This window comes from Lactonifactor sp. BIOML-A5 (genome assembly GCF_009677585.1).
Taxonomy (GTDB): Bacteria; Bacillota; Clostridia; order Lachnospirales; family Lachnospiraceae; genus Lactonifactor.
The window spans coordinates 57672-115342 of the sequence record NZ_WKYV01000003.1 but is presented as its reverse complement, the minus strand read 5'-3'; the positions used below and the strand labels follow the sequence as shown (position 1 = coordinate 115342).

The window sequence follows — 57671 nt, the reverse complement described above, 5'->3', positions numbered from 1 at the left end:
CAACGGACAGTTCGTGGACAAGCATGCTCTGGCCGTTAATGTGAACCGGCTGCGGGGAAAGATTGAGGACGGGAGGCACAAGTACATTGCTACCGCCTATGGGATGGGCTATCAGTGGACAGGAGAACAGGAGTGACAAAGGATAAATCGGAAAAAAGGAAAAGACTTTTAAAATGGTCCGGGTTTGCCGTGGGGGCCATCACCTTTATGGGAGTACTGTATGTGGTTCCCGGAAAGACGGCAAGGCTGCTGGCTGCTCTGGGGTATCTGGGGAACCTGGGCATCTGGGCCGCCTATACCTGGTGCATAAAAAGGGATATCTGGAGGTTTACGGATTCTATGGAAAAAAGTCTGGATTATATGATCCAGGGGAGGGAGGACCTGGAGTTTGATGAGACGGAAGAGAGCCAGCTTTCTAAGCTTCAGACAAAGCTGAAGCAGCTTTATGAGATACAGAATTATTATGCACAGAGCAGCCTGAAGGAGAGAAAGAGAATGCAGGAGCTGGTATCAGACATTTCCCACCAGACCAGGACACCGGTTTCCAATATCAAAATGTATGCGGAGATGCTGGGGGAGAAGAGTACAGACAGAAATACAGAAGTAGAGTTTCTTGTACAGATAAAAGAACAGGCGGATAAGCTGGATTTTCTGATACAAAGTCTGGTAAAAATGTCCCGGTTGGAGACAGGAATTCTGAAGATCCGCCAGGAGGATGCCCTCTTTTATGACACCCTGGGCAGAGCCCTTGGAAGCGTGCTGCCCAGGGCAGACCGCAAAGACATTCAGATATCTGTTGACTGTCCGGAGAATCTGTTTATTTATCACGATCCCAGGTGGACGGAAGAAGCACTATATAATATTTTGGACAACGGGGTAAAGTATACTGAACCGGGAGGGAAGATAGATGTCTTAGTGAAGGAACAGGAATTCTACACTCATATTACCATCCGGGACACGGGCAAGGGGATTGAAGAGAGCCGCCGGTGCAAAATCTTTGGAAGATTTTACCGGGAGCCTGAGGTCCGCGGGCAGGAGGGGGTCGGGTTAGGTCTGTATCTGGCCAGAGAGATTATCACCAGACAGAAAGGGTATATCGAAGTCCGGTCAGAGGTGGGAAAGGGAAGCCGATTTCATATCTATCTGCCGGGAAAATCACAGAATTGAGAGAATAGCCGGATGAGATAAGTTTGAGATATTTCTTTGATAAGCTGGGTCTATCAAAGGAAAGGGAGTTGAAAACAATGTCAGAGGAAGTTGTAAAAACCATAAAACTGAAGAAGTATTATGATATGGGAAACAATGTTGTGAAGGCGCTGGACGGCGTGGATCTCACTATAGAGAAGGGGGAATTTGCCGCTATTGTCGGAAAGTCCGGAAGCGGCAAGTCCACCCTTCTCCATATGCTGGGGGGTCTGGATACGCCCACTGAAGGCAGGGTTCTGGTGGGAGGCAGAGATCTGAGCCGGATGAACCGGGAGCAGCTTACTATATTCCGGAGAAGGAAGGTGGGGTTTGTATTCCAGAGCTATAATCTGGTGCCGGATCTGAATGTATATGAGAATATTACACTTCCCATTGAACTGGACGGAGGGCATATTGACCGAGAATTTATGGATACTCTCATCGGCGTCCTGGGACTGGAAGAAAAAAGGGAGGTACTCCCCAACACCTTATCGGGAGGGCAGCAGCAGAGAGTTGCCATAGCAAGAGCTCTATCCACCAAGCCTGCCATCGTGCTGGCAGATGAACCCACCGGCAATCTGGACAGCCAGACCAGCCACGACGTGCTGGGGCTTCTGAAGGCGGCCGCCACGCAATTCCATCAAACTCTTGTGGTGATCACCCATGACAGTGATATCGCACAGCTTGCAGACCGAATTCTGCGGATAGAAGACGGCAGAATTGCTGACAGGGGGTGACGGGAGTGCTGGAAAATAATAATCAAAGAATTATCCGCAAAATGGCAAAACGAAGCATGCAGGGCAATACCAGGAGAAATAGTATCCTCATTGCCTCCATAGCCCTGTCTGCCTTTATGCTTATCACAGTGCTGACAGTGGGAATTACATACTTTAAAGCCCAGAGGGACCAGACAATCCGAATGTACGGGGGAGTCCACGACGCGGTGCTTATGGCACCCAGCGGGGAACAGATTGAAAAATGCAGAAACGACAGCAGGATTGAAGAGGCAGGGCTGACCGTTAAATGTGCCAGTGCAGAGAGCAATGGAGTGGATGACAGCCTTCATACTACTTTTATATGGAGCGACGGGACTTACTGGGACGTACAGAAAAGGCCGGCTCTTAAGTGGATAAAGGGGGAGTATCCCAAACAGGAGAATGAGCTGATGATTTCCATGGGTGCGCTAAAGGAATGCGGATCAGAAAATGGGAAGATCGGCGACCGCCTTACTCTCACGTATGGAGATAAAAACGGAAAGCATAAGAAAGAATTTATTATCAGCGGTATCTATGAGGATTACAGTGGGGAGACTGCCGCATATGTATCCGAAAAGTTCTATAGGACTACGGGACACAAACCGTCGGATGTCACAGCGGGAGTCATGTATCTGAGCTTTTCCCGTGCTCTTTTTACGGATAAACAGCTGGATACCTTTCGTGAGGAACTGAATCTGGGGAAACAGCAGAGACTTTTGTATACAGGAATCACAGAGCATTCCCTGTCTGTATTTTTGGGGATCCTGGGCCTGGTATTTGTAACCTGCGTCTGCAGCTATCTTCTGGTATATAATATTCTTTATCTTTCAGTCACTAATAATATCCGGTATTATGGGCTGCTTCAGACCGTGGGTATGACAGAGCGGCAGATACACAAGATGCTTTACCGCCAGATGTTTCTCCTGGGAGGGGCTGGAATTGTTCTGGGGCTGGCGGTGGGCAGCGGGACTGCGTTTATCATTATTCCTGGCATTGTAAAGACAATTGGGATCCGGGGCGGGGCCGTTTCTGTATCCTTTCATCCCTTGGTGTATGCCGCTGCTGTTCTGGTGAGTTGTCTTACTATTTACTTTGGCAGCAGAAAACCGGCGAAAATTGCAGGACGCATCTCACCGGTTGAGGCAGTGAGATATACAGCCCCGGGAGGCGGCAGAAAAAAAAGAAGGACGGGTAAGGGAAGCATTGCGGGAAGGATGGCCAGAACCAATCTGCTGAAAGACCGAAAAAGGTCTGCAATTGTAATTTTATCCCTGACTCTGAGTGTATCCATATTTATCTGTGTAATTACGATTATCCAGAGCCAGGGTGCCAGAACCATGGTGTCCAATTTCATGGATTTTGATCTGGAGCTGAGCAATGATACTCTGGGCAAAGAAGATGAGAGCCAGTACAGACAGATCTTTGATAAGGATTTTATAACCGCTCTGGACGAGAGTAAGGGGATAAGGGAGATTTACCCTCTGTATCTGGATGAAATTACAGTGCCCTGGGAGCCAGATTTTGCGGAGATCTGGATGCGGGAGGAATATGCTACCTGGATGGATTACCCCTATGCGGAGGCAAGGGACGAGTATAAGAAGAATCCGGATAAGTTTTATTCTTATATCACAGGGATAGATGAGATGCTGTTTGACCGGCTAAAGGAAACTCTTTCCCAGCCAGTGGACAAAGAGGCCTTTATGACAGGGGAAGTGTGTATCCTCTACAGAAATGACCTTTCGCTTACAGAAAAGGATATTGAGGGAAAGACACTGACATTCTACCTGAAAAAGACAGGGGAGGAGGGCAGTGTGACGCTTCCCATAGGAGGAATGACAGATGAGAACTATTATTCACCTTACGCCGGTCTTGCCCCTGTGATTATCGTAAGCCAACAGTTTCTGCACCGTCTGAATCCGGAGGCATATATACAGAAACTGGGAATCTTGTATCAGGAGGAATATGACGAATCTGCGGAGGCACAGGCCCTGGGCATTGCCGAAGAAAGTCCTTACAGTACAGATATTGAGAGCAGCTCAAAGATAGAAAGTATGAAACGTGTAAAAGAATCTCAGGGGAATATGATGGAATTCGGGCTGGGTATTGTTTTGATTCTGGCTCTTATTGGAATTATGAATTATGTAAATACAGTGTGCAGCAGTATACAGAACCGGCTGGGGGAACTGGCTGTTCTTGAAAGCATTGGAATGACAGAACGGCAGATGAAAAAAATGCTTGTGCAGGAGGGACTTTTATTTGCCGGAAGTTCTCTGCTCTTATCCTCCACAGTGGGCATTGGAGTTACATATGTTATCTATCAGTCAGTGAACTACATGGATGTGGGGTTCTATTTCCCGTTAATCCCAGTGCTGGGGGTCTATGTTCTGGTAATCTTAGTGTGTATCTGTGTTCCTTTGCTTCTATACCATTACAGCATCCGGGGGAAAAGTGCAGTTGAGAGACTGCGGGAGTCTCAGGGATAAAAAAACGGCTCCGGGGGGTGTGCATTTCCCGGAGCCTTTGCTGTATGGAGAACTTTCTGTGTTGCTTTATTAAATCAGGATATACTTCAGCACAAATAGAATGGCCAGTATATACATTAGTAAACTGATTTTCTTTTCTTTTACTTTCCCTGTAGCCAGATTGATTACCACATAAGAGATAACGCCCATGGCAATGCCTTCAGAAATACTGTACATAAAAGGCATGGCAATGATGCAGATATAGGCTGGAATTGCCTCAGTGAAATCGTCAAAATTAATCTTAGTAATAGATGTTATCATCAGGAATCCCACAATAATAAGTGCCGGCGCAGTGGCAAAAGACGGGATTGCCAGGAAGATAGGTGACAGAAACAGGGATAGTCCGAAGAGAATAGCGGCCACTACAGAAGTAAGCCCGGTTCTTCCACCCTCTGAGACACCTGCTGCACTCTCCACAAAAGTGGTAGTGGTAGAGGTACCCAGCACGGCGCCTACGGAAGTACCAACCGCGTCTGCCATCAAAGCTCCCTTAATTTTGGGAAGTTTTCCGTCTTTGTCCAGCATATCCGCTTTGGATGCAACACCAATCAGAGTTCCAAGGGTGTCGAAGAGATCCACAAAGAGGAAAGCAAATATAATTACAAGGAAATTCACTGAAAAAATTCCCTTAAAATCCATATGCATAAAGGTAGGAGCAAGACTGGGCACAGAAAGACCGCCTGCAAAGCTGGGGATTACACTGAACATTCCCAGTTCCGCGTCAGGTACATAAAGCCCTGTCAGCTCACAGATAATTCCCAGGACCCATGTGGCAAGTATACCCCACAGGATATTGCCTTTAATATTTTTAGCTACCAGGATAGCTGTGATCAGGACGCCGATGAGTGCCAGCACAACTGTGATACCTATGGAACGGAAGGTGCCGTCCCCAAGTGCACCCTTAAAAGAATAGACAGAGACCAAAGTGGCGCTCCCCACAACAATTTTCGCGTTCTGCAGACCGATAAAGGCGATAAAAAGCCCGATACCTACGGAAACTGCGTGCTTCAGATTCATAGGAATTGCATTAAAGATAGCCTCCCGGACATTAGTGAGTGATAATATGATAAAAATAATACCTTCTGTAAATACAGCCGCCAGAGCCATCTGCCAGCTATATCCCATCTGCATGACAACCGTATAGGCAAAGTAAGCATTCAGCCCCATACCTGGTGCCAGTACAAAGGGATAATTAGAAAAAGCAGCCATCAACAAAGTAGCAATCAGGGCCGCCAGCGCCGTAGCGGTAAAAACCGCGCCGCTGTCCATCCCCGTCTCCCCCAGAATATTAGGGTTCACGGCCAGAATATAGGCCATCGTCATAAATGTAGTGATACCTGCAACAACCTCTGTTTTCACCGTCGTGTGGTTTTCTTTCAAGTGAAAAATTCTTTCCAAAGCATTGCCTTTTTCTCCTGAACTCATATTCAATTTTCCTCCATTCCTCCATCGCCTGAAAGGCTACATAATGTGTACTCCGCACTCTGGAAAAGCCGCTGAAGCCTTTTTAGGGGATAAAAAAGCAATAAAAAAACCACCGGTAAGTTCCTTTATTTCCACAACGGCATAGCCAGTGAAAACTTATAGGCAACTATTACGGTAGTTGGTAGAAACGCCCATCCAATTATGGGTATATATAAGTTCTTTGTACGAAATATTCAATTGTGACCAATTGGTACTATAAGAACCATACCATATTGCACAAGAGTTAGTCAAGGCGAATGTAAAAAGGGGACGTGTTCCTTTTAGAAAGAACACGTCCCAAAATCAGGCAGGGGTGTCCCCAAATGGATCAGACCTGTCCCTTGTGTTTTCCCCTACACAGTGTTATCTTTTACTTAGAAATGGATTCATACAATACGAATAACTGCGGAGGAAATGTTATGAAGTTTATGGAATCGGAATTGATAAGGATTTTGAGGGAACAGGGAGCATCCCTGGTTGGATTTGGGGATATGAGCGGCTTTGGGACGGGAGATATGCCATATGGCGTATCGATTGCCCTGAAGCTTCCAAAAGAGATTGTAAGGGGAATTACCCACGGACCTACCCGGGAATATTTTGATACATATCATAAGTGGAATGCAAGGCTGGACGCTCTGGCACGTCTTGGGGCCGACTATCTGAAAAGCTGCGGATATCAGGCTATTGGTCAGACCTCTGATGTTGTGAAGCAGGACAGCCAGTACCGTACAAAGCTCCCTCATAAAACAGTGGCAGTTCAGAGCGGGCTGGGGTGGATCGGAAAGTGCGCTCTTTTGATTACTAAGGAATACGGCAGTGCTGTTCGTCTTACTTCCATACTGACGGATGCACCTGTAACCTGCGCTTCTCCTGTGACTGCATCCGCCTGCGGGTCCTGCCGTGCCTGCCAGGATGCCTGTCCCGGGACGGCGGTGAAAGGTGAGGTCTGGGAGCCGGGAATAGCCAGAGAGAGGCTGTATGATTTTGCCAGATGCAGAGATGCTGCAAGGAAGATTTCCGGGGAGAATATTGGGGAGGATATAACACTCTGCGGGAAATGTATAGAGGTTTGTCCATACACCCAGAAATATATAAAGAGATGAGGTCCCCCCCGGCTGTCAAAGATACAGCCGGGGGTATTATAATGGTTTTTATCTGCTGATATGTCTGCAGTAGGAGACCACAGTGAGCAGGAGAAACAAAGGGATTTCTATGGCTGCTGCAATGAGCATAATTTGTCCTGGCAGGAAGCTGGCATCTCCTAGATGCAGGAACTCAAAGCTGATTAATGTATAAAAAAAGCTGTTGCTCATGCCTGTTCCCCCGGAAGGCAGCAGACAGCGGATCCATTTGGTAGCCTCCCCGCCGAAGAACATGTACAAAAATGAGGGAGCTACCAGAAATACAATGGACAAACCGATGGCTGTAGTATTGCTGCGGCATTTGGAGGACAGAAAAAGGGTGAAACTTACGGTAGCTAAAAGAGTTAAAAAGCCTGCAAAGATCACCAGGTTCTGTACCTGTCCCAGATTCAGGGCAGTCAGACAGACGGAAGACTCAATAATCTGCAGGGACGTTTTCCTGCATTCCCACCCAAAGGCAGTGTTGGAGATTAATGAAAATATTCCGATACAAACAGCAAAAGTTACTGTAAAAATCAGCAGGGCAGAGGAAATTTTAACAACCGCAAGGCGCAGTTTTCCATATCTGGTACACCGGATGATATCGTCCGCCCCTGTCTGATAGTCTGCCGCGAACACAGTTGAGGCGATAAATGTGCAGATAAGTATCAGCAGAAATATGCAAAGCCCTACGTATTCAAGTGCATTGGAATCGTATCCGGGATAGTATTCGTATGGAAAGGTAACCTTTTCAAAAAGTGAATCGGCAATTTTTTGTGCGGAGGGATAGTCTGTTTGCTCCATTTTCATAAGCTCCTTCAGATGAACAGGACACTGTTCGTAAAAGCCCAGTGCATCTTCACTGCCCAGCGCGGAGGCTTCTTTGGCTACGCCCGTCTTTGGATCGACATAGACTTCCCGCATTCTCATAATCAGAGAACCCAAAGGATAGATGTTTTGGTTGTAGATGTCCAGAGAAAAGTCGGGATCATTAATGTCTCCATAGGCATTTTCCGTTTCCTGATATTGCAGAAGAGCACGGGAGAGCAATTCCGGTGTGATCACGCCGGAAAAATCTTTCCGGCTTTCCTTTTTCATCTGAATGGCTTCAAGCCCTGTGATCGTGACCTCCTGCTTCTTATCATCAAGATACGTGTATGTTACAAAGGATACAGGGAAGTATGCCATCAATACAGAGAGGAGCAGTGCAGCAGGCAGCAGGATTCTTACGGAACGTGTCTTCAGCACACGTTTTAATTCAGCCTTCCATAAATTCATGCTTCATATCCTCCTCTCTGTGAGTATCCTGCGGGAAAAGCCACAGGTAAAGATCCTCCAGCCTGGGGGAAGCAGGCACAGAGCAGGGCAGAACAGGATCATCGGAAATATAACGAACAGAGATTTTATGTCCGGCTTCATTGCGCAGATTGACAATTCTGTTCTCTCTTTCATATTTCAGAAGCTCAGTGTCAGGGATTGTCCCGTTCCACACTCGTCCCTCCATTTCCAGTACCAGTTCCTCCGTAGTGCCTTCGGCGATAATACCCCCATCCTTCATAATGGCATTGCAGGTGGCAATGTACTCAACATCGGATACAATATGTGTGGAGATAAGCACAATTCGATCCTGGGCAAACTCTGAAAGAAGATTGCGGAATCTGACCCTTTCGCCCGGATCCAGGCCGCTGGTGGGTTCGTCCAGAATCAGAACCTCCGGATCATTCAGAAGTGCCTGGGCAATTCCCACCCGGCGCTTCATGCCTCCGGAAAGTTTGACGATTCGTTTTTTCCGAACATCACTCAGAGAAAGAGTATCCAGCAGCAGATCTATTTTCTCCCGTGTTTTCTGCCTGCTTAGACCCTTTAATGCAGCCATATATTCCAGATAATCCTTTACCGTAAACTCCGGATAGAACCCAAATTCCTGGGGGAGATATCCAAATATACTGCGGTAGCTCTCTCCCAGATCCCGGATATCTATTCCGTCATAGGTGATCTTGCCGGAGCTGGGAACCAGGATGCCCGCAATCATACGTATCAGGGTGGTTTTTCCGGCTCCGTTGGCCCCCAGCAGCCCCCAGACCCCGGGGGTTATCCGGAGGGATACGTCATCTACCGCTTTTTTGTCCTGAAAATTCTTCGATAAATGTTCTATACATAATTTCATAAATAGTACACTCCTAATAGATATTGTATCAGCCGAGACGAAACCGTCCTTCTATAAAACGTTCCCTTCGGCTGATGGTTTTTATCTGCCACATACAGAACAATAGCAGAATCAGACAAACCATTCCCCATCCGGGGGTGAAGGTGTGTCCGTAAAATGCTGGCTGCCATTTTTTCAGATAGCAGAGTCCCGCTAACAGACAGGCACTCATAGCGCTTCCCAGATAAGGGAAGAACCGGTATGCCATATGGGCCAGGATTGCCAGGTATCCGCTAGCTGTCAGTAAAAACGGAACCAGAAGATACAAAAGAATTCCACCCGGTGACAGTCCGGATTTTTGAACTGCAAATAATAAAAGTGCTCCCAGCATGACTAAGTCTCCGGATCCTATAATGCATAGTCTTGCCAGCAGGAGCCTGGATACAGAGAAGCGTGTGGCCGCCTCTGTCTCCAGCATTTGAAACCGGACAGACCGGTAAAGCATGGGCACTGCTGCTGTAAGGAGGATGACAGAACAACACCCAAGGAGAAATGGAACGAAGGTCAGCCTTGTAATACCAGAACGTATGTTATAACCTGTATTTACCAAAAGGCACAGCAGGAATAAAAGAAGGGCCTGGGAGAACCACACCCTTTTTCCCAGAAACGCAATCTGCCTGAGCAGAAATTCTCCAAAAGGGATACTTTGGCGTTGTGTACGCACTTTATACTCCTGCCTGACCAGGGGCAGTATCCGGGTAAGAGCGTCCCTGTTATCCGGGTACCTCTTACAGTCCTGGAGAGAATTGCGGAGTGTTTGTTTGAGCGGCTTTTTCATGGATAGTAATCTCCTTTCCCTATCTGCTTTTCTAAAGCTTTCAGAGCAGCTCTGAGCCTTGACTGTACGGTCCGAAGGGGAAGGTCCAGTACTTTGGCGATTTCTCTAAGCGTCAGCTCCTGGGCAAAGCGAAGCAGCAGAACTTCCCTCTGGCCATCCGGCAGACGTGCTGTCAACAGTCTCAGATCCACATCAGATTCCACAGTTTCAAACGCAGCTTCTGTATATGCAGTACCCTCACTCAAGGGAGCTGAGGGTTTTCTGCTCCTCCATATATCCTTGCAGGTGTTGGAAGCCACCTTATATAAAAAGGCACGGAATTTGCCCCGATGGGTATACTGATCCATATAGCGGATGACCTTCAGAAAGGTTTCCTGCACAGCATCTTCTGCGGCAGCCCTGTCGGGGGTGTGCCATATACAGTACCGAAGTATTTCGGGGTAGTATCCTTCTATTAACTCTTCCAGTCCGTCCGATGTACCAGACTTTAGATCCTTTAAAATCTTATCTTCACGCGTCAAGTTTATCCTCCTAAGGGCGTCCCCTTATATAGTAGAACGTATGGGGGAGCTAAAATGATTTAAAAAAATAAAAAAAGAGTCCGGCAAGGCGGACTTGCGCCGGGGAGGGGCCGCTTGGGGCCATTTACCTTTGTAATAGAAAGCAGCTGCAAAAGGAAATGGATCCCTTTGCAGCTGCCATACTTGCTGCACACCGTTTATGTGGGGCTGACCACGACACGATTTCCTTTTGCAAGGAAAATCTGAAATCGGAATAACTCAGAAGAAGCGCAAAGCTTATCCGCACAGCTAATAAGCCAGGCCTCACGGCTTCTGGGCAATGGCCCCAGCGGAAACATATGCGATAAAATTGCGAGGCGCTCTTTCTCTGAGATATCAAAGCGGTCAGCACTGTTTTTGGCCGCAACTTTTGGATGGTAGAAGGCCTGGAGTTCTTTTGTATCCCGCTTCTCTCCAAAGTTATATAAGAAAAAGTCATGAAGCAGACCTGCCCGGGCTGCAGCAGCGGCGTCGCAGCCGAACCTTTTTGCCAGCAGCCAGGAGACGTATGAAACGTTCAGGCTGTGCATGAAACGTGTAGTTTTCAGATGCTGCTTATAGTAGTTCAATTTTTTGAATTCGGCATCATCCAGAATACATTGCACTATTTCCAGAAACTCCGGGTCAATCTCCTCCGACAGTGTAATATCCATCGGCAATCCCTCCCTTTCTTTTTTATATAATTAGTATGAACCGGTGAAGTGCGAGAAGTCAATGGATTTAATGAAAAAATAATATTTTACACATAAAATAAGCAACACGATTAAGATGGAAGATATAAATAGGTATAATGTAGAAATAGATAGAAAATTATGGTAAAATTATCATAGCATTCTTTAGGACATAACAGGGAGGGTGGAGTATATGGAAGCAATGAGGCCGGTAAAAATTTATTCAGCAGCTGACAAAGTTGAAGCGGGGATTCTGATGAATCTTTTGGAGGGAAACGGCATTTCGTCTTTCAAACAGGGGCCTGGGAGCGGCGGGTTTATGGAAATCGAATATGGGTTTTCCATCTATGGACAGGACATTTATGTAGACGAACAGGACGCAGAGAGAGCGATGGAATTGATTCAGGAAGTTATGAGGAATGTAGAAGTCCCGGACGAGATTGAAGAAGAAGCAGAAGAGGAGGAGAAGGCAGAAATACAATATAGAAAAAGACACAGCAGAAAACAGATTATCTTTATTCGTATTCTGGTAGTCCTGGCAGGGCTCGACTTATTTTTTACTCTGCTGTTTAATCTTATAAACTAGAATCAGATGCTTTTATAAATGGAACAGGAGGAAGTATATATGGACATATTTGAGGCATTGTCTTCAAGATACAGCTATAGAAAGGAATTTTCAAATGGGAAAATACCGGATGAAAACATCCGCAGGATAGTTGCCGCGGGTCTAAAGGCACCTTCAGGGTGCAACTGTCAATCCACAAGCTTTGTGATAGTGACAGAAGACAGTCTGAGAGAAAAAATTGCAGAAATACTGCCTTCTAAGGTGACCAGAACGGCACCCGTAATCCTAGTAATCCTTACAGAAGAAATCGTTACCCCCACAGGGCAGACCTTTGAACTGGAAGATTACGGTGCTGCTGTAGAGAATATCCTGCTTGCAGTTACTGCTCTGGGGTACGCCACAGTCTGGCTGGATGGAATGCTAAAACTGGATGGAAAAGCAGAAAGAATCCACAGGCTGCTGAGCGTGCCACAGGAGAAAACCGTAAGAGCGATATTGCCAATAGGGGTTCCAAAGGAGACTGGAGTTCCCAGGGAGAAAAAAAGTTGGGAAGAGAGGGTAGTATACAATAAATTTGAATAAGGGACAGACCAGTTCTAATTGGGGACAGGCTGAGTATATTTGGGGACGTGTTCTTTCTAGAAAGAACACGTCCCCAAATATACTTCCCCAACAAAATTCGTATCAAACATTTCCTGCAGTTTATCTAAATCCCTTGTCTTGGTCAGTGCCCACATAAGCTTTACCGCAGCGGCTTCTGTGGTCATGTCATGGCAGGGGATTACTTTGCGCTCCAGGAGGCGCTGGCCAATATCGTAGATGGACAAATCGCACCGTTCGTAAGTGCATTGACTGCATACGGCCACGGCGACTCCTTTTTTATGAAGCATTTCCAGCTTGTCCAGCAGGTTTCGATGGGCGTAGTGCAGTCCTCCGGCGCCGAATACTTCCATAACAACGCCTTTGTAGCCGAGCTGAACAATCATGTCAAAGACTTCGGGCTTTGTCCCCGGCAGAAGTTTCAGGAGAAAAACGTCTTTGCAGAGAGCGGGAGTAAACTGCACCGGACGGTCGTTATCCAGACAGGAAGTGCTGGTGCGGTATACCCGCATTCCGTCGGCGAAGACCTCTCCCATACAGGCAGAGTTTACGCTTTCAAAAGCATTGAATCCAAGAGTACTGATTTTGACGGCCCGGGTTCCGTTGATGATTTTACGGTTAAAGGCAACGGTAACTCCCAGAATCCCATTTTCAATTGCAGCGACAGCAGTATAGAGATTGGTTTTAGCATCTGTCAGCGGATTGTCGATAGGTACCTGGGAGCCGGTAAATACAATACTTTTATTAAGGTTCTGCAGCATAAAACTGACAGCGGCCGCGGTGTAAGCCATGGTATCTGTGCCATGGGTAACGATGATTCCGTCATAGGAGGGAAGTGCTTCGTATATCCTCCCGGCTATAAGCTGCCATTCTTCGGGCTGAATGTTAGAACTGTCCATATTCAGAATTTCCTCGTGGTGAATGTTGTGCTTATGATTCAAATCTGCAACATGAGAAAGCAGACTCTGAGAGGAGATCGCCGGAATGAGACCTCCTACGCCCTCTTGTGAGGCGATCGTCCCTCCGGTTGTGAGTAATAAAATATTCATAATGGGGTTCCTCCGATTCTTTTCATAGTTAGAATCTCCTGATAAGTAAGTATTATGTATCCTTATACATAGAGCAATGCGGAATAACAGACCAAATGGCATACAGCTGCGTATAACCAGAGATATGAAACACTGCACTAGACATATTGTACAACAAAAAAGAGAAGAGGAGAAATCGTCATAGTGCACAAATAGGAGGAGACAAAATTGTGTAAAACAGGTAAAATGGATAAAGGATATTGACTTTTTTGGAAATCCATGATATATAGTATGTATAACATCCTACAAAGGATGAAAAGAGAGTGGGAAGGAGAATTATATCTTATGAAGGCAAAATTGGTGGGAATGATAATGGCAGCTTTGGCAGCGGCAGTGTCATTATCGGGTTGCCAGAGTTCCACGGAGACTGTACTGTCAGATTCTGGTGACAATGATTACCAGGAGATAGAACTGGTGATGGCAGTCAATGGAACAGACATTCAGATTGACACCAGGGTGGCAGACAAATTTTCTGAACTGGTAGAAGAAGCTTCCGGCGGAAAAGTTACAGTGGCTGTGTACCCCAACGATCAGCTGGCCGGAGGAAATGCTACAAAAGGAGTGGAAATGATTGCAGTAGGGGGTGCGGATTTGGCAGCCTATGCCACCTGCACCATGGCAGCCCTTGACAATCAGCTATCTATAGCAACGATCCCCTGGAGCTTTGACAGCTATCAGGAGGCGAGAGAAATTATTGATTCCACAGGCGGAGAATATTATGCAGGAATTTTGGAAAAGAAGGGAATTACATATTTAGGATCTTTCCATAATGGCTTTCGGCAGCTGACAAACAGTAAAAAAGAAGTAAAAACGCCTGAGGATATTAAGGGGTTAAAGATTCGTGTTCCGGGCAGTGAGGTCTATATGGACTTCTTCCGCACACTGAAGGTAGATCCCGTGGCCATGAGCTGGAGTGAAGTATTTACCGCTATCCAGCAGGGTACTATTGACGGGCAGGAAAACGGTGTGAGCATAACGGAATCAGCCAAAATGGATGAGATTCAGCCCTATATGACACTTTGGAATTACAGCTATGAAAATGATTTGTTTGTAGCAAATACTGATATATGGAATGCGCTGGAACCAAAGACAAGAGAACTCTTACAGGAAAAGGCAACAGAAGCCTGTGAGTGGGGACGTGATACGGTAGAAAAAGAAGAAAAGGAAATGGTGCAGGGCTTTATCGACGGAGGCATGAAGGTAACCGAACTGACGGATGAGGAGTTGGCAGACTTCAAGGCGGCAGTAGAATCCTCCAGACAAAAGTTCATTAAGAAATATGGGGAAGAGGCCTGCAGCGCGTTCCAGATTAAGTAAACGAGAAAGGGAAAGGGAGTAATCTTATGGGTATTTTGAAAAGAATAGAAGAAATATTGTCTGTAATATGCCTGGGTACCATGACTGTACTGGTCTTTGCCAATGTAGTGTCCAGATATGTATTCAGCGCATCCTTCTCATTTTCGGAAGAAATTACAACATATTTATTTGTTTTATTAAGCCTGCTGGGCACAGCAATCGCGGCAAAAAGAAAGGCTCATCTGGGCCTGACTATTATAACGGATTTGGTAAACCCCAGAATACGTAAAATCATGGAGATTATTGGATATGGGTTTGCAGTGGCCTTTACCTTTGCCATCTTTTATTATGGCATCTTGATGGTAAAAAGCCAGATAGAGTTAGGGCAGGTGACTGCGGCAATGCAGTGGCCGGAATGGATTTTCGGTTCCTTTGTGCCATTTGGTTCCTTCTTTGTTTTGATCCGATTCGGACAGAACCTGATAGAATCCATAAAATGGAAACCTGGTAAGGAGGTAAAAGAATAATGGTAGCAGCAGTATTATTTATAACATTCGCGGTACTTTTATTAATCGGAGCCCCCATAGCAGTATGCCTGGGTGCCTCCAGTGTGATTTCTATGATTGTTCAGGGAGCCGGCCGGCCTTTGGAGGCGATTATGAGCAGCCTTCCCCGTCTGGTATCCTCTTCCACCAGCAAGTTTGTACTGCTTGCAATACCATTCTTTATTCTGGGCGGAAATATAATGGAAAAGGCAGGAATCTCCCAAAAACTGATTCGCCTGGCTGAGGTTTGTGTAGGCCATATCAGAGGAGGCATGGCTATGGTGTGTGTCATCGTTGCCTGTTTCTTTGCGGCCATTTCAGGATCTGGTCCGGCAACCGTTGCGGCACTGGGACTCATCATTGTTCCGGCAATGATCAAGGCTGGTTATAAACCGGCATTTGCGGCGGCACTTATGGCGGCGGCGGGAGCCATCGGTGTTATTATCCCTCCGTCTATTACCTTTGTAGTGTATGGTTCTATCTCTGATACCTCTATCGGTACACTGTTTATTGCCGGTGTGCTCCCGGGAATCCTGATGGGGGCCGGGCTGTTAATCACAGCGCTGCTGGTAGGCAGAAAGACAAAGCTGAAGACACTTCCGAAAGCCACGGGGAAAGAACGCTGGCAGGCCTTTAAGGATGCGTTCTGGGGGCTTTTGATGCCGGTCATCATCCTGGGTGGTATCTACGGAGGAATCTTTACTCCCACAGAGGCTGCAGCAGTCTCCGCGGTATACGGGCTGTTTGTAGGAATTTTCATTTATAAGACCATAAAACTAAAAGAATTATATGCGATTTTAGTGGACTCTACGTCAACAACAGCTACCGTAATGTTCATAACAGCGGCAGCAAGCTTATTTGCATATGTCCTTACGAGAGCAAGGCTGGATGTTGCCATCAGTACAGCGCTCCAGAATGCAACAGGTGGCAACGTCATAGTATTCTTCCTGATTGTAAACATTCTTCTGCTGATTGCGGGATGTTTCCTGGACTCTACCTCAGCACTTTATATCTTCACACCATTGTTCGTACCGGTTGCCCAGGCACTGGGAGTAGACATGGTACATCTGGGCGTGGTTATGATTGTAAACCTGGCAATCGGACTGTTCACTCCGCCGGTAGGTGTTAACTTATATGTAGCCTGCGGTGTAGGCGATGTGAACCTGAAACAGATATCAAAAGCGGTGGTTCCGCTCCTGATTACTTCTATTATAGTGTTACTATTAATTACCTACATACCACAAATTTCATTAGCATTGGTATAGAAAGAGGAGGATTGCAATGAGAGATGTAAGCGTAAAAGAATTGGAAAAACAGTGTATTGAGCTGAAAAAAAAGGTTTTGACCATGATTTACAAAGCTCAGTCTGGCCATCCGGGAGGCTCACTGTCAGCAGCTGATTTTGTAACAGCCCTGTACTTTCGGGAGATGAACCTGAATCCCGGGAACCCAAAATGGGAGGACAGGGACAGATTTGTTCTGTCCAAGGGACATGTGTGCCCTATCCAGTATGCGGCGCTGGCAACACTCGGCTATTTTGACGAGAAGGAATTGGATACACTTCGGAAAGAAGGATCTATTCTCCAGGGGCATCCGGATATGAAGAAATGTCCAGGGATTGATATCTCCACAGGATCTCTGGGACAGGGGCTTGCCTGCGGTGTAGGTATGGCAGTGGCAGGCAAAGCGGATCAAAAAGAGTACCGTGTATTTGTGGTAGTTGGAGACGGAGAATGCCAGGAAGGCGAAATCTGGGAGGCTGCACAGACAGCAAATAAGTATCAGCTGGACAATCTGGTGGTATTTGTGGACAATAATAACCTTCAGCTGGACGGAACTACTGATGAGGTTATGCCGAATATCAATCTCGGCAAAAAGTTCGAGGCTTTCGGCTTTGAAACATTAACTATTGACGGTCACAATATGGAAGAAATTGTAGCTGCACTGGATAAGGTCCGGGCTGCTAAGAACGGAAAACCCAAATGTATCTTTGCAAATACTGTAAAAGGCCATGGAATCTCCTTTATGGAAAATCAGTGCGGCTGGCATGGAGTGGCACCTAACGATGCGCAGTACGAGCAGGCTATGAAGGAATTAGAAGAACAGCTGAGTGCTATTTAATGGAGGGATTAAAATGAGCGAAGTAAAGAAAGCAACCAGAGATGGATTCGGAGAAGAGATCGTTGCCCTGGGAAAACAGAATAAAGACATTTATGTGGTGGACATCGATATAGGAAAATCCTGTAAGACAGGCAAATTCCGGGAGGAACTTCCAAAACAGTACTTCAATGTAGGCATTGCGGAGCAGAACGGTGCCGGAGTGGCAGCGGGCATGGCAACCTGCGGCAAAATCCCCTTTGTGGTTACCTATGCAGTCTTCGGCTCCCTGAGAATGTGCGAGATGATTCGTCAGGAGATCTGCTATCCAAAACTCAATGTAAAGATTGCGTGCTCTCACGGGGGAGTGACCCCTGCCAATGACGGAGCCAGCCACCAGAGTATAGAGGATATGGGGGTACTGCGCACTATTCCTAACATGACTGTTATCATGCCGGCTGACTATTACGCTGCGAAGACGCTGGTAAAAAAGGCAGCAGAGATGGACGGCCCATGTTATCTGAGGTTTACCAGGGATGCGGTCCCCGTAATATACGATGAGAATACGGAATTTGAAATCGGAAAGGCCAATCTGGTAAAAGACGGAACAGATGTTGCGATAATTGCAAATGGAGATACCGTAAATATTGCTGTAAAAGCAGCAAATGAGCTGGAGGCAAAGGGAATCAAGGCAAAGGTATTGGATATGCATACCATTAAGCCTCTGGATACAGAAGCGGTTATGGACTGCGTGGAAAACATAGGTAGAATTATCACGGTAGAAGACCACAATATTATGAACGGGCTTGGAAGCGCGGTCTGTGAGGTAGCTTCAGAGGCAGGGAAAGGCATAGTCAAGCGTGTGGGCATTCAGGATCAGTTCGGCCAGTCTGCTCCTTACGAAAGACTGCTGGAGATGAACGGAATTACCGTGGAGAATATAGTTGCTATTGCAGAAAAACTCACTAAATAATAAGTTTTAACATCCTACATATTATATAGGATAGAAAGGAAGCGTAAGAAATGTTAGACTTTAACGGACAGGTAGTAATTGTTACAGGAAGTGGTTCACCAAAAGGAATCGGTAAGACCATCGCTCTTACCTTTGCCGGACAGGGAGCAACGGTGGTAGTTGCCGATATGAACAGCGAGGGAGTGAAAGCATCGGTTGCAGATATAGAGGCAGCCGGAGGAAAGGCTTTTGGAATCACAGTAGATATCACATCTCCGGAATCGGTACAGTCTATGGCAGATACTGTTATGGATAGGTTCGGAAGGATCGATGTATTAGTAAATAATGCAGGCATCTCCCAAAAGGTCACAGTAGAGGATATGACGCTGGAGGATATGAAGCGAATCTTTAATGTTAATATGTTCGGGCTATTTTTGTGTACCCAGGCATGTATGAAGCCTATGCGGGCGGCAAAATACGGCAGAATTGTGAACCTTTCTTCAGTATCCGGAAAAAGAGGCGGAGGAGTATTCGGCGGCGCCCATTATTCTGCGTCTAAAGCAGCAGTTCTCGCATTCTCTAAAAATCTGTCCAGAGAAATATCGTCAGAAGGGATTACTATTAACAGTGTGTGTCCCGGATTAATCAATACAGAGATCTGGAAGTCTCTTCCTCAGGAAGCGGCAGATAAGATTATCAGTGATATCCCTATGGGACGGCCAGGAGAAACCCAGGAAGTAGCCAATGCCATTGTCTTCCTGGCATCTAAGGAAGCGTCCTATATTACAGGAGAAGAAATAGATATCAATGGCGGTTCCCATATGGATTAATTTCTCCTAAAGGAAGAACGGGGTGTGTACTTTTTAGCAAAGGTACATACCCTCTTCTTGATCTGCCCCAATTCCTTCTGATAAATAATTGACAAATTCAATGGATTGCTTTAAAGTAATATGTATATTATAGGATGTAGCGACATAAATCGGAAATGGAGAGTTCTAATTATGGTAGAACGGGCAAGTTATTTAAAAAGACTGAACAGCGAATCCGTGGTGCAGAGGGTTATTAACTGTCTCACCGATGCGATGCTGACAAAACAATTAAAGCCAGGAGACAAGATCCCCACAGAGATGGAGCTGTCAGAATCATTGGGCGTGGGACGCAATTCCATACGCGAGGCAATTAAAATTCTGGTATATCTGGGGGTGCTGGAGATACGCAGAGCAGAGGGAACCTTTGTCTGTGAGGGATTTTCCGAGAGCATGATTGACCCTATGGTTTATGGAATTATCCTGGATAAGACAGACGACTACGAAAACCTTATGGAACTAAGAGAATTAATCGAGGTAGGGGTGGTCCACCTGGCAATGCAGAAATACCAGGAAAAAGAGCTGAAGGATCTTGAGAACCACTTATTTGTTCTCAAGGAAGAAATTCAAAAGGGTCTGGGAAATATAGATGCTATCTTTGAAGCAGATAATCAATTCCATGATGCCGTATCGGCTATGGGATACAATCCACTGGTCGATAAGATTAATAAGGTAGTAAGGGTGCTGACTCACGGGGTACGTCTGGATACGGTAACAAGGATGGTAGAAACCGGAAGGGGTATGGAATTGTATGAAGCCCATGAGAAAATATACTGTATGCTGCTGAACCGGGACGAGAACAATATTAATGAACTTATAAAAGGGACATATTTTCAGGAGTAGCTGAACGAACAGAGGCAATGTTTGGTATATCAATAGATCTATGGATCGCTGTAAAATGAAAGCTTTTCAGCGGTCCATTTTGTTATGTATTTAACGATCTGTAGATCCAGATTATTTAGCTACCATTGGTACAAATTATAAAAAGTCACGAAAAGCATTTGCTGTGGACAATTAGTTTTGTGTGATATATACTAAAAATACGAAATATCTGTCTGTGAAGAGCGATGAAATTGACTCGGGATAAAATGCCTGGTCGATATAGAATAATTTGATATTAAGCGAAAAGAGGCGAAACTATGGGAAAAAGATATTTATCTCCAATAAATACAAAATCAATGGTGCAGATTGTAATAGACCGGATATCAGGTGCCATTATAGATGGAGAATTGAGGCCGGGGGATAAGATTCCAACAGAGCCGGAGCTTAGTGCCATGTTTAATGTAGGGAGAAATACAGTGAGAGAGGCCATTCGGATCTTAGTGGCATATGGGGTGCTGGAGATACGCAGGGCGGAAGGAACCTTCGTATGTGACGGATTTTCTCCACAGATTATAAACCCGGCAATCTATCAGATTATTCTGCAGAAGGAAAACAGTTATGACGAACTGATCGATCTTCGGAAAATAATTGAAAACGGCGTTATGCATCTGTTAATGGAAAAGAAAGTATCCCAGGAAACCTGGAATAAAATTGGCTGTAAATGTGATCTCCTGGTGAAGGAACTGGAAAAAGAGACACCCGATATTGCCAAAGTTGCCGATGCGGATATTGATTTTCATGAGGAGATAGCAAAGGCTACGAATAATTCTCTGGTTTTAGTGGTGCATGATGTTATTGTGCAGCTGACGAGAGAATCAAGGTACCATACCATAGAGCGGGTAATTGCCAAAGGAGATAAGCAGTATCTGATTTACACCCATAAAAATCTGGTGGAAAAACTTCAGGGAGATGATATTAATGCCCTGTATGCAGCTATAAATGACAGCTATTTTTACTGGAAAGATATATACCGCTGATACGTGGACCGGGAGAGGGTCTGAAGCAGCCTGTAAGTGCAGGAGCTTCAGGCCCTTTCATAGTATGAGGGGGTGTCTGTGCGAGGAACCGGCGGGGAAGGAATGAAATGACGAAAGGAGAGCAGAAAAATAAGCGGAGAAAGTAAAATAATAACTAAAAATATAGAGGAAAAATAGTGCAAAGTGTAAAATGTGAATAAATACATTGACATTCCAGGTCCCAGATGCTATATTTACGTCATAACATCCCATGTTAGGATGAAAGGATGCAAAAAAGAAAAATGTAAAGGAGAAGCGTATGAAGAAAAGAGTAGTTTGTTCAATTTTATGTGCAGTCATGGCAATTGGTTTGATATCTGGGTGTGGGAGCAGTTCGGGAGATTCCGGGGAAACCGATGCTTCTGCGGGGGGCAGCAGTGCAGAAGCAGTGGAAGGTGATTTTGATACTGTCAGTCTGAAATTGAGCTGCAATGGAACAGATACTGCGAATGACACAAAAGCAGCAAAATTATTTGCTGAGAAAGTGAATCAGAAATCCGGGGGGGAAATAACGGTAACCGTATATCCGAACGACCAGCTGGCGGGAGGGAATATGTCAAAGGGACTGGAGATGCTGTGCGACGGAACCGTAGATCTGGATGTACACTCAACCAGCATTATTTCCAATCTGGACAATAGTCTCATGGTGAGTACACTGCCCTGGCTGTTTTCGGATTATCAGGCTGCAGAGGATGCCTTTTACGGTGCAGGGGGAGAGTATATTGATTCCGTGCTGCAGAAGAAAGGGGTATATTATCTGGGCGCTGTACATAATGGGTTTAAAGCTATAACCAACAGCAAGCACCCAGTAGAAAAACCCGAGGACTTGAAAGGGCTCAAAATCCGTATTCCCGGTGGAGATTTTTTCAGTGCATTCTATGAAGCTTTTGGGGCATCTCCCCAGGCTATGTCATGGTCCGAGGTATTTACCGCGCTCCAGCAGGGCACGATTGACGGACATGACAATTCTCTAAGTACTATTAATTCAGCAAACGTTCAGGAGGTTCAGAAATATATATCTATTTCAAAGCATACCTATGAGGCATTTACATTCATGGCTAATGCAAAGAAATTTGATACTTTGAGCCAGGATACGCAGGACCTGATCCGGGAATGTGTAGAAGAGGCAACAAAGGAGATGAACAAGGAGATTGCAGAAGAAGAAGCTCAGCTGGAGAAAAAGTTTGAGAAAGAAAACGGATGTGAGATTTATACATTCACAGAAGACGATATTACTGCTTTCAAGGCAGTAGTACAGCCACTGGTTGATGAGTATAAGGGGATATATGGTTCAGAAGCCTGCACTGCCTTCGGTGTGAAATAGACCGGCGGGCACAGGAGCGGAAAAGCTGACCAACATGTGACGTGCCTTGCACTGGCTGAAAAGGAGTAGTAGATATGAAAAAATTCATAGGAGAACTTGAAGATAATTTTTGCTCGGCGATTTTGCTGATCATGACTTTATTAACTTGTATTAATGTATTTGCCAGATACATATTTCACAGTTCTATGCCATTTGTGGAGGAACTGACCTCATTAGGATTAGTAATTATCAGTTTAACAGGTGCCGCAGTAGCTGCAAAAAGAGGGGCGCATCTGGGATTAACGGTTTTGACAGATTTGCTCTCAAAAGAAAAACAAAAGTGGTTCACTTTGCTTGGGCATTTGCTTGGGGCTGTATTTGGAGGCGTAATGCTCTATTACGGAGTGCTTATGGCCTACCAGGAGTATACCCTGAAGCAGACAACAGCAGGAATGCAGTGGCCGGAGTGGCTGTTCGGTATGTTTATCCCCATCAGCGGTGTAGTTTTGCTGATCCGTTATATTCAGCTGTTTATACAGGTTTATAAGAGAAAGGAGAACAAAGAATAATGGTAGCTTTGATCTTATTTGGATCCTTTTTTATACTGCTTCTTCTAAATGTTCCCATAGGACTTTCCCTGGGTGTGTCAAGCATTCTGACGCTGCTGTATGAGAATCTGCCGGTTTCCATGGTATCCAGCAATTTATATTCCTCAACCAGTAAATTTGTATTACTGGCCATACCATTTTTTATATTAGGCGGAAATATTATGGAAAAAAGCGGGATCTCCCAGAGACTGATTGACTTCTGCAGAACCCTGGTAGGGCACAAAAAAAGCGGAATGGCTATGGTTTGTGTTATTGTGGCATGCTTCTTTGCGGCTATTTCAGGTTCCGGACCGGCTACTGTTGCGGCGCTGGGGATGATTATTATTCCCGCAATGACAAGGGTGGGATACAATAAAGCCAGTTCAACCGCCTTAATGTCAACTGCCGGGGCTATCGGGATTATTATCCCTCCGTCAATTACATTTGTTATCTATGGATCCATTACAGGAAACTCCGTAGGCTCACTCTTTGCGTCAGGCATTGTACCGGGCATCTTAATGGGGGTTATGCTGGTAATTGCTATGGTGTGGGTGAGCCGGAAAGAAGAGCTGAAGCTATTGCCCAAGGCAACAGGCAAAGAAAAGTGGACGGCATTTAAAGATGCTTTCTGGGGGCTTCTCATGCCGGTTATTATTCTGGGGGGCATATACGGAGGGATCTTTACCCCCACAGAAGCAGCAGCAGTGTCTGCTGTCTACGGATTAATCGTGGGATTGTTTATCTATAAGTCTATTACGTTAAAAGATATTAAAAGACTTTTGGCTGACTCTGTATCACAGACAGCAGTTGTCATGTTTATTGTAGGAACTGCCAGCCTGTTTGCATGGGTTCTCACGGTTACAGGTCTTGCCGCTTCAGCCAGCAACATGCTGATTCAGGTAAGCGGAGGAAACAAATATATCTTCCTGCTGATTATCAATGTTATTCTGCTAATAGCCGGGTGCTTTATAGACGCCAACTCAGCATCGTATATTTTAGTGCCTATTCTTTATCCCGTTGCTATTTCGCTTGGCATCGACGGTGTACATCTGGGGTGTATCATGGTAATGAATATGGCCATAGGACTGATAACCCCTCCGGTCGGGGTAAACCTTTATGTGGGCTGCGGTATTGCCAATGTATCCCTCAAGGAGATTTCAAAAGCAGTATTGCCTTTTGTAGCGGCATCCATTGTAGCGCTGCTTTTGACCACATATATTCCTGTACTGTCTATGTTTTTGCCAAAACTTCTTGGCTAGTTCAGGTGAATATTGAAAACTCCAATGTAAGCTGGATATCCAAGACTTGCATTGGAGTAAGAGAAATTTTTTTGATTTCAAACATCCCATGTTATGATGTTTGAATAATAGATGACGAGGTGAAATGTATGAAAAATATGAGCGTAGAAGAATTGAAAGAGCAGGCAAAGGAATTGCGAAAGACAGCACTGGCTATGATCTATGAAGCTCAGTCAGGCCATCCGGGGGGTGCATTTTCTGCGGCAGACCTTATAACTGCTTTATACTACAGAGAAATGAATCTTGATCCCCGGAACCCGAAATGGTCTGACAGAGATCGGTTTATTCTGTCCAAAGGGCATGCATGCCCCATCCAGTATGCCGCCTTAGGAAGTCTTGGATATTTTGACAGAGAGATTTTCCACACACTTCGGAAGGAAGGGTCCATTCTGCAGGGGCATCCGGATATGAAAAAGTGTCCGGGTATTGATATCTCAACCGGTTCTCTGGGACAGGGGCTGTCCTGCGGTGTGGGTATGGCTCTGGCCGGTAAGAGAGATAAGAAAGACTACCGGGTATTTGTAATGGTTGGGGACGGAGAACTGGACGAAGGCCAGATCTGGGAGGCGGTTATGGCCGGCAATGCGTGGAACCTGGACAACTTAACCGTTATGATAGACAATAACAGCCTGCAGCTGGACGGAACCTGTGACCAGGTGATTCCCCATCTGGATCTGACGAAAAAGTTTGAGGCCTTTGGGTATGAGACCTACGAGATTGACGGAAACAATATGCAGGAAGTAGTGGATACCCTAGATAAAATCAGGGAATCCAAAACGGGAAGACCCAAATGTATAAATGCCCATACCATCAAGGGAAAAGGTGTGTCCTATATGGAGAATCAGTTGGGATGGCACGGGATGGCGCCTAATGAGGAGCAGTATAAAATTGCGGTGGAAGAGCTGGAAAGGGGATTTTAGATATGGAGACAAAGAAAATTGCAACCCGGGATGGATTTGGAGAGGCCATAGCAGAACTGGGAAAAGAGAACAAAGATATCTATGTGGTGGATATTGATATTGGAAAGTCCTGTAAGACAGGAGAGTTTGCAAAAAAGTTCCCCAGGCAGCATGTGAATGTGGGAATAGCCGAGCAGAATGGTGCGGGCGTAGCTGCAGGTCTTGCCACCACTGGAAAGATCCCCTTTGTGGTAACCTATGCAGTATTCGGAAGCCTGCGTATGGGAGAGCAGGTGCGTCAGGAGATATGCTACCCGAATCTGAATGTGAAGATTGCCTGCTCACACGGGGGACTGACACCGGCCAATGACGGAGCCAGCCATCAGAGTATCGAGGACATGGGGGTCTACCGTACCATCCCCAATATGACCGTGATTATGCCGGCTGATTACTATGCCGCCAAAGCATTGGTCAGAGAAGCGGCCAATACCTATGGACCTATGTATCTGCGGTTTACCAGAGATGCGGTTCCTGTAATCTACAGCGGGGAGACAAAATTCGAAATCGGGAAAGCTGTGCGTCTTTCCGAGGGAAAAGACGTTGCTATCATTGCCAATGGAGATACGGTTTGCATTGCACTGAAGGCAAAGGATATTCTGGAACAGAGGGGGCTGTCTGCAAGAGTGCTGGATATGCATACAATCAAGCCTCTGGATACGGATGCTGTTATGAGCTGCATAAAAGATATCGGCAGAATCATAACGGTAGAAGATCATAACATATTAAATGGACTTGGAAGCGCTGTCTGTGAGACAGCTGCAGAAGCCGGAGGGGCCAGGGTAAAACGGGTCGGTGTACAGGATAGGTTCGGTATGTCCGCCCCCTATGAACGCCTTCTGGAAATGAATGGAATAACGGCAGAACATATCGCAGATCTGGCAATGGAAGAATGGTAGAAAGGAAATTTTAGGTATGAGGGCAGGATTCATAGAAAAACCGGGAGCAGCTTATTTTAAAGAAGTAGAGGAACCTCAAATCGTAAATGATACAGATGTTAAGATTCAGGTGAAGGCAACGGGAATCTGCGGTTCAGAGGTCCATGCATTTCATGGCAAACATCCCTTTCGTATCCCACCGGTAGTGTCCGGACATGAGTTTGCCGGCATCATTGTGGAAGTGGGAAAAGGCGTCACAAAATATAAGCCCGGAGACCGGGTGACGGCAGAACCTCAATATGGCTGCGGAGAGTGCCCAGCCTGCAGAGCAGGCAGATACAATATTTGCAGGGATAAAAAAGTACTGGGATCTAATGGATGGAGCGGCTCTTTCGGAGAATTTGTTGTGGTTCCCGAGAAGACAATTGTGCCGCTTAAAAAGGAGGTCAGCTTTGAGCAGGGCGCATTGATCGAACCTATAGCGGTTGGTATGCATGCGGTAAGGCAGAATCGTATCTCTATCAGTGATACCGTGCTGATTATAGGGGCAGGGACAATTGGTCTGGGCATACTGTTAAGTGTGAGGGCCTGCAATCCCAGATGCATTATAATGACAGATGTGGTGGATTTTAATCTGGAGGCAGCGGGCAAGATGGGCTGCACCCATGTTATCAACAGCACAAAAGAGAGCCTGGAAGAAAAAATAATGGAGATTACAGAGGGTAAAGGAGTTGACATAACATTTCTTGCCTTTGGCAACGGACCGGTGGTGGAGGAGGCGGCGAAACTCACTAAAAGAGGCGGAGTTATCTCAGAGATAGCACTTATGCAAAACAGTGAGAGAGCGCCCTATGAACTTATCCAGAGCAAAGAGATCTCCCTGATAGGGTCAAATATGTATACCTATGAGGATTACATGGTAGTGGTAGACTGCATGGCAAAGGGATTAATAGATACCAGCCAGTTTATCACACAGAGATATCCCATAGAAAAGATGCAGGAGGCTATGGATATGGCTGACAAAAGACCTGAGCCGGTGATTAAGGTTATGCTGGAGTTTTAACTGTCGGAGACAAAAAGATACCCTCATTTGGAGCGGTCAGATAGGGATTATTAATTCCTGAAAAATTCGGCATAGTCGTAGATTTGCGGCTATGCCGTTTTTTCGTTTATTTTGGTAAGTCGATAGCGCCAATGCAGTTATAGAAAATTTGAATCCGCTGGGTTCTGCGGCCATCTACCTTTTCAGCCTTAAATACTATAATTTTGTCAATGAACTCTCGGATAATCTCTGCATCCAATTCTGTAATTTCTGTGTACTTTTTAACCAGTGCCAAAAAGCGGTCGGTATTGAGGGACTGTTCATTTGCAGTATCAATGGTATGTTTTAATTTGATTATCCTTTCTTCCAGAACCTTCTGCTCGGCTTCATATTCAGCTGACATCTTGTAAAAACGCTCTTCGGGAATTTTGCCCATCACATTGTCTTCATATAGCTGTCGAATGATTTTGTCTATGTCAGCAATGCGAGTCTGTGCTTGTTCGTACTCCTTTTGACTTTGGCGGAGTTCTTTGGCAAGTTCCTTTTCTGAATTATTCATAACTATACGGATGAATTCCTGTTCATGGTCTTTGGCAAAGGAGGTTACACGCCTTAATTATAATACATGGAGACTTTGCAAAATGAATCTTGCCATTCGTGGTATAGATGCGAATTTAGGTCAGCAGAATGCCGACTCATTCCACAATGATCAACACAAAAATCTTAAGGCGGACTACATCATGGCCAATCCCCCATTCAACATAAGCGATTGGGGAGGCGAGCGTTTAATTGATGATCCACGTTGGGGGAAATACGGAATCCCTCCTGCAGGTAACGCTAACTACGCTTGGATTCTACATATGCTATATCACTTGGCTCCGAGCGGTACAGCTGGTTTTGTTCTTGCTAATGGTTCTCTTTCGTCGTCCACTATAAGCGAATACACAATTCGTAAAAACTTAATAGAAGATGACAAAATTGATTGTATTGTAACCTTACCAGGTGGATTATTTTCGACCACCTCTATTCCTGTATGCCTTTGGTTTATAACAAGAAACAAATTAAAAAATGGGCATCGTGATAGACATGGTGAAATACTCTTTATTGATGCACGCAATATGGAAACTGAACCACTAGAAGATAGCCGTACACAACGAAAATTAACAGATAAAACCATCGATGATATTACATCAATTTATCATGCTTTCAGAAATCATGAAAAGAAAGCAATAAGAGCAGATGGTGCAGAAATAACCTATGAAGATAAGCAAGGTTTTTGGAAAGTTGCTACTCTTAAAGAAATAAGAGCTAAAGATTATAATCTAACTCCTTCTAGTTATGTTGGTGTTGCTCATATTGAAGTAGATGTTGAGCCGTTTGAAGAGAAAATGGAAAGATTGACAAAACAGTTGTCAAATATTAGAAAAGAGTCTAGAAGGCTTGATGAGAGTATATCCGTTCAATTGTTGAAATATGGCTGGAAAATTGATTAAGAAAGGGGCTAATGTTATGTTACTAGGTGATTTAATAATAAACTACGATTATATGCGTGTCCCTTTGTCTTCAAAACAAAGAGAAAACATAGATAAGGTATATCCTTATTATGGTGCTCAAGGTATAATCGACTATGTCGATAGATATCTTTTCGATGGAGAATATATGTTGATTGCAGAGGATGGAGAGAATCTCCGTTCTCGTAAATTGCCTATAGCTACAATTGTATCGGGAAAGTTTTGGGTTAACAATCACGCACATATTGTAACAGCCAATGAACACTCCAATTTAAGATTTTTATGTTATTGGTTAAATAGCACTGATATTTCAGAATATATTACAGGTTCTGCACAGCCAAAATTAAATCAAGCTAACTTAAATAAAATACCGATTCCTGATCTGTCTAAAAAGGAACAAGATGATATTGGTGCAATATTATCTGGCTATGAAGATAAAATCGAATCTAACAAGAAACAGGTCTCAATGCTTGCGGATACTATTAACTCTATATATTATAATTGGTTTTATGATTTTAATTATCCAAATCCTACTGGAGAATTACAAAACGGCATTCCTATGAATTGGGAACGGTCTAATGTTTTCGAAAGAGTTTTTGAAGTAAAAGAGAAAAATAAAAATAACAACGATTACCCAGTGCTTTCGGTTATAAAAGAAGGAGAATTCAAACTATCTGATGATGTTTTCACGAAACAGGTATATAGTAAATCAACTGTAAACTACAAAATTGTTAGACGAAATCAAGTGGCATACAATCCTGCTAGAGCAAATATTGGTTCCATTGCTATGCTGACTGATTTTGATGTTGGGTTAGTAAGCCCAATATATGTTGTCTTCGAATTGAAAGAGACCATAACCCCAACTTTTTTCTATTATTATATGAAACAGCCTATGTTTTTAGAAAATATCAAGCACCATGCTATAGGTACAACACGCCAGAATTTTCCGTTTGAAGCATTTAAAATGTTTGATATAATCGTACCTCCAATGGAGCTTCAGTTGCGATTTGAAGAAATAGCAAAACCTATAGAGCAGAAAATTGCAAAACTAAAAGAAGAAAATGCTGTTTTGGCTGAAATAAGAGATACTCTTTTACCAAAGCTTATAAGCGGAGAATTACCAGTGGAAGTAGGTGAAGCATAATGACTGATTATGAAGAATATCTTTTGGATTTGCTAAATATATGCGCGATGCTTTACCAAATGCCTCTTTTATAGGTTTTACTGGTACTCCAGTAGAATTGAGTGACAAAAATACACCTGCATTATTTGGAGATTATATTGATATCTATGATTTAACGCAGGCAGTCAAAGATAGAACAACCGTTCCTATATATTATGAAAGCCGAATTGCTAAGCTTGATATTCCTCAGGAGTTCAAGCCTAAAATAGATATTGAATATGCGGAAATTGTAAAAGAACAAGAAGAAACATATGTAATCAATCAACAAAAAAAGTGGGCTAGACTTGAAGCTCTTGTAGGAACCGATACTCGTCTTGATGTTATTGCAAAGGATTTTTTACACCATTATGATCTGAGACAGAGTGCACTCAGTGGCAAAGCTATGTTTGTAACAATGTCTAGAAACATAGCTGTTAAACTATACTCAAAAATTATTAAATATCGTCCAGAATGGCATAATTCTGAAGTGGATAAAGGAACAATTAAAGTTATTATGACATCTGCTGCGTCAGATCCACCAGAATTCCAGATGCACTCAACTACTTCTGCTCAGAAAAAAATTCTTGCAAAAAGGATGAAAGACCCGCATGATGAGTTAAAGGTTGTGATTGTTTGTGATATGTGGCTAACAGGTTTCGATGTTCCGTGTTTGCATACTATGTATATTGATAAACCTATGAGTGGGCATAACCTAATGCAAGCTATAGCGCGAGTCAATCGTGTGTTTAAAGATAAACCTGGTGGATTAGTTGTAGATTACATCGGTATAGCTGATAATCTTCGAAGTGCCCTTGCACAATATACCCCTTCTGATAGAAAAACAACTGGTATTGATCCTCAGGTTGCAGTAGATTTAATGATGGAAAAATATGAGCAAATAAAAGGTTTGTTACACGGATTCGATTATAGCTGTTACTTAGATGGTACAGCATCTCAAAGAATAGATTGTATAGTTAGATGTGTAGACTTCATTCTTGGAAAAAAAGAAGAAGAAAAAAAAGACTTTCTAAACTTTGTAGTTGAGATAGGAAAAGCATATGCTCTGTGCGCCACATCAGAAAAAGCACAAGAAATTAACCTTGAGATAAGTTTTTTTAAAGCGGTCAAAGCCGGAATAATAAAATTGTTACCCAAGGGTAAACCTAAGAAAACAAAAGATCAAGTTGAATATGAAATAGAACAACTAGTTTCAAAATCTGTTATTTCAGAAGAGATAGTAGATATTCTTGCAGCGGTAGGCTTAAATAGACCAGATATATCCATACTTTCTGATGAATTTTTAGAGGAAGTTAGAGGGCTTCCGCAAAAAAACTTAGCATTAGAACTATTACGAAGATTGCTTGATGGTAGAATTAAGGCGATTTCTAGAAAAAACGTTGTTCAAGCTAAAAAATTCTCAGAAATGCTAGAAGCATCAGTTAATAAGTATGCTAAACGGTCAATCGAAACTGCTGAAGTTATAAAGACGCTTATCGAAATGGCAAAAGATTTGAATAGTCTTCATAAAAGAGGTGAAGAACTAGGTTTATCTGATGATGAGTTAGCATTTTATGATGCTATATCTGAAAATGAATCCGCCAGAGAATTCTATGAAAATGATGTGCTGAAGCAAATTGCAAAAGAACTAACAATTAATATACGAAATAGCATGAAAGTTGACTGGGATGTACGTGAAAGTGTACGTGCTCAGATGCGCATTACCGTTAAGCGGCTTCTACGTAAATATAAGTATCCACCTGATAAACAGGCAGATGCAGTTAAATTAATTATTGAACAAGCAGAAAAAATGTCTGAAAATGAATTACAGTAAAATGACGAAAGACAAAGACCAGCCATTTCAAGTACATATGCTTGGATATGGCTGGTCTTTTTGCCTCCGCTTGAAGCTGCTCATTTAAGTTTTTCTTCAATCCCTAAGTGAACGCTTCTTTAGGGGGTGTCTTTTTGTCTTTGAAATTATAAAAAGTGTTATTGACAACTGAAGATAACCGTGATATATTAAGCATATAGATTAATCGTTTAACTAAGTAATTAGTATTAAAAAAATAAATATGAACGAATAATATATAAAAGTTGCACAATTAAATCTATTTTTTTTACTTTATAAGTTAATCGATTAACTCAAGAGGGAGGGAAGCTGTTATGAATATGAAGGAGATTGCCGAGAAGGCGGGTGTATCCGTGGCAACGGTATCCTATGTTCTGAATGGTACAGGTAATGTGAGCCAGAAAAAGCGGGAAGAAATTATGCAGATCGTCGGAGAGGAGGGGTATGTTCCCAACAGAATAGCAAAAAGCCTGAGAACAAAGAAGAGTAATACGATTGGCATCATGGTGGAGGATATCACAGCATTTCAGACTCCCAGAATTATTAATGGAATTAATGAGTATGCAGAGCGGCATGGATATACTGTTATTCTAAATGACATGGGGCTGCTAAAGCGTGTGGGAAAAGATTTTGAGTCAATCAGCCGGTATAAGGAGATAATAGAAAAGGGCTTTCAGATTTTTGAACGGGCCCAGGTGGACGGAATTATTTATGTGGCCCTCCATGACAGAGACGTGTCACAGCTTTTAAAACCGGTAGGGGTTCCTTTTGTCCTTGCCTATTGTTATGACACCGGCAAAAAAAATTATTACGTGACCTATGACAATAAGAATATAACAAAAAAAGCAGTTCAGCACTTAATCGCCAACAATCATACAGACATCGGATTAATCTGCGGGGAGGAATCGTCAAAACCAGCGCACCAGCGGTACGAGGGATTCCGGGAAGCCATGGAAGAGAATCATCTTACCATCAACAATGACTACATTTTCCCCGGGGATTGGGAATTCGAATCCGGGAGGTTGGCTTATGAGAGGTACAAAAAACTGATGAGCAAACCAACCGCGATTTTTGCTATGAACGATTTGATGGCAGTAGGGTTTATAGACGCCGCTCTGGATGACGGGGTAAGAATTCCGGAAGATGTATCTATCATTGGATTCGATAATCAGGAAGTATGCAGGTTTACCCGTCCCAGGCTGACAACTGTGGATCTGCCTCTGGAAGCCATGGGAGATGAGGCTGGCCGGCTGCTTCTGAGTCTGATCCATAAGGAGAAGGTTAAGGAGAAAAAGGTAGTTCTGGACTGCCGGTTTGTGGAGAAAAAGTCTGTAGCTAAAAGGTAAATAATAAACATATGTAAGCAGGAGGTATTTTATGAAAAGGAAACTGATGTGTCTGGTAATGGGAATGACAATGGCGTCCATGCTGTTTTCCGGGTGTGGGGATAAGCAGGAATCTGACGGGGGAACAGCCAAGGAACAGACAAAGGAAGAGGGAACGGACAGTAAAAGTGAAAAAGGAACCAAGCTTGTTATAGGTGCGGAAGCCGGGGCTCCAAACATTGCTTTCTATCAGGAGCATTCAAAGGAATTCACCGAAGAGACGGGGATAGAGATAGAGTGGGTGGAGATACCTCATGATAATATGCATGAGCGCTTTGTTCAGGAAGCCATATCCGGCAGCGGGGCAATTGACATCTATGATACGGATCAGCCCTGGATATCAGAATTTGCATCCAAAGGTTATCTGGAACCTCTGGGAGACAAGCTTACCGAAGAAGATAAGAGTGACTTTTATCAGGCAGCTTTAGATGCATCCTCCTATGAGGGCGAGGTTTATTCTATACCATTTTTTGTCCATACGCCTATTGTGTATTACAGAACAGATTTATTTGAGGAAGCAGGCATAACAGAATTCCCTAAGACGTGGGAGGAATATGCGGAGGCTGCGAAGAAGCTAACAAAGGATGATGTGTATGGAACCATCATTGAGGCAAAGCAGGCAGGTGAGCCTGTTACCCATCTGGTAGACTGGTTCTATCAGGGAGGGGGCTCTATTATTGACAAAGACAATAATGTTACTGTAAATTCACCGGAAAATATAGAAACCTTTAATTTTCTTCTGAAAATGATGTATGAGGACAAGAGCGTCATGCCGGGTTCCCTGGGATATGATAACGCAGATGTGCACAATATGTTTATGCAGGGGAAAGTTGCTATGGTGAAGAACTGGCCCTATATGTATGCTATGGCAAAGGATCCGGAGCAGTCAGCAGTATCGGATAAATTTGCAGTGGCAGTTCAGCCCGCAGGAAAAGAGCAGGCAACCGCGGCATGGACCTGGGGATTCGGAATATCAAACAGCTCTAAAAACAAAGAGGCAGCGTGGGAGTTTATACAGTGGGCGACATCTCCCGAACAGTTGGCAGCATTGGGAATAGCAAATACCAATCCGGTACCCAGAAACTCCTCTCTTGAGATAGTGAAAGGTGATACTTCTTTGACAGACTTTGACAAGGAAAGTATACAGGTAATGTCTGAGGCGTTGAATTATGCGTCCAATGCAACGGAAAATCCTAATTTTCCAACCGTGCAGAATGAGCTTTCCTATACACTTTCCAATATTATGTCTCAGCAGGTCAGTGTGGAAGAGGGACTGAAAGAGGCGGAGAAAACCATCAAAGAAGCAGTTGAGTAAAACTATATGCCCACACATATAACCGTTATGTGTGGGCATTACTTTTAGAAGAGGTGAGTAGAATGAGGGCAGTATCAGCCAGAGAAAGACGGCGGAGGTTAGCGGGGTACTCGCTGATCGCTCCCGCGGTTCTTATATTAATCATTACGTTTGCAGTACCTTTGCTTTATTCTTTTATAATCAGTATCTCGGATTCTAATGCTATTGTTGCCAATAAGTTTGAGTTGGTAGGGCTGAAAAACTATATATCGGTCCTTCAAAACTCCAAATTCCAGTCGGCTTTATTTCATACCTGCTTTTTTGTGATAACTACTATTATACTGGAATTTATCATTGGGTTTATTGTGGCCCTGCTGCTGTACCGGGAGACGGCCGGGTCTAAGTTTTTTAAATTGATTTTTGCAGTTCCTCTGATGGTTGCCCCTGTTGTTTCCGGACTCCAGTGGAGATGGCTGTTTGCAGACCAGTATGGGATTATTAACCACCTGCTGTCCAAAATAGGTATTGAGGCACCCTTATGGTTTACCTCGGCCCAGACCTCCTGGGTAACTATTATTGTGGCCAATCTGTGGCTTGCGGCGCCTTTTGTTATCCTTGTGCTTCTGGCAGGCCTGGGCGGACTGTCTGAGGAAATGAACGAGGCGGCGGAGATCGACGGAGCCAATAAATGGCAGGTCTTCCGGAGCATTATACTGCCCCAGCTGAAGCCTACTATTTTAATTATTTTGGTCATACGCCTCACCGATGCCTTCCGTATCTATGACTTAATTTACATTTTAACCGGAGGAGGTCCGGGGGGAAAGACAGAGGTGCTGAGCACGTATATCTATAAACGGATTTTTACAGACTGGGACTTTGGAAGGGGATCAGCGGCTTCTTTTATTGTCATGGTAATTATCTGCCTCCTCAGCCTGCTGTGCAGTAAGCTGATGAGCGAAAAGGAGGAGTAGGGATGAAAAAGAGAACAATCATAAACGGGACAGTGATTCTTCTTCTGTCAGTCTGTGCCATTATTACTATATTTCCTATCCTGTGGATTCTAATCACCTCGCTGAAGACGGATGTGCAGATGTTTTCCATTCCCCCGGATCTCCTCCCCAAGCCAGCCACTCTGAAGCATTACCAGGAGGTTATTGTGGAAGGGAATTTTCTCAGATATCTTTTTAATAGTATCGTGGTTGCACTGGTAAGCTGCGGTATTTCTATGGTGGTGGGGATACCCGCTGCCTATGGATTCGCAAAGTTCTCCAGCCGCAGTATAAAACCTGTCTTCGGGGCTGTGACTGCCGTGCGTATGGTCCCCCAGGTAGCAATGGTGATACCATTTTTTATGATTATGAGGAATCTGAAGCTGAGTGATACTGTAGCAGGTCTTATCCTCACCTATATTCCATTTGAGCTGACCCTGATTATCTGGATGCTGAAAAACTTTTTCGCACAGATACCTAAGGAGGTAGAAGAGGCGGCAGAGCTGGACGGGCTGGGCGTCTGGGGAACGCTGATTAAGGTAGCGGTGCCTCTGTCCAAATCATCCATAGGGGTGGCAGGACTCATGGCATTTCTGTTTTCCTGGAATGAATTCATGTTTGCCCTGTCTCTTACATCAACAGCCAGGGCTCAGACATTAACCATAGGGATTGCGGGATATGTTACTTCCTTCCAGACATTCTGGGGAGCCATGTCTGCAACGGGAATCCTGTTTATGATACCGGCATTTATACTGACAATAATTTTCCAGAAGGATTTAGTAAAAGGTCTGACTGCAGGAGCAGTGAAAGGATAGAGCTATGCGTATAAAAATAAATGAAAAGAGAACAGAAATAAGAGATTCAGAAGAAATGGTTGTGGGAACCATAACCAATCCGGTGATTTTTGAACTCTGGGACGGATCCCAGGAGAATTCTGTGATTCGGACGGAAACCTCATACCAGGAGGTGGTATATGGAACAGATGGAGTGACGGCATCTGCAGTCCTGGAGAACGAGGCGGCAGGAAGAATTGAGCTCACGGATCAGTACAGCGAAGACAATCGCGGCATTTTGCTAGAGCGGACAGTAAAGATCCTAAAAGCAGGCGGCAAAAAGGGGATCCGGCTTTTGCTGGAAATGGATCTGTTTCCGGAGGAGGAGACCGGATTCGGAGAACTCAGGTACTTTGCACCGCCGGCTATCTTTGACAAGAACGATCTGGATGAAGACGGGTATGAGGATTATTTTCATACACAGAAAACTATATTCCGGGATGACAGATTTAACTATCCTGCTTTTATGGCATTTTCAGAGAAGCATAAGAAGGCCGTCCGCCTGGAGCGTGCGCCGCTTCCTGCCTATGACTCTAATCCGGACCGGGGCAGCCAGGGAAGGGACGCATTATTTTTGCAGAAAACAGACATAGGAAGCATGGGAGTAGACGGGGAGGGAGAGGGAAATGTGAAGCTTGCCGCCTGCTACCCATTCTATGAGGGGGATGCCACCATCGGCCTTTACATTGTTAAGACAGTTCCCTTCGGTGCTTTCTGGCCGCTGGAGGAGGGAGAAAGCTTTCACGTCTCTTACCGTCTGAGCAGCTGCAGTCACAAGGACTTTCATGAAGCATGCTGGTACAACGTAAAGTCGGTCATTGACAGAGAAAAACCGGAACCAAAAGCATTGCTGGAGTCTCCGGAGGAAATTGTCCGATACCGTCTGGAGGCGCTGGATAAGTACTATGTTGAAAAAACATACGCAGAGGATGAAAATGAGCCGGCAGGTTATGTGCTGAACTGCCATCCCCAGGAGGGACGGCAGCTGGAGAACATTATTCAGTATGGATTTACCGGACAAAATATATTAAATGCCTGCAATGTACTCCGCTATGGATACCAGACAGAGAATCAGGAATATATCAGAAAAGCGAGGAAGGTAGCAGACTTTTTTGCCGATAAAATTCATATCAGGGAATCCGGACTGTTTTACAATCTATACAATATTGATATGAAAAAAGTGAATTTCTGGTGGACCGGCTTACTTCTCCCCCTTGCGTATGCCCAGGGGGAAGAACTGGAGGAGCTGATGGGTCCTCTGTATGACTATCGCAGAGAGGTCATAGATACTCTGGTAAACCTGAAAGGCGCGTACCTCAGATGTATGAATGAGGATGTGACAGCGCTTCTTCGTCTGTATCGCCTGGAAAAGGAGCACGGCGTTCTTCATGAAAACTGGCTGGAGGCCATCCAAAACTACGGGGAATTTCTTCTTACAGCACAGGAGGAGGATGGCGGCTGGTACAGAGCCTATGATTTGCAGGGCAATCCCATCACGCAACCGGAACTGTGGTTTGGAAAGAGCATTTACGAAAAGCGGTCTTCTACCGGGACCTCCATTTCATTCTTAGTGGAGATGTACCAGATGACAGGTGAGGAAAAATATTTGTCGGCGGCAGAAAAGGCGGGAGCTTTTGTAAAAGAATATATCATAGACAAGGTGAGATTTAACGGGGGTGTCCATGACAGTATCTATGCAAAGGGGCAGCTGATCGACAATGAAAGTATTTTATATCCTATGTTCGGCATGCTTTCTCTGTATGAGGCTACAAAAAAAGAAGTGTATCTGGAAGGAGCAGTGCGGGCAGCTCATTATACTGCATCCTGGGTATGCCTGTGGGATGTGCCTTTGCCGGAGGACAGTACGCTCAGAAAATATGGGTTTAACAGTATAGGAATGGGAGCCTGCGATACCTGCGGCTGCGGATATGTTCATCCCTTCCAGCTCATGTGTGTTGCCGAGATTGCGCAGATTGCTGTCTATGCCCAGGATCCGGAGCTTTTTGAGACCGCACGGCTCTACTGGCTGGGGTGCAGCCAGACAGTAGCTCTTCCGGAAAACGACTGGAGCTATGCAGAATATGGCCTTCAGGAGGAGGGGTATCTGGTGAGCTGGTGGGCGGTAGATGATCCTATGTTCAGCGGTGACAAGGGCTTTGGCCACAGGTGGAAAGGAGAGGGCAATAAGACTTGCTTCCCATGGATCAATGCTGTGGGAGTAAAGGCCTACTGGGCTCTGCTGGATCGCTTCGGAACTACTGACTTTGAACAGATACGAAATAAACATTTCAGCTAGGAGAACAAAAATGAGACTGGAGACAATTAATCTTTCAGATATAAAGATAGAAGACCGGTTCTGGACAAAACATATTCATTTAGTAAAAGACGTCATTCTTCCCTATCAGTGGGATATTATGAATGATAAGGTGCCTGGGGCAGAGTCCAGCCGCTGTCTGGAGAACTTTAAGATAGCGGCCGGCCGGATCCAGGGAGAATTCTACGGAGCTGTTTTTCAGGACACGGATATAGCAAAATGGATGGAAGCAGTGGGGTATTCCCTGTCTTCCGGGAGAAACCAGGAACTTGAGGCATTGGCCGACGGTGTGGTAGACCTTCTGGCAGAGGCACAGCAGCCGGATGGCTATATGGATACTTACTTCATTATCAGAGAGCCGGACAAAAAATGGAAGGATCTGTGCGAGGGGCATGAACTGTATACTGCGGGCCATATGATGGAAGCTGCCGTGGCTTACTACAACGCCACAGGAAAAAGAAAATTCCTCGACTGTGTTCTGAAGCTGGCGGATCTCATCTGCGAAACCTTTGGTCCCGGGGAGGGACAAAATCACGGATATCCCGGACACCAGGAGGTGGAAATCGGCCTGATAAAACTGTATGAGACTACAGGAAATCGGAAGTATCTTGACATGGCAAAATATTTTCTGGATATTCGCGGGTTAGGGGAGAACTACTTTCTGAAAGAGCAGAAGTCACCGGGCTACCTGCATATCTTCCCTGAATTCGAGGACTATGACCCCAGGTATTCACAGTCCCACAAGCCGGTAAGAGAACAGGATACTGCGGAGGGACATGCGGTGCGGGCGGTATACATGTACTGTGCCATGGCGGATGTGGCCAGTGCTTACGGGGATGAAGCAATGCTGGAGGCCTGCAGGCGGCTGTGGGATAATATAACGGAAAAGAGAATGTATATCACAGGGGGAATTGGATCCTCCGGAATCCTGGAGCGGTTTACCACAGACTATGATCTCCCCAACGATTATAATTATTCAGAGACCTGTGCGTCAATCGGCATGGCGCTGTTTAGCCTGCGGATGGCTAATATTACCCGGGAGAGCAAATACGCGGATGTAGTGGAGCTGGAGCTGTATAATAATATTCTGGCCGGGGTTGCCCTGAATGGCAAACGTTTCTTTTATGTAAACCCACTGGAGGTGATTCCCGGGAACTGTATCCCCAGAACGTCCAGGGAGCATGTAAAAGAGGAGCGGCAAAGGTGGTTCGGGGTGGCCTGCTGTCCCCCAAACATTGCAAGGACTCTGGCCTCTTTGGGACAGTACATTTATGGAATAGACAAAGACCACATTTATATGCATCTTTTTATATCCGGCCAGAGCAGTTTTTGTGTGGGAAATTCCACCGTCAGTATAGGAGTGGAGTCAGAGCTTCCCTGGCAGGGAGAGGTAAGGATCAGTCTGACAGGGGTACCGGAATCAGGGTTCTGCATAAACTTCAGGATTCCTGCCTATGCCCGGGACTACACAATATACTCCGGGGGAAGGCAGATACCGTTTGACAACTGCAGGGGATATGCAAGAGTCCGTGTGACAGAGGACACAGAGCTTCAGATTCACTTCTCCATGGAACCTGTGTTTGTCCGGGCCGATGTTAAGGTGAGTTCTGATGTGGGAAAAGTAGCTGTGATGCGGGGGCCTTTGGTCTACTGTCTGGAAGAGAGGGACAATGGAAATAATCTTGCAGCACTCTTTGCTGATACGGAAAAAGGGCTTTGGGAGGAACAGTCGGATGAGTTTGGGGGCATAATCGCAGTCAGATTTCAGGGGAAAAGGATGGTGAATAGATCCAGACATTTGTATGAAATCTATGAGCCGCAGTATGAGACCCGGGAAATACGGGCAATTCCCTATGCCTACTGGAACAACAGAGGTGTGGGTGAGATGGCTGTCTGGGTAAAAGCCATTATAAAGTAAATGATCAATACAGGCTGCTGTAAAATGAAATTTGTTTTACAGCAGCCTGTTTTGTCACTTTTTTATTGTCGTTATCAGAATATGTGATAAAATAGAAAAGAATGTAGAATGATAGAAAATAGAAATGTGGAGGTTGGAAAATGGAAAGTAGAAAAGTGATTCAGGTGGAAGAGAAGGTGCCTTTTAAGATGTTGGTGCCGTTGAGTATCCAGCATATGTTTGCCATGTTCGGGGCATCTGTCTTAGTACCTTTTATCTTTCAGATTAATCCTGCGATTGTACTTCTCATGAATGGTGTGGGAACCTTATTGTTTATCCTTATCACGAAGGGCAAAGCACCTGCCTATCTGGGATCGAGCTTTGCCTTTTTAGCTCCCGCAGGTATTGTAATATCCAAGTTCGGTTATCCATACGCCCTGGGCGGCTTTGTCGCTGTGGGTGTCTGCGGCTGTATTCTGGCATTTATCATCTATAAGTTTGGCACCGAGTGGATCGATGTAGTGCTTCCGCCTGCTGCTATGGGTCCGGTGGTAGCTCTCATCGGCCTGGAACTTTCCTCAACCGCAGCCAGCAATGCAGGGCTTCTGGAGGAAACGGTGGATCCTAAGAATGTAATTGTATTTATTGTTACCCTGGGCACTGCGGTTTTGGGTTCCGTACTTTTCAAAAAATTTCTTTCTGTGATTCCTATCTTAATTGCTATTCTGGTAGGGTATGCGGCGGCGCTCCTGTGTGGGATCGTAGATTTTACAGAGGTAGCGGCAGCCCCCTGGTTTGCACTGCCAAACTTTGTGATGCCGAAGTTCAATATCAGTGCTATTCTGATAATTCTTCCGGTACTTTTGGTGACGGCCTCTGAGCATGTGGGTCATCAGATTGTTACCAGTAAGATTGTGGGCAGAGAGCTTCTGAAAGATCCCGGCCTCCACCGTTCCTTATTCGCGGATTATTTTTCTACTGCCTTGTCCGGTATGATCGGGTCTGTGCCGACTACCACATATGGGGAAAACATTGGCGTAATGGCAGTGACCAAGGTATACAGCGTATATGTCATCGGCGGTGCTGCGGTTTTGTCCATCGCAGCCTCCCTGCTTGGAAAGCTTTCTATGCTGATCAGTACGATACCGGGGCCGGTAATCGGGGGGATTTCTTTTCTGCTCTACGGCATGATCGGGGCTTCGGGGATTCGTATTCTGGTGGACTCCAGGGTGGATTACGGCAGCTCCAGGAATCTTACGCTTACGTCTGTCATATTTGTGACCGGATTATCAGGGATTGCATTAAAAATGGGCAATATTGAGCTGACAGGCATGGTTCTTGCCTGCGTGGCAGGCATGCTTTTAAGTCTGCTTTTCTATGTATTTGATAAATTACACTTGACGAATGATCAGGAGGAAGAAGGACAGGCATGATTCACATTGCTGGAAAGCTAAGTGAGAAAAGAAAGGAAAGGGGAATTACCCAGGAGGAGCTGGCCTCATTTATGGGGGTATCCAAAGCGTCGGTGTCAAAGTGGGAGACCGGCCAGAGCTATCCGGATATTGCGATACTCCCCCAGCTGGCTTCCTATTTTAATATCAGTATTGACGAGCTTATGGGATACGAACCCCAGCTGGAGAAAGGGGAAATCCGCAGACTGTACAGCCGTCTGGCGTCAGCCTTTTCCCTCAAACCCTTTGGCGAGGTCTATGAGGAATGCCGTGAAATTATACGTAAGTATTATTCCTGCTTTCCTCTGTTGCTTAACATGGCAAATCTTTTATTAAACCATTTTGCACTGGCACCTGATCCAGAGACCGGAAGGGGACTTCTGGAAGAGATTATCAAACTGAGCATCCGTGTAAAAGAAGGCAGCAGGGATATTTTCCTCATACGTCAGGCCAATGTTTTGGAGGCAACAGGTTATCTGGAGATGGGAGAGCCTAAAAAGGCATTGGCTCTGCTGCAGGATACCGTAATGCCCATACTGGGAGAAGAAATCCTCCTTTCCTGTGCCTATGAGCAGACCGGCCAGAGAGATAAGGCAGTGGAGACTCTGCAGATAGACATGTATCAGAAGGTGATAGGACTAATTGCCGACGCACAGAAGTTTCTTATGCTTCATATGCATGAGGAGGAGGCGTTCCGGGAAACGGTACAGCGGATGGCTGCTGTGTCGGACTGCTTCCGACTGGACCAGCTGCACCCTATGACAATGGGGAACCTATACTATGTTGCGGCGCTGGGATTTCTGTCACAGGAGAGCAGGGAAGAGGCTTTGGATATGCTGGAGCGGTTTGCTGAGGTATGGATACAGACAGAACTTCCGGTGAGGCTTCATGGGGACGGGTACTTTGATAAGCTGGACGGGTGGTTCAAAGAATTTGACCTGGGAGATCAGGCGCCCTTAAACGATACTGTGATTAAAAAGAGTCTTCTGGAGGCTTTGTCCCCGGAGTCCGGAGTAGGGGAGCTGGCGGGGGACCCCAGATTTGAGCTGTTAGTGAGAAGGATGAAAAATAAGCTGGAGTAAGGGGATGAAAGGATGAGAAGCTACACAAAAGAGGAATTGGGAGAAGCTTTGAAGGGAAGAAAGCGGGGACAGATCCTGGATCTGAGAGAGAGCAGCTTTGAAGATATGGATCTGTCAGGATGGGACCTGGGAAACATAGATTTTGGATGGAGCAATTTCAAAAACGTCCGGCTGGACGGGGCAGTTTTTCGAAATGCGGATCTTTCCAACACCTATTTTCCGGGCTGTTCCCTCAGAAATGCGGATTTTACAGGGGCGGATCTTGGGGGTACTAATATGAGATTCTGTGATCTGTCATATTCCTGCATCTGCGGGGCTGATTTATACGCGGGAGTGTTTGAAGGGGCTGTCCTTACTGGACTGAAGGCAGATGAGAACACCAGGTTTTACCGGATGCCCTGCCCCGAGTCGGGTGCATTTGTAGCCTATAAAAAGTGCTTTGACTTCAGAATCGTGCAGCTTTTGATTCCTGCAGATGCCAGGCGGTGTTCTGCCACGAACCGGGCCTGCAGATGTGATAAGGCTAAGGTTCTGTCTATTAAAAGTGTGGATGAGACCCAGTCATTTACGGAAGCCAGATCCTATGTGGATGAGAATTTTGTTTACCGGGTGGGGGAGGTATCCCGAGTGGAAGACTTTAACCCTGACCGCTGGGTGGAGTCTACCACGGGAATTCACTTCTGGATGACCAGAGAAGAAGCGATCAATTACTAGCAGAAGAGAGGGAAGAGATGAAGAGAGTCAGAAGAGAGGGGACAGTCCGTGTGGAGGATGCGGAGATTTATTTTCGTGTAGTGGGGGAGGGGAGGCCGTTGGTTCTTCTGCACGGAAATGGGGAAGACCATACAGCTTTCCGGGCCCAGATTCAGAGGTTCAGGGGAGAATATCAGTTGGTTCTGATAGACAGCAGAGGGCATGGCAAATCCTCTCTGGGCTGCCGGGGCCTTAACTTTTCCCTGATGGCCAATGACATTCTCCAGGTGCTGAACTATCTGGGAATAGAAGCGCCTGTGATTCTGGGATTCAGCGATGGGGCAAACCTGGCCCTGCAGTATGCGGTTTTGTATCCCAAGCGGCTGAGTGCACTGATAGCAGTCAGCGGGAACTGGTCTCCCAGGGGAATGAAATTCTGGTTTTACCAGGGGGTAAAATGGATGTATTTCTGGTGGCGTCTGGCCGCTCATTTTCACTGGAAAGCCCGCTGTAAAAAAGAGCTGTACGGTCTGATGGCCCTTCATCCGAAGCTGACGGAGGAGGAACTTAAGGGAATAACAGTTCCGGCCCTGGTCATTGCGGCTGACAAAGATATGATTCGGGAGTCTCACACAAGAAAGCTGGCAGGACTTCTGCCGGATGCCAGGCTGAAAATTATTAAAAATGCCAATCATATGTCCATTTACGGGAGACCGGAAGCCTATAACCTTGTGATTCACAGATTTTTACAGGAGCTGGAAAAAAAAGACGACGCTTTATGAGCATCGTCTTTTTTCTTAGAATCTATCAAACGGTTCGTCATCAATCATGTTTGGGAAGTGCATCCTCTCTGCGTTGGGGACCTTCCAGATATAAGGGACTTTCTGTGTCAGCAGCCTGAGGGCTCTCCGGAGCCGGCGGCTCCTGTTTTTCCAGCGGCCACCGTATGGTCACCTTGAACAGATCCGCGTCGGTGGTAATATGCATGGTTCCATTTTGTAAGTCTACAAAGCTTTTGGCGATGGCCAGACCCAGGCCCGAGCCTTCGGTATTTCTGGCGGAATCACCCCGGACAAATCGCTCTGTAATCTCCTCCGGATTAAAATTTAATTCCTGGGCAGACACATTCTTCATGGTAATCACAGCTTCACCGGAGATGGCCTCCACCGTAATATATACCCGTGAATGGCTCAGCGAATATTTTAGTATGTTGATTAGCAGGTTTTCAAATACCCGGTAGGTTTTCTGACTGTCAAGAGTCAGGCAGATTTTTTCATCCGGAAGATTCCAGCGGAAGTCCAGTGTGGACTGGGAAATCTTATCGTTCAGTTCAAATGCTACCTGTTTCAGAAGATTCACAATATCTACTCTCATAAGATTCAGAGTCACATTTTTACTGGTTGCCTTGCTGATCTCGAACAAATCCTCAATGAGTGCTTTCAGCCGCAGAGACTTTTGCTCCAGGATATCAATATAGGAGCGGTGTATCTCAGGGGAAAGGTCTTCATTTTTCAATAAATTCACATAAGTTATGATGGCAGTGAGAGGGGTCTTCAGATCGTGGGATACATTCGTAATCAAATCTGTTTTCATGCGCTCACTTTTGACCTCTTCCTCCACCGCTTTTTTAAAACCAGTCTGTATTTTCTGAATCTCTCCTTTAAAGGGTTCAAAGACACCTAAATCTTCGTCTATGGTTACATCCAGATTGCCTTCTGCAATGGCGTTGGTAGAAGATAATAATTTTTTATATTTCGTTTTCAAATCATTAAAGTATTTCTGCAGTACAAAGAACAGTACAATGGAATAGAGGATCAGGGCCCCGATTCCAAAAAACCAGAAACTGCAGATGAGAGCCAGTATAATGAAGTTAATTCCCACAATTTTCAGAATGGTACGGTTTGATTTATCCTGAAAATCCAAGTGATCAAATGAGTGATACACTTTGACACACCCCCGCTTGATCCATGCGAAGAGTCTGTAGATTAACGTTCTTTCTTTAATGTACCGCCGCAGTCCAAGGGTAAATACATTTCTGAGGCAGGACACGATCCAATATACCAGGGCAAAAATCAGACACCACCACAAGAGGTTCCAGGCAACGGACAAGCTTTCAATTAAATACGGGTTTTTAAGGCCGGCCTGTTTTAATGTCTTTGTTACAATTCCTTCATTGGTGATTACCACCAGATGAACAATGGAGCTGACAATAAGACTCAGAGGGATAAAGCCCAAAAACGCTGCCTCCATGGGCGCCCGGAAAATTTTTTCGTTTCCTGTCCTCAAGGGACGGATAAACGGGATTAACAGGGCAGCGAGCCCTACCAGGACTATAAGGAAGAGTAATGTCTGGTAAACAACTCCTGAATCAATGTACCCATGATACCTGCTTTCCAGATCCAGGCTTAAATAAGCATTGGCATTTTCCCTTGTCATACCGTAGATAAAGGTACGGTTTTGAGGAAACTGGAAGGAATAGCTGGCTGACAGGCTGGTGGATCCGTAATAGCTTTCATAGTAGTAGTCATCAACAGGGTCTTTGCGTCCCAGGGACTCCAGAAGATTAGAGAGCTCTTTGGAATTCTCTCCGAAGGTATTGAGAACAGTTAAATTTCCTCCCTGATCGTACTGCATAGCTACGCCCCAGAGATACTTTTCCTCTTTATCCCTGGTAAGGTCCTCCAGAAGACTTCCGGTGACATTCTGATCCAGAATTTGGTTGTTCTCATCCAGGACCTGATACTCCAGATTTCCCCTCACATTGTCAAAGGAGGACTGCCAGGACCGGTATTCCTGAAGAATATTATTTTTGAAATCAGTCAGCGCGGATGCATAAGCATCCTGTTCATCCCAGGCCTCTTCCATGTCTTCAGAGACAGGCGAATTTTCAGCCTCCTTTAGATCAGGATAGAAGATCTGATTGGGCAAAATAGTACGCCCTTCTTTTCTTTGTGCTTCTTCTGTATATAATACGTAATTGCCGTATATTATCTGACGTAAAAATTGTGAATCTGTATAAAAATTTTCTTTGTATGCAGAGGATTCCCGATCCAGAAATGGATATAAGCGCACCATCCCCACGGAGGGCAGCAATATAACCAGAAGTATAATCAGGACTGCAAGTTTATGGTTGTTTTTCGATTTTGTATCCAACTCCCCACACCACCTTTAGATATTTTGGATCTTTTGGATTGATTTCTATTTTTTCACGGATATTCCTTACATGGACCATGATGGTATCCGTGTTGACAGCGCGCTCATTCCAGACGCGCTCATATATTTCCTCGGCAGAGAAGACTCTTCCGGGATTCTTCATCAAAAGCAGGAGAATCTTATATTCCATGGGTGTCAGTTTAACCGGCTTTCCATCTACAGTTACCTCCACCGTGTCCTCGTTGATTTCCAGACCGCCGATGACATGAACATTTTCTTTCTGTTCCAGCTTATTCAGAAACATTTTGTAGCGGCGGAGCTGTGAATTGACCCTGGCCAAAAGTTCCATAGGAGTAAAGGGTTTGGTCACGTAGTCATCGGCGCCGATATTCAGTCCCATGATTTTATCCATTTCCTCCGACTTTGCGGAGAGCATAATTACCGGAAAGTCATAATCTTTTCGCAGCTGCATAGTCATAGTGATGCCGTCCATTCGAGGCATCATAATATCTACAATGGCCAGATGGATGACTTCTCTGTTGATGATCTCCAGACCTTCCACGCCATCTGCCGCCTGGTATACTTCGTATCCCTGACTTCGTAAATATATCTCAACACCTTCCCGAATTTCTTTATCATCCTCTACAATTAAAACATGATTAGCTTCCATAGTGTATGCTCCTTTGTTTTTCTTTCCATTATACTATATTTTCCCCAAGGGATACATGGAATTTAATTGCAGCACGATTTTGTCCTCCTGTCTTTTGAGTATGGGATCAGTATAGTGGATGATTCTAAATTTACTCACGTGGAAAATCGAAAGAATTTCTAAAGAATTTCAAAAAGAGCGGAAAAGGTGACTGCAGCATATAAAAAAGGCTGCCGTCATAAAAGTTCTTATGACGGCAGCAGTGCTTATTCCTTTTTCATTTTTTTGATTGTGTCCATGGCTTCCTCATCGGGTAAAATTTCTCCAAAGTTCCACGGGACACTTTCCCCTACAGATTTAATGGCTACATGGAGCGCAAACTCTTCAATTTTTCCTGCGACAAATGATTTGAAAGTATGTAACGTATGCATTTTATGAAGTCTCCTTTTCCTGCTAAAATTAAATATTCCCAGAAACAGATTTGGCTTTTCTGCAGAATAGCTTTCCGTAAGGAAGAATGGAAAGTGATTCCCAGATACATGGAATCATAATCAGTCCCTTCACTGAATCTGCAGAACTCATCAGAGCTATGATGCCCCAGAAGCTCATAACTATAAGTGAATTTCTCTTCATTTTCTTTCGTACGGATATTTTAGAAATTGGATTGTTCTTGGTATCACAGGGGGCTGACCAATATAACAGAACCAGAACAAAGAAGACAGACAGAACCAGGAACACAGAGTTCCATCTCAGAAACTTACTTAATACAGAGGAGATACCACATAGTGCGATCATCATGAATGTACAACCTGCACCCGTCCTCATGTGGTACCCCCCTGCCTGGGAGCGCATGCTCCAAAACACTGCCAGTGCAAGCAGTACTTCCTGTCCCAAACCTACTGCAACTGCACAGCCGAGTATAAGGATAAATTTAATAAGAGTATCTATAATTAATTCCAGCCCATATGCCACAACCTTAACGCTGTCCCCTCTGACAGCCTTGTCCCTCTGGTTGCTACTGGCAACTTGTCCCGCGAGCCGGCGGCTTAAAGTTTTTATATTCATCCACTCACTATTTCCTTTGCAGCCATTAATTGACAAATACTCCTTTATCCATTACTCTCTAATGAGATACTATCATATATTATTCTAATTTTGCAGTTTTATGCATAAAAAGCGTAATTATTACCCTGAACGTTTCGTATTTAATGTTAGAAGGAAAAACACAGCATCTATATCTGACTTGAAAAGGAGAGTTTTATGAACGCAAACATTTTGACTAATGCAGTATTGTCCATGGCCACCCTAATTTTAGTATGCACCAACCCGCTTCCCGGGAAGCCCCGGCTGCTTCACAGGGGGATCCTTTTTGCAGTGCTGTTCTTTATGTCTATCCTGGTATTTCCCCGTATCGGACAAGCTGGGACTATTGTTTCCCTGTCCATTATTTTTGTATTTCTGATGTTAACGCAGAAGGGGCACCGGCTGCTGGCTTGTATCTGCTCCCTTTGCGGTTATATTATTTCTATTATGATAAATTATGTCCTTCTGATCGGTGCGGATAAGCTGCTCCGCCTGGAGGTGAGTGCACTGGCCACCACGTATCTTCTACCGTTTTCTCTGTTATTTATGGCAGTGAGCGGCGGTGCTACCTGGCTGGTGGGATATATTCTGCGAAATAAAATTAAGATACAGGATATACAGTTTAACCGGCTGAATATCCTTGCCATATGTCTGAATCTTGCCATATGTGTGGTACTGTTTGTGTTTAATATTATTTATGGGGACAGACTCGGATATCCGGCTGAGGTGGTTTCATTTAACGGTGTATTATTTATTGTCTATTTTTTGCTTTCCTCAGTGCTGCTTTCGTTTTCCATCTTCAGTATAAAAAAGGAGGAGGCTGCGAAACATAAACTGGAACGCTTAGAAGCGCTGGAAGGATATACAATGAATCTGGAGAGTCTGTACAACCAGATGCGCGCGTTTAAACATGACTATACGAATATTCTTACGACTATGAGCTGCTTTTTAGATGAAAAGGATTACGAAGGACTGCATACATACTTTAATGAACGAATTCTTCCGACCGGGCAGGAGCTGGGACAGAAATCATATTCTGTAGGGATCCTGACAAATATGGGGATTCTGGAACTAAAAAGCCTTCTATATACGAAGGTGATTCAGGCTATTACCCAAGAACTTACCCTGTCTGTGGATATCCCCTATAAAGTGGAACGGGTATCCATGGACATGATAGATCTCACCCGCATTCTTGGGATTTTTCTGGACAATGCCCTGGAAGCCGCCTGCATCTCGAAAAAGCGGGAACTGTACATTGGAATTCTCCAGGAGGAAGACCGATGTATCTTTCTTATTAAGAATTCCTGTGACACTGAGAACCTGTCCATGGGCCGCCTTGGTACGCCGGGATACAGTACAAAGGGGGAGAACAGGGGAATCGGCCTTTCCAATGTAAACAAGCTTTTGGAGAAATACCCTTCGGCGCTTCTGAATACAGAGTATAAAGAACACATATTCAGTCAGAAACTGGAAATACCGTGCGAAAGATAAAGGAGTGATTTATATGCTGCCCATCTATCTCTGTGAAGATGAACAGGTGCTTCTGCTGAATTACCAGACGGTGATTAAAAACTATTTGTTATTTCATGAAAACCTGGAAATGGAACTGGTGCTTGCATCCCCGGATCCCCACGAGCTTCTTAAGAAGGTAACAGAAAAACCCCAGGCAGCCGTATACTTTTTAGATATCCAGCTGCATTCAGATATCAATGGTCTGGAACTGGCAAAAAAAATAAGAGAAGTGGATCCCCAGGGATATATTATTTTTATCACCTCTCATTCAGAGCTTAGCTTAATGGCCTTAACCTATCAGGTGACAGCCACGGATTTTATCCTGAAAGATAACCCGCTTGAGCTTAAGGAGCGGCTGGTGCAATGCCTGGAACTGGTACACAGCCGCCATACGCATCAAATTGAAACATCCAGAAAAGTTCTCACGGTAAAGATATCCAGCAGGATATTCTCGGTTCCGTTTGACGAAATCGTATTTGTAGAAACGCTCTCAGGCTCCCACAAAGTGAGGATACATACCTGCAGTACGATTTATGAAACCTATCAAAAGCTGAATGAGCTGGAGACCTCTATGGACGACCGGTTTTTCCGCTGTCATAAAGCCTATCTGATAAACAGAGAATATATCCGGAAGGTGGATAAAAAAGCCCGCACCATTTCCATGGAAGACGGAAGTATCTGCCCGGTTTCTGCCAGGCAGATAAGAAAGCTGTCCGAATTTTTAGGAGTCTGATAGGGCAAAAAGGGACAGGCCGGGGGCCAAAGGGGGACGTGTTCTTTCCAGAAAGAACACGTCCCCCTTTGGCCCCCGGCCTGTCCCTTTTTGCGCTCAGCGGAAGAATTTTATGATTTTGTCCATGCGGGACGTCATGCTTCCAAGCAGTGCATCCGCGATCACTAATGCGGCCATGGACTCTACAACTACAACAGCTCTGGGAACAATAACCGGATCATGGCGTCCTTTTATACTAATCTCTATGTTTTCCCCATCTCTGTTCACTGTTTTCTGAGGTGCTGCGATTGAGGGAGTAGGTTTTATGGCGGCCCGAAGGATAATGTCTGTATTGCAGCCGTCACTGATACCTCCGGTGATTCCCCCTGCGTGGTTACTCAGCTTTCTCACATTGCCTTTTGTATCGCAGGCGTAGGGGTCATTGTTGGTGAGCCCCGTTGCCTTTGACGCCTGAAGTCCGTCACCTATTTCTACCCCTTTGACAGCCCCGATGGAGAATATTGCTTTGCCCAGATTGGCATCCAGTTTTTCAAAAGCCGGATCCCCAAGTCCTCCCGGTACGTTCTTTATGATACACTCGATCATACCTCCCGAAGAATTGTGATCTTTCATACAGGTTTTGAGATATTCTTCAGCCCTCTGGGCAGCGTCTTTATCTGGCATGTAAAAGGGGTTTTCCCAAATTGCTGTTTCTTCGAAGTGGTCTTTGTCAATCGCCACCGGACCAATGGACAGGGTATAGGTAGAGAAGGTGATCCCCAGCTGTGCCAAAAGCTTTGATGCTATGGCACCCGCAGCCACTCTTCCTATGGTCTCCCTTCCGGAGGAACGTCCTCCCCCCCGGTAATCCCGGAAGCCGTATTTCTGATCGTAATTATAATCTGCATGGCCGGGGCGGTAGTAGCCCGCGATCTCGCTGTAATCCCGGGAGCGCTGATCTTTGTTGCGAATCATTATGGAAATAGGGGCTCCGGTGGTTTTTCCCTCAAATACGCCGGAGAGAATCTCTGCGGCGTCCCCTTCCCTGCGGGGGGTTGCGTATCGGGACTGGCCGGGTTTTCTCCGATCCAGATAACGCTGCACATCCTCCTCTGACAGGGGAAGGCCGGCAGGGCAGCCGTCCACTACCACGCCCAATCCTGCACCATGAGATTCTCCCCAGGTACTTATCTTTAATATATTGCCAAATGTAGAGCCATACATAATAAAATCCTCCTGTTTTTTGATTCTGCAGTACATGCACCGGACTGTCGGTTTCCTGTGCCTTTCTGTTACATAATACCATAAAATATAGTTTACTGTGAATGAAGGAAATAACTTTCTTCCTAAAATTTGCATAATTACTTTACCTGACGTAGTAATTGTGGTATGATTACTACGTCAGAAGTACTACGACAGTCGTAGCATAGAACGATAAGGGCAGGAGGCATGAAGATGATTAGCAGTGACGTCATACGGGGATACAACGACACTATGATTCTATATCTTCTGTTAGACGGAGATTCCTACGGATATGAGATATCCAGAAATATCCGGGAGATTACAGGCGGGCGGTACATTATGAAGGAAACTACATTATACTCGGCCTTTACCCGATTAGAAAAACATGGGTTTATTACTTCTTATTATGGAAATGCCACCCAGGGGAAAAGGCGTACGTATTACAGGGTGACAGACGCGGGCAGGGCATATTACCGCAGCAAGTGTGAAGAATGGGAACTGACAAAGGACGTAGTCAATCATTTTATCAGGAGGGATGTATAAATGGAGACAATTAAAAATTATCTGGACACTATGTTTCAGAACCTGCCGGATTCTCCCGAAATCCGCAGGGTGAAAGAAGATCTGCTGGCCAGTATGGAGGATAAATATCAGGAGTTAAAAGAAGAGGGTGCCTCTGAGAATGAGGCAGTGGGGAGGGTAATTTCAGAGTTTGGCAATATTGATGAGCTGCTGAGCGAACTCGGCATTTCCCCGGAGGGTACAGAGGAAGAGCCTGCAGAGGAGAGTTGCCTTCTGCCCCTGGAAGAAGCCCAGAGGTACATTCAGGAAGCCCAGAGAGAAGGGCGGCACGTAGCTTTGGGGGTAACCCTTATCCTTTTCGGAGTCTCAGTGCTTATATTTCTGGCGCAGCTTTTTGAGATCCGCATTCTGGGGATGGGAATTCCGAAGCCGATCAGAGAATTTATGCCGCTCCTGTCCTTTTTCATTTTCCTTGTGCCTGCTGTAGGACTTTTTGTAAACAGCGGCATGAAGATGGACGCTTATAAATTCATTGATCAGGGAGAATTCTCCCTGGGAAAAACTACAAGGCAGATTCTTGGCCGGGAGGCTCTGGAGATAAAAGATGCCAATCGGATTTATATTGTATTCGGTGTCCTGCTGTGCGTGATTTCCCCTGTAGTCTTATTCGTGGCAGGGATGTTCGGGGACACGGCGGCAGGGTACAGTATCTGCGTCATGCTCATCTTAATCGCAGCAGGAGTCAATCTCCTCATCCTGGCTGGAACCAGGGAGGATGCATACAAAAAGCTGCTGCAAATGGATAATTACGCACAGATCCACAAAAGGGAAAATAAAATTATCAGTGTAGTAGCGTCTGTGGTATGGCCCCTGACTGTAGTCGCCTTTCTGATAGCCGGATTCTGCTTTGGCATGTGGGGAACTGCGTGGATTCTGTTTCCTGTAGTGGGAATCCTTTTCGGCGCATTCTCAGCAGCCTGCCAGGCAGCATCGGGGAAAAAAGAATGAGGCCGGAACTTATTTATCTGGCCGGGATTAATATCCTGACATTTATTGTCTTTGGGGCGGACAAATATAAAGCCAGACATCACAGATACCGGATCCCGGAGAACACGCTAATGTTTCTGACCGCAATCGGCGGAGGCGCGGGAGCCCTGGCCGGAATGCAGGTATTCCGCCATAAAACGAAACATCTGAAATTCCGCCTGGGCGTTCCGGTAATCCTGGCCGCAGAGGCTGCGGTCTTGCTGTGGTACTTCGCCAGATAGCATAAGGAGCAGGCTGGCTTACGCCTCCCACCGCCCAGAAGCCCCGCAGGGCAGCACCAGGCCGTTGGAGGAAACCGGAAGCCCCACTTCCTGGGAGTCCACCCGGCCCCTGAACTTTTTAAGCTCTGTTGCCAGCATATAAGTCAGGACAGCCGGGGCAAGGCCAGTAGTATAAGAGTTTACCAGGAAGAACAGAGGCGTGTCACTTAGCAGCTTTGTACAGAGCTGAATCAATGGATAAATAGCCTCTTCTATTTTCCAGATCTCTCCTTTGGGTCCCCTTCCGTAGGAAGGAGGATCCATAATTATGGCCTCATATTGTCTTCCCCTGCGGATTTCCCTCTCCACGAACTTGACGCAGTCATCCACGATCCACCGGATAGGTGCATCCTTCAGCCCTGAGGCAGCGGCATTTTCCTTGGCCCAGGTGACCATACCTTTGGAGGCATCTACGTGTGTTACCTGAGCCCCCGCGGCAGCCGCAGCTATGGTAGCCCCGCCGGTATAGGCAAACAAGTTCAGAACCCGGACCGGACGTCCGGCTTTTTTTATTTTATTGCTGAACCAGTCCCAGTTGACCGCCTGCTCCGGGAAGAGTCCCGTGTGCTTAAAGCTGAAGGGCTTCAGGTGAAAGGTCAGATCCCTGTAATGGATTGCCCACTGATCCGGCAGATCAAAGAATTCCCATTCTCCCCCGCCGCTTTTGCTTCTGTGATAGTGGGCATTCCTCTTAGTCCAGCCTTTATGGGTTCTGGGGGTATCCCAGATAACCTGAGGATCCGGGCGGACCAGAAGGTACTTTCCCCATCGTTCCAGCTTTTCCCCCTTTGAAGTATCTATGATCTCATAATCTTTCCAACCGTCTGCTATCCACATGATAATTTACCTTTCTTTTTTCATTCAATCTGTTTTTTCAAATTATATCATACCTATTCTATATTTGAAAAGGCAAGCATACATTATCCTAGAATGGCCGGGCCTTGAAGGAAGAGGCCGGCCACTTTAACCGGAGGTGCCAGAATGTTTGAGATACAGGATGTGAATGAACTGGAAGAGAGATTCCGTACAGACAGCAGGAGAGGACTGCCGAAGGAGGAAGCCCGCAGCCGCTTAAAGGAGTATGGGGAGAATGTACTGAAAAAGGAGAAGGGGCAGACTGTGTGGGGCATGATTCTGGAGCAGCTGAATGAACCCATGATCTTCATCTTATTCATGGCGGCAGCTATTTCGATGCTTCTGAGAGAATACAGTGATACCATCATTATATTTGTTGTAATAGCCATGAATACGGCAGTGGGGGTAATACAGGAGGGGAAGGCCAGAAAGGCCATGGAAGCCCTGAAGAAGCTGGCGGCCCCGGTGGCCCTTGTAAAGAGAGATAATGAATACCAGGAGATTCCCGCCTCCCAGGTAGTACCGGGAGACTTGGTAAAGATAGAAGCAGGTCGCCAGGTGCCTGCGGATGTTCGGATAACCAGCGTCAGAGGTCTGGCGATCAATGAGTCTGCCCTTACAGGAGAATCAATGCCGGTGGAAAAAACGGACCAGCCTATGTCCGCCGAAGCCCCTATGGCTGACAGGAAGAACATGGCCTATATGACTACAGAGGCCATGAAGGGCCAGGGTGAGGGGATTGTAGTAGCTACAGGCATGGAGACTGAGCTGGGGAAAATCGCCGGTCTTATTAACGAAACTACAGGAGAGCTAACCCCTCTTCAAAAACGTCTGGGAGATCTGGGAAAGATACTCAGCGTAGTGGCAGTGGCTCTCTGCGTGGGTCTTTTTTTGATAGGAGTGGTACAGCACCGTAACATTCTGCAGATGCTTCTCCTTGCTATTTCCCTTGCTGTGGCAGCCATACCGGAAGGACTTCCTGCGGTGGTAACCATAGTTCTCGCACTGGGGGTTGCCCGTATGGTGAAGGTGAATACTATTATCCGGAAGCTCCCTGCAGTGGAAACCCTTGGAGCAGTAGGGGTGGTGTGTTCCGATAAAACAGGAACCTTAACGGAAAATAAGATGAAGGTGGTTACTGTCTACTGCAACGGTGAAATTATGCCCGCAGAGAAATTGAACCCGCAGCTTCACGATAGGTTTCTGGAGGGATATCTCTTATGCAATGACAGCCAGCTGGGGGAACAGGAGATCGGGGATCCCACAGAACTGGCCCTGCTCTACATGGGAAAAGAGAGAGGAGTAAAGAAAGAGGTTCTGGAAAAGCAAAAGCCCAGGATAGGGGAGCAGCCCTTTGACTCCCAGAAGAAATACATGGTAACTGTCCACAGAGAGGGAAAATATAATACTGCATATGTAAAAGGCGCCGGGGATTATATCCTGGAACAGTGCACCGGGATACTGGTGAGAGGCAAGATCCTGCCTATGACCCAGGTGCAGAGAATGAAGATCCGCCAGGCGATGGAAAGCATGGCGAGGGATGCCTTGCGGGTTCTGGCTTTAGCCATGAAGGAACGGGCCGGGGAGGTTACCGATGAAGGACTCATGAAAGGGCTGGTCTTTATCGGCCTTACAGGGATGATGGATCCTCCCAGAGAGGCAGTCAGGAATTCCGTATCTATCCTCCACCGGGCCGGCGTTAAGGTAGCCATGATAACAGGCGATCACAAGGATACGGCCTATGCTATAGCCAATAAAATCGGCATCGCTGACGCCAGGGAACAGTGCATCAGCGGAGACGAACTGGAGCGCATGACGGATGAGAGACTGGAGGAAGTCATTCCAAAGCTCAGAGTATTCGCCCGTGTAACACCGGAACACAAAGTCAGGATTGTCAGAGGATTTAAAAAGAATGGACAGATCGTGGCAATGACAGGGGATGGGGTGAATGATGCTCCCTCGCTCCAGGCTGCGGACATCGGAATCGCCATGGGTAAATCAGGTACGGACGTGGCCAAGAACGCTGCAGATATGATTCTTACAGATGATAACTTTTCTACTATAGAAAAGGCGATGGAAGAAGGGCGCAGTATCTATGTAAACATTAAAAAATCCATTCTGTTTCTCCTGTCCTCTAACTTCGGGGAGATTATTACCATGTTTGCGGCTGTGCTGCTGGCTCTGCCCACGCCCCTTAAAGCCAGCCATATTCTGTGGGTAAATCTGATTACAGATTCTCTTCCGGCACTGGCGCTAGGGGTAGACAAAAATAACAGAAAAACGCTCATGAACCATCCGCCCCGGGATCCGGGTGAGAGCCTGTTTGCCCACGGAGGCTGGTTTTTGACTGTATTTTACGGAATGGTGATCGCTGGGATTACGCTGTATGCTTTTCACAAAGGCGGGCAGACCTATGCATTTACCGTGCTGGGGGTTTCCCAGCTTTTCCATGCCATTGGGATGAGAGATACGGAGCGCTCCATCTTTCGGATGAATCACCTGGAGAATCCTTTCATGATCTTTGCATTCTTTGCAGGTTTGGGGCTTCAGTTTATGGTGACAGAGATTCCTTATTTTGTTCAGGCCTTCCAGACCGTGAAACTGGATATGGGCACCTGGCTCTGGCTTCTGGCAGTATCGGCAATACCGTTGCTCTTCCATGAGCTCCGGCTTCTATTTATAAAGAAGGAAAAATGAGCAGAGGGCTAGACGAACGTACGAAATGAAGGAAATAATATATGATAATGCATACAAAAACGAAAAAACAGGAAATGAACCAGTTGAAAATGCCAAAAAATGCAAGTTGGTATTGACAATTAGTCAAATCTCATACTACAATAGCAATTATGAGAATTTGTTGCAGAACGCTAGGAGGAAATTGAGGATGGTACCATATAGTGAATTGAGCAGGGAACAGCTGCTGCGTATGAAGGAAGAACTGGA

At 45.4% G+C, this 57671-nt stretch carries 55 protein-coding genes and 1 riboswitch (2 of these 56 cut by a window edge); of the genes, 41 read left to right on the top strand and 14 right to left on the bottom strand.

All coding sequences use genetic code 11. The features are described from left to right. The 4 genes from GKG41_RS03170 to GKG41_RS03155 all read left to right on the top strand — a co-directional run. Positions 1-136, top strand: partial view of a response regulator transcription factor gene (locus GKG41_RS03170; RefSeq protein WP_154257030.1) — the 3' end only. The gene continues 545 nt to the left of window position 1, outside the view; only the last 136 of its 681 coding nucleotides appear in the window; the start codon falls outside the window, past its left edge; its stop codon occupies positions 134-136. Further along, positions 133-1167 carry a HAMP domain-containing sensor histidine kinase gene (locus GKG41_RS03165; RefSeq protein ID WP_347563284.1) on the top strand — a complete coding sequence of 345 codons (1035 nt, stop codon included), beginning with the start codon at positions 133-135 and terminating at the stop codon, positions 1165-1167. The genes GKG41_RS03170 and GKG41_RS03165 overlap by 4 nt, the downstream gene beginning before the upstream one ends. A gap of 77 nt (positions 1168-1244) precedes the next feature. Then, positions 1245-1922, top strand: coding sequence for an ABC transporter ATP-binding protein (locus GKG41_RS03160; protein ID WP_154257029.1), 678 nt, complete (start codon positions 1245-1247; stop codon positions 1920-1922). A gap of 5 nt (positions 1923-1927) precedes the next feature. Then, positions 1928-4423, top strand: coding sequence for an ABC transporter permease (locus GKG41_RS03155; RefSeq protein WP_154257028.1), 2496 nt, complete (start codon positions 1928-1930; stop codon positions 4421-4423). A gap of 69 nt (positions 4424-4492) precedes the next feature. Here the strand turns inward: GKG41_RS03155 and GKG41_RS03150 are convergent, their stop codons facing one another. Then, positions 4493-5887 (bottom strand): NCS2 family permease, encoded by a 1395-nt coding sequence (locus tag GKG41_RS03150; protein ID WP_154257027.1) that lies wholly within the window; start codon positions 5885-5887, stop codon positions 4493-4495. 139 nt (positions 5888-6026) lie between these two features. Continuing rightward, positions 6027-6122, bottom strand: a riboswitch (purine riboswitch). A gap of 223 nt (positions 6123-6345) precedes the next feature. On the opposite strand from GKG41_RS03150, the gene GKG41_RS03145 reads away from it, so the two are divergent. Further along, the gene (locus tag GKG41_RS03145) at positions 6346-7029 is read left to right on the top strand and encodes a 4Fe-4S double cluster binding domain-containing protein (RefSeq protein WP_154257026.1); all 684 of its coding nucleotides are present in this window, start codon (positions 6346-6348) and stop codon (positions 7027-7029) included. A 48-nt stretch (positions 7030-7077) separates the two neighbouring features. On the opposite strand, the gene GKG41_RS03140 is transcribed toward GKG41_RS03145, so the two are convergent. The 5 genes from GKG41_RS03140 to GKG41_RS03120 all read right to left on the bottom strand — a co-directional run bounded on the left by GKG41_RS03140 (position 7078) and on the right by GKG41_RS03120 (position 11244). After that, complete coding sequence (locus GKG41_RS03140) at positions 7078-8325, bottom strand: ABC transporter permease subunit (RefSeq protein ID WP_154257025.1); 1248 nt, start codon at positions 8323-8325, stop codon at positions 7078-7080. Then, entirely contained in the window at positions 8306-9214 is a 909-nt protein-coding gene (locus GKG41_RS03135; RefSeq protein WP_154257024.1) for an ABC transporter ATP-binding protein, read from the bottom strand. Before GKG41_RS03135 ends, GKG41_RS03140 begins: the two co-directional genes overlap by 20 nt. A gap of 28 nt (positions 9215-9242) precedes the next feature. After that, a complete protein-coding gene (locus GKG41_RS03130) occupies positions 9243-10031 on the bottom strand; it encodes a hypothetical protein (protein ID WP_154257023.1) in 789 nt (262 codons plus the stop codon). Then, a complete protein-coding gene (locus GKG41_RS03125; RefSeq protein ID WP_154257022.1) occupies positions 10028-10552 on the bottom strand; it encodes an RNA polymerase sigma factor in 525 nt (174 codons plus the stop codon). Before GKG41_RS03125 ends, GKG41_RS03130 begins: the two co-directional genes overlap by 4 nt. 197 nt (positions 10553-10749) lie before the next feature. Further along, complete coding sequence (locus GKG41_RS03120; RefSeq protein ID WP_154257021.1) at positions 10750-11244, bottom strand: HD domain-containing protein; 495 nt, start codon at positions 11242-11244, stop codon at positions 10750-10752. Positions 11245-11455: 211 nt separating this feature from the next. On the opposite strand from GKG41_RS03120, the gene GKG41_RS03115 reads away from it, so the two are divergent. Beyond that, the gene (locus tag GKG41_RS03115; protein ID WP_154257020.1) at positions 11456-11848 is read left to right on the top strand and encodes a DUF2007 domain-containing protein; all 393 of its coding nucleotides are present in this window, start codon (positions 11456-11458) and stop codon (positions 11846-11848) included. A 39-nt stretch (positions 11849-11887) separates the two neighbouring features. Then, the gene (locus GKG41_RS03110) at positions 11888-12409 is read left to right on the top strand and encodes a nitroreductase family protein (protein ID WP_173015563.1); all 522 of its coding nucleotides are present in this window, start codon (positions 11888-11890) and stop codon (positions 12407-12409) included. A 56-nt stretch (positions 12410-12465) separates the two neighbouring features. On the opposite strand, the gene GKG41_RS03105 is transcribed toward GKG41_RS03110, so the two are convergent. Then, positions 12466-13476: an asparaginase gene (locus GKG41_RS03105; protein WP_154257018.1), complete on the bottom strand. Its 1011-nt coding sequence runs from the start codon at positions 13474-13476 to the stop codon at positions 12466-12468. Positions 13477-13800: 324 nt separating this feature from the next. Here GKG41_RS03105 and GKG41_RS03100 point away from each other — a divergent pair, with 324 nt between their 5' ends. The 14 genes from GKG41_RS03100 (at position 13801) to GKG41_RS03035 (ending at position 27254) form a co-directional block, all read left to right on the top strand. After that, the gene (locus GKG41_RS03100; protein ID WP_154257017.1) at positions 13801-14832 is read left to right on the top strand and encodes a DctP family TRAP transporter solute-binding subunit; all 1032 of its coding nucleotides are present in this window, start codon (positions 13801-13803) and stop codon (positions 14830-14832) included. 26 nt (positions 14833-14858) lie between these two features. Then, positions 14859-15338: a TRAP transporter small permease gene (locus GKG41_RS03095; protein WP_154257016.1), complete on the top strand. Its 480-nt coding sequence runs from the start codon at positions 14859-14861 to the stop codon at positions 15336-15338. Continuing rightward, positions 15338-16621, top strand: a complete 1284-nt coding sequence (locus GKG41_RS03090; RefSeq protein ID WP_154257015.1) for a TRAP transporter large permease — start codon at positions 15338-15340, stop codon at positions 16619-16621. The genes GKG41_RS03095 and GKG41_RS03090 overlap by 1 nt, the downstream gene beginning before the upstream one ends. A gap of 16 nt (positions 16622-16637) precedes the next feature. Continuing rightward, positions 16638-17477: a transketolase gene (locus GKG41_RS03085; RefSeq protein WP_154257014.1), complete on the top strand. Its 840-nt coding sequence runs from the start codon at positions 16638-16640 to the stop codon at positions 17475-17477. A 13-nt stretch (positions 17478-17490) separates the two neighbouring features. Next, complete coding sequence (locus tag GKG41_RS03080; RefSeq protein ID WP_154257013.1) at positions 17491-18426, top strand: transketolase C-terminal domain-containing protein; 936 nt, start codon at positions 17491-17493, stop codon at positions 18424-18426. Between the two features lie 50 nt (positions 18427-18476). Next, positions 18477-19235: an SDR family NAD(P)-dependent oxidoreductase gene (locus GKG41_RS03075; protein ID WP_154257012.1), complete on the top strand. Its 759-nt coding sequence runs from the start codon at positions 18477-18479 to the stop codon at positions 19233-19235. Positions 19236-19406: 171 nt separating this feature from the next. Beyond that, positions 19407-20114, top strand: coding sequence for a GntR family transcriptional regulator (locus tag GKG41_RS03070; protein ID WP_154257011.1), 708 nt, complete (start codon positions 19407-19409; stop codon positions 20112-20114). Between the two features lie 296 nt (positions 20115-20410). Further along, entirely contained in the window at positions 20411-21130 is a 720-nt protein-coding gene (locus GKG41_RS03065) for a GntR family transcriptional regulator (protein WP_154257010.1), read from the top strand. 298 nt (positions 21131-21428) lie between these two features. Continuing rightward, on the top strand, positions 21429-22493 hold the full coding sequence (locus GKG41_RS03060; RefSeq protein WP_154257009.1) for a DctP family TRAP transporter solute-binding subunit: 1065 nt from the start codon (positions 21429-21431) through the stop codon (positions 22491-22493). A 74-nt stretch (positions 22494-22567) separates the two neighbouring features. Continuing rightward, complete coding sequence (locus GKG41_RS03055; RefSeq protein ID WP_154257008.1) at positions 22568-23041, top strand: TRAP transporter small permease; 474 nt, start codon at positions 22568-22570, stop codon at positions 23039-23041. Beyond that, on the top strand, positions 23041-24318 hold the full coding sequence (locus GKG41_RS03050) for a TRAP transporter large permease (protein WP_154257007.1): 1278 nt from the start codon (positions 23041-23043) through the stop codon (positions 24316-24318). Before GKG41_RS03055 ends, GKG41_RS03050 begins: the two co-directional genes overlap by 1 nt. Positions 24319-24446: 128 nt before the next feature. Beyond that, positions 24447-25277 carry a transketolase gene (locus tag GKG41_RS03045; protein WP_154257006.1) on the top strand — a complete coding sequence of 277 codons (831 nt, stop codon included), beginning with the start codon at positions 24447-24449 and terminating at the stop codon, positions 25275-25277. Positions 25278-25279: 2 nt separating this feature from the next. After that, on the top strand, positions 25280-26212 hold the full coding sequence (locus tag GKG41_RS03040; protein WP_154257005.1) for a transketolase C-terminal domain-containing protein: 933 nt from the start codon (positions 25280-25282) through the stop codon (positions 26210-26212). 16 nt (positions 26213-26228) lie between these two features. Next, positions 26229-27254: an alcohol dehydrogenase catalytic domain-containing protein gene (locus tag GKG41_RS03035; RefSeq protein ID WP_154257004.1), complete on the top strand. Its 1026-nt coding sequence runs from the start codon at positions 26229-26231 to the stop codon at positions 27252-27254. A 106-nt stretch (positions 27255-27360) separates the two neighbouring features. On the opposite strand, the gene GKG41_RS03030 is transcribed toward GKG41_RS03035, so the two are convergent. Then, entirely contained in the window at positions 27361-27792 is a 432-nt protein-coding gene (locus tag GKG41_RS03030; protein WP_243140996.1) for a DUF4368 domain-containing protein, read from the bottom strand. A gap of 82 nt (positions 27793-27874) precedes the next feature. Here GKG41_RS03030 and GKG41_RS03025 point away from each other — a divergent pair, with 82 nt between their 5' ends. The 13 genes from GKG41_RS03025 (at position 27875) to GKG41_RS02965 (ending at position 44475) form a co-directional block, all read left to right on the top strand. Then, on the top strand, positions 27875-28726 hold the full coding sequence (locus tag GKG41_RS03025; protein ID WP_243140997.1) for an N-6 DNA methylase: 852 nt from the start codon (positions 27875-27877) through the stop codon (positions 28724-28726). A gap of 16 nt (positions 28727-28742) precedes the next feature. After that, a complete protein-coding gene (locus GKG41_RS03020) occupies positions 28743-29888 on the top strand; it encodes a restriction endonuclease subunit S (RefSeq protein ID WP_154257003.1) in 1146 nt (381 codons plus the stop codon). A gap of 40 nt (positions 29889-29928) precedes the next feature. Then, positions 29929-31737, top strand: a complete 1809-nt coding sequence (locus GKG41_RS03015; protein WP_243140998.1) for a type I restriction enzyme endonuclease domain-containing protein — start codon at positions 29929-29931, stop codon at positions 31735-31737. A gap of 332 nt (positions 31738-32069) precedes the next feature. Beyond that, positions 32070-33101, top strand: a complete 1032-nt coding sequence (locus GKG41_RS03010) for a LacI family DNA-binding transcriptional regulator (protein WP_154257002.1) — start codon at positions 32070-32072, stop codon at positions 33099-33101. Between the two features lie 31 nt (positions 33102-33132). Beyond that, the gene (locus GKG41_RS03005; RefSeq protein ID WP_154257001.1) at positions 33133-34455 is read left to right on the top strand and encodes a sugar ABC transporter substrate-binding protein; all 1323 of its coding nucleotides are present in this window, start codon (positions 33133-33135) and stop codon (positions 34453-34455) included. Positions 34456-34517: 62 nt separating this feature from the next. After that, the gene (locus tag GKG41_RS03000) at positions 34518-35405 is read left to right on the top strand and encodes a sugar ABC transporter permease (protein WP_154257000.1); all 888 of its coding nucleotides are present in this window, start codon (positions 34518-34520) and stop codon (positions 35403-35405) included. A gap of 2 nt (positions 35406-35407) precedes the next feature. After that, entirely contained in the window at positions 35408-36238 is an 831-nt protein-coding gene (locus GKG41_RS02995; RefSeq protein ID WP_154256999.1) for a carbohydrate ABC transporter permease, read from the top strand. A gap of 4 nt (positions 36239-36242) precedes the next feature. After that, positions 36243-38552 carry a hypothetical protein gene (locus GKG41_RS02990; protein ID WP_154256998.1) on the top strand — a complete coding sequence of 770 codons (2310 nt, stop codon included), beginning with the start codon at positions 36243-36245 and terminating at the stop codon, positions 38550-38552. 10 nt (positions 38553-38562) lie between these two features. Beyond that, a complete protein-coding gene (locus tag GKG41_RS02985) occupies positions 38563-40488 on the top strand; it encodes a beta-L-arabinofuranosidase domain-containing protein (protein ID WP_154256997.1) in 1926 nt (641 codons plus the stop codon). A 140-nt stretch (positions 40489-40628) separates the two neighbouring features. Beyond that, positions 40629-41900 (top strand): uracil permease, encoded by a 1272-nt coding sequence (uraA, locus tag GKG41_RS02980; protein WP_154256996.1) that lies wholly within the window; start codon positions 40629-40631, stop codon positions 41898-41900. Then, entirely contained in the window at positions 41897-43000 is a 1104-nt protein-coding gene (locus GKG41_RS02975; RefSeq protein WP_154256995.1) for a helix-turn-helix transcriptional regulator, read from the top strand. Before uraA ends, GKG41_RS02975 begins: the two co-directional genes overlap by 4 nt. A gap of 12 nt (positions 43001-43012) precedes the next feature. Continuing rightward, positions 43013-43714: a pentapeptide repeat-containing protein gene (locus GKG41_RS02970; protein WP_154256994.1), complete on the top strand. Its 702-nt coding sequence runs from the start codon at positions 43013-43015 to the stop codon at positions 43712-43714. 17 nt (positions 43715-43731) lie between these two features. After that, on the top strand, positions 43732-44475 hold the full coding sequence (locus tag GKG41_RS02965; protein ID WP_154256993.1) for an alpha/beta hydrolase: 744 nt from the start codon (positions 43732-43734) through the stop codon (positions 44473-44475). A gap of 40 nt (positions 44476-44515) precedes the next feature. Here the strand turns inward: GKG41_RS02965 and GKG41_RS02960 are convergent, their stop codons facing one another. The 4 genes from GKG41_RS02960 to GKG41_RS02945 form a co-directional block, all read right to left on the bottom strand. Next, positions 44516-46846 carry a sensor histidine kinase gene (locus tag GKG41_RS02960; protein WP_154256992.1) on the bottom strand — a complete coding sequence of 777 codons (2331 nt, stop codon included), beginning with the start codon at positions 46844-46846 and terminating at the stop codon, positions 44516-44518. Continuing rightward, positions 46818-47516 carry a response regulator transcription factor gene (locus GKG41_RS02955; protein ID WP_072850465.1) on the bottom strand — a complete coding sequence of 233 codons (699 nt, stop codon included), beginning with the start codon at positions 47514-47516 and terminating at the stop codon, positions 46818-46820. Before GKG41_RS02955 ends, GKG41_RS02960 begins: the two co-directional genes overlap by 29 nt. 245 nt (positions 47517-47761) lie before the next feature. Next, complete coding sequence (locus tag GKG41_RS02950) at positions 47762-47926, bottom strand: hypothetical protein (RefSeq protein ID WP_154256991.1); 165 nt, start codon at positions 47924-47926, stop codon at positions 47762-47764. 28 nt (positions 47927-47954) lie between these two features. Then, positions 47955-48560 (bottom strand): accessory gene regulator B family protein, encoded by a 606-nt coding sequence (locus GKG41_RS02945; RefSeq protein ID WP_154256990.1) that lies wholly within the window; start codon positions 48558-48560, stop codon positions 47955-47957. Between the two features lie 195 nt (positions 48561-48755). On the opposite strand from GKG41_RS02945, the gene GKG41_RS02940 reads away from it, so the two are divergent. Together GKG41_RS02940 and GKG41_RS02935 are read left to right on the top strand one after the other, a co-directional pair. Then, positions 48756-50069 (top strand): GHKL domain-containing protein, encoded by a 1314-nt coding sequence (locus GKG41_RS02940; protein ID WP_154256989.1) that lies wholly within the window; start codon positions 48756-48758, stop codon positions 50067-50069. Positions 50070-50082: 13 nt separating this feature from the next. Then, entirely contained in the window at positions 50083-50823 is a 741-nt protein-coding gene (locus GKG41_RS02935; RefSeq protein ID WP_154256988.1) for a LytTR family DNA-binding domain-containing protein, read from the top strand. 96 nt (positions 50824-50919) lie between these two features. Here GKG41_RS02935 and aroC read toward each other — a convergent pair whose 3' ends face one another. Then, the gene (aroC, locus tag GKG41_RS02930; protein WP_154256987.1) at positions 50920-52026 is read right to left on the bottom strand and encodes a chorismate synthase; all 1107 of its coding nucleotides are present in this window, start codon (positions 52024-52026) and stop codon (positions 50920-50922) included. 231 nt (positions 52027-52257) lie between these two features. On the opposite strand from aroC, the gene GKG41_RS02925 reads away from it, so the two are divergent. The 3 genes from GKG41_RS02925 to GKG41_RS02915 are packed head-to-tail and all read left to right on the top strand — an operon-like array spanning position 52258 to position 53834. Beyond that, on the top strand, positions 52258-52587 hold the full coding sequence (locus GKG41_RS02925; RefSeq protein WP_154256986.1) for a PadR family transcriptional regulator: 330 nt from the start codon (positions 52258-52260) through the stop codon (positions 52585-52587). Then, complete coding sequence (locus GKG41_RS02920) at positions 52588-53574, top strand: permease prefix domain 1-containing protein (protein WP_154256985.1); 987 nt, start codon at positions 52588-52590, stop codon at positions 53572-53574. Then, on the top strand, positions 53571-53834 hold the full coding sequence (locus tag GKG41_RS02915; protein ID WP_154256984.1) for a DUF1294 domain-containing protein: 264 nt from the start codon (positions 53571-53573) through the stop codon (positions 53832-53834). The genes GKG41_RS02920 and GKG41_RS02915 overlap by 4 nt, the downstream gene beginning before the upstream one ends. A gap of 18 nt (positions 53835-53852) precedes the next feature. Here the strand turns inward: GKG41_RS02915 and GKG41_RS02910 are convergent, their stop codons facing one another. Then, the gene (locus GKG41_RS02910; protein ID WP_154256983.1) at positions 53853-54710 is read right to left on the bottom strand and encodes a class I SAM-dependent methyltransferase; all 858 of its coding nucleotides are present in this window, start codon (positions 54708-54710) and stop codon (positions 53853-53855) included. Positions 54711-54854: 144 nt separating this feature from the next. Here GKG41_RS02910 and GKG41_RS02905 point away from each other — a divergent pair, with 144 nt between their 5' ends. Together GKG41_RS02905 and GKG41_RS02900 are read left to right on the top strand one after the other, a co-directional pair. Continuing rightward, complete coding sequence (locus GKG41_RS02905; protein WP_154256982.1) at positions 54855-57425, top strand: cation-translocating P-type ATPase; 2571 nt, start codon at positions 54855-54857, stop codon at positions 57423-57425. A 187-nt stretch (positions 57426-57612) separates the two neighbouring features. After that, positions 57613-57671, top strand: the 5' end (the start) of a protein-coding gene (locus GKG41_RS02900; protein WP_154256981.1) for an aminotransferase. 1228 nt of this gene lie beyond the right edge of the window; the window shows 59 of its 1287 coding nt (coding positions 1-59); it begins with the start codon at positions 57613-57615; the stop codon falls past the right edge of the window.

What these genes read in the sequence shown, in the direction of transcription:
- GKG41_RS02965 (WP_154256993.1), top strand. Translation starts at nt 43,732, where the DNA reads ATGAAGAGAGTCAGAAGAGAGGGGACAGTCCGTGTGGAGGATGCGGAG.
- GKG41_RS03115 (WP_154257020.1), top strand. Translation starts at nt 11,456, where the DNA reads ATGGAAGCAATGAGGCCGGTAAAAATTTATTCAGCAGCTGACAAAGTT.
- aroC (WP_154256987.1), bottom strand. Translation starts at nt 52,026, where the DNA reads ATGTATGGCTCTACATTTGGCAATATATTAAAGATAAGTACCTGGGGA.
- GKG41_RS03045 (WP_154257006.1), top strand. Translation starts at nt 24,447, where the DNA reads ATGAAAAATATGAGCGTAGAAGAATTGAAAGAGCAGGCAAAGGAATTG.
- GKG41_RS03000 (WP_154257000.1), top strand. Translation starts at nt 34,518, where the DNA reads ATGAGGGCAGTATCAGCCAGAGAAAGACGGCGGAGGTTAGCGGGGTAC.
- GKG41_RS03120 (WP_154257021.1), bottom strand. Translation starts at nt 11,244, where the DNA reads ATGGATATTACACTGTCGGAGGAGATTGACCCGGAGTTTCTGGAAATA.
- GKG41_RS03160 (WP_154257029.1), top strand. Translation starts at nt 1,245, where the DNA reads ATGTCAGAGGAAGTTGTAAAAACCATAAAACTGAAGAAGTATTATGAT.
- GKG41_RS03130 (WP_154257023.1), bottom strand. Translation starts at nt 10,031, where the DNA reads ATGAAAAAGCCGCTCAAACAAACACTCCGCAATTCTCTCCAGGACTGT.
- GKG41_RS03140 (WP_154257025.1), bottom strand. Translation starts at nt 8,325, where the DNA reads ATGAATTTATGGAAGGCTGAATTAAAACGTGTGCTGAAGACACGTTCC.
- GKG41_RS03035 (WP_154257004.1), top strand. Translation starts at nt 26,229, where the DNA reads ATGAGGGCAGGATTCATAGAAAAACCGGGAGCAGCTTATTTTAAAGAA.
- GKG41_RS03150 (WP_154257027.1), bottom strand. Translation starts at nt 5,887, where the DNA reads ATGAGTTCAGGAGAAAAAGGCAATGCTTTGGAAAGAATTTTTCACTTG.
- GKG41_RS03105 (WP_154257018.1), bottom strand. Translation starts at nt 13,476, where the DNA reads ATGAATATTTTATTACTCACAACCGGAGGGACGATCGCCTCACAAGAG.
- GKG41_RS02915 (WP_154256984.1), top strand. Translation starts at nt 53,571, where the DNA reads ATGAGGCCGGAACTTATTTATCTGGCCGGGATTAATATCCTGACATTT.
- GKG41_RS02985 (WP_154256997.1), top strand. Translation starts at nt 38,563, where the DNA reads ATGAGACTGGAGACAATTAATCTTTCAGATATAAAGATAGAAGACCGG.
- GKG41_RS02940 (WP_154256989.1), top strand. Translation starts at nt 48,756, where the DNA reads ATGAACGCAAACATTTTGACTAATGCAGTATTGTCCATGGCCACCCTA.
- GKG41_RS02925 (WP_154256986.1), top strand. Translation starts at nt 52,258, where the DNA reads ATGATTAGCAGTGACGTCATACGGGGATACAACGACACTATGATTCTA.
- GKG41_RS03090 (WP_154257015.1), top strand. Translation starts at nt 15,338, where the DNA reads ATGGTAGCAGCAGTATTATTTATAACATTCGCGGTACTTTTATTAATC.
- GKG41_RS03100 (WP_154257017.1), top strand. Translation starts at nt 13,801, where the DNA reads ATGAAGGCAAAATTGGTGGGAATGATAATGGCAGCTTTGGCAGCGGCA.
- GKG41_RS03095 (WP_154257016.1), top strand. Translation starts at nt 14,859, where the DNA reads ATGGGTATTTTGAAAAGAATAGAAGAAATATTGTCTGTAATATGCCTG.
- GKG41_RS03060 (WP_154257009.1), top strand. Translation starts at nt 21,429, where the DNA reads ATGAAGAAAAGAGTAGTTTGTTCAATTTTATGTGCAGTCATGGCAATT.
- GKG41_RS02995 (WP_154256999.1), top strand. Translation starts at nt 35,408, where the DNA reads ATGAAAAAGAGAACAATCATAAACGGGACAGTGATTCTTCTTCTGTCA.
- GKG41_RS03145 (WP_154257026.1), top strand. Translation starts at nt 6,346, where the DNA reads ATGAAGTTTATGGAATCGGAATTGATAAGGATTTTGAGGGAACAGGGA.
- GKG41_RS03110 (WP_173015563.1), top strand. Translation starts at nt 11,888, where the DNA reads ATGGACATATTTGAGGCATTGTCTTCAAGATACAGCTATAGAAAGGAA.
- GKG41_RS02910 (WP_154256983.1), bottom strand. Translation starts at nt 54,710, where the DNA reads ATGTGGATAGCAGACGGTTGGAAAGATTATGAGATCATAGATACTTCA.
- GKG41_RS03050 (WP_154257007.1), top strand. Translation starts at nt 23,041, where the DNA reads ATGGTAGCTTTGATCTTATTTGGATCCTTTTTTATACTGCTTCTTCTA.
- GKG41_RS03025 (WP_243140997.1), top strand. Translation starts at nt 27,875, where the DNA reads ATGAATCTTGCCATTCGTGGTATAGATGCGAATTTAGGTCAGCAGAAT.
- GKG41_RS03030 (WP_243140996.1), bottom strand. Translation starts at nt 27,792, where the DNA reads ATGAATAATTCAGAAAAGGAACTTGCCAAAGAACTCCGCCAAAGTCAA.
- GKG41_RS02975 (WP_154256995.1), top strand. Translation starts at nt 41,897, where the DNA reads ATGATTCACATTGCTGGAAAGCTAAGTGAGAAAAGAAAGGAAAGGGGA.
- GKG41_RS02945 (WP_154256990.1), bottom strand. Translation starts at nt 48,560, where the DNA reads ATGAATATAAAAACTTTAAGCCGCCGGCTCGCGGGACAAGTTGCCAGT.
- GKG41_RS03040 (WP_154257005.1), top strand. Translation starts at nt 25,280, where the DNA reads ATGGAGACAAAGAAAATTGCAACCCGGGATGGATTTGGAGAGGCCATA.
- GKG41_RS03070 (WP_154257011.1), top strand. Translation starts at nt 19,407, where the DNA reads ATGGTAGAACGGGCAAGTTATTTAAAAAGACTGAACAGCGAATCCGTG.
- uraA (WP_154256996.1), top strand. Translation starts at nt 40,629, where the DNA reads ATGGAAAGTAGAAAAGTGATTCAGGTGGAAGAGAAGGTGCCTTTTAAG.
- GKG41_RS03135 (WP_154257024.1), bottom strand. Translation starts at nt 9,214, where the DNA reads ATGAAATTATGTATAGAACATTTATCGAAGAATTTTCAGGACAAAAAA.
- GKG41_RS03020 (WP_154257003.1), top strand. Translation starts at nt 28,743, where the DNA reads ATGTTACTAGGTGATTTAATAATAAACTACGATTATATGCGTGTCCCT.
- GKG41_RS03005 (WP_154257001.1), top strand. Translation starts at nt 33,133, where the DNA reads ATGAAAAGGAAACTGATGTGTCTGGTAATGGGAATGACAATGGCGTCC.
- GKG41_RS02970 (WP_154256994.1), top strand. Translation starts at nt 43,013, where the DNA reads ATGAGAAGCTACACAAAAGAGGAATTGGGAGAAGCTTTGAAGGGAAGA.
- GKG41_RS03075 (WP_154257012.1), top strand. Translation starts at nt 18,477, where the DNA reads ATGTTAGACTTTAACGGACAGGTAGTAATTGTTACAGGAAGTGGTTCA.
- GKG41_RS02990 (WP_154256998.1), top strand. Translation starts at nt 36,243, where the DNA reads ATGCGTATAAAAATAAATGAAAAGAGAACAGAAATAAGAGATTCAGAA.
- GKG41_RS03085 (WP_154257014.1), top strand. Translation starts at nt 16,638, where the DNA reads ATGAGAGATGTAAGCGTAAAAGAATTGGAAAAACAGTGTATTGAGCTG.
- GKG41_RS02905 (WP_154256982.1), top strand. Translation starts at nt 54,855, where the DNA reads ATGTTTGAGATACAGGATGTGAATGAACTGGAAGAGAGATTCCGTACA.
- GKG41_RS02935 (WP_154256988.1), top strand. Translation starts at nt 50,083, where the DNA reads ATGCTGCCCATCTATCTCTGTGAAGATGAACAGGTGCTTCTGCTGAAT.
- GKG41_RS02920 (WP_154256985.1), top strand. Translation starts at nt 52,588, where the DNA reads ATGGAGACAATTAAAAATTATCTGGACACTATGTTTCAGAACCTGCCG.
- GKG41_RS02955 (WP_072850465.1), bottom strand. Translation starts at nt 47,516, where the DNA reads ATGGAAGCTAATCATGTTTTAATTGTAGAGGATGATAAAGAAATTCGG.
- GKG41_RS03055 (WP_154257008.1), top strand. Translation starts at nt 22,568, where the DNA reads ATGAAAAAATTCATAGGAGAACTTGAAGATAATTTTTGCTCGGCGATT.
- GKG41_RS03015 (WP_243140998.1), top strand. Translation starts at nt 29,929, where the DNA reads ATGCGCGATGCTTTACCAAATGCCTCTTTTATAGGTTTTACTGGTACT.
- GKG41_RS02950 (WP_154256991.1), bottom strand. Translation starts at nt 47,926, where the DNA reads ATGCATACGTTACATACTTTCAAATCATTTGTCGCAGGAAAAATTGAA.
- GKG41_RS03010 (WP_154257002.1), top strand. Translation starts at nt 32,070, where the DNA reads ATGAATATGAAGGAGATTGCCGAGAAGGCGGGTGTATCCGTGGCAACG.
- GKG41_RS03065 (WP_154257010.1), top strand. Translation starts at nt 20,411, where the DNA reads ATGGGAAAAAGATATTTATCTCCAATAAATACAAAATCAATGGTGCAG.
- GKG41_RS03080 (WP_154257013.1), top strand. Translation starts at nt 17,491, where the DNA reads ATGAGCGAAGTAAAGAAAGCAACCAGAGATGGATTCGGAGAAGAGATC.